General features: G+C 54.9%; 55 protein-coding genes (2 of these 55 cut by a window edge). 4 read left to right on the forward strand and 51 right to left on the reverse strand.

Annotation, left to right across the window (positions count from 1 at the left end; translation table 11 throughout):
• Together LHAB_RS00845 and LHAB_RS00850 are read right to left on the reverse strand one after the other, a co-directional pair.
• A protein-coding gene (locus LHAB_RS00845) for an ABC transporter permease (RefSeq protein WP_090043489.1) crosses the window boundary here: on the reverse strand, positions 1 to 1,036 show its 5' portion. The gene continues 197 nt to the left of window position 1, outside the view; 1,036 of the gene's 1,233 nt are visible here — the first part of the coding sequence; its start codon is at positions 1,034 to 1,036; its stop codon lies off the left edge, out of view.
• Positions 1,037 to 1,048: 12 nt separating this feature from the next.
• Positions 1,049 to 2,263, reverse strand: coding sequence for an efflux RND transporter periplasmic adaptor subunit (locus LHAB_RS00850; RefSeq protein ID WP_194943038.1), 1,215 nt, complete (start codon positions 2,261 to 2,263; stop codon positions 1,049 to 1,051).
• A gap of 129 nt (positions 2,264 to 2,392) precedes the next feature.
• Here LHAB_RS00850 and purT point away from each other — a divergent pair, with 129 nt between their 5' ends.
• On the forward strand, positions 2,393 to 3,529 hold the full coding sequence (gene purT, locus LHAB_RS00855; protein ID WP_090043491.1) for a formate-dependent phosphoribosylglycinamide formyltransferase: 1,137 nt from the start codon (positions 2,393 to 2,395) through the stop codon (positions 3,527 to 3,529).
• 162 nt (positions 3,530 to 3,691) lie between these two features.
• Here the strand turns inward: purT and LHAB_RS00860 are convergent, their stop codons facing one another.
• From LHAB_RS00860 to LHAB_RS01000, 31 genes are all read right to left on the reverse strand, one after another.
• Entirely contained in the window at positions 3,692 to 4,903 is a 1,212-nt protein-coding gene (locus tag LHAB_RS00860) for an O-antigen ligase family protein (RefSeq protein WP_090043492.1), read from the reverse strand.
• Positions 4,904 to 5,188: 285 nt separating this feature from the next.
• Positions 5,189 to 5,959, reverse strand: coding sequence for a YdcF family protein (locus LHAB_RS00865; protein WP_194943039.1), 771 nt, complete (start codon positions 5,957 to 5,959; stop codon positions 5,189 to 5,191).
• Between the two features lie 54 nt (positions 5,960 to 6,013).
• Positions 6,014 to 6,349, reverse strand: coding sequence for a HigA family addiction module antitoxin (locus LHAB_RS00870; RefSeq protein WP_090043494.1), 336 nt, complete (start codon positions 6,347 to 6,349; stop codon positions 6,014 to 6,016).
• Between the two features lie 13 nt (positions 6,350 to 6,362).
• Positions 6,363 to 6,641 carry a type II toxin-antitoxin system RelE/ParE family toxin gene (locus tag LHAB_RS00875; protein ID WP_090043495.1) on the reverse strand — a complete coding sequence of 93 codons (279 nt, stop codon included), beginning with the start codon at positions 6,639 to 6,641 and terminating at the stop codon, positions 6,363 to 6,365.
• Between the two features lie 182 nt (positions 6,642 to 6,823).
• Positions 6,824 to 7,102 (reverse strand): hypothetical protein, encoded by a 279-nt coding sequence (locus LHAB_RS00880; protein WP_090043496.1) that lies wholly within the window; start codon positions 7,100 to 7,102, stop codon positions 6,824 to 6,826.
• A 49-nt stretch (positions 7,103 to 7,151) separates the two neighbouring features.
• Positions 7,152 to 8,177: a UDP-glucose 4-epimerase GalE gene (gene galE / locus LHAB_RS00885; RefSeq protein WP_194943040.1), complete on the reverse strand. Its 1,026-nt coding sequence runs from the start codon at positions 8,175 to 8,177 to the stop codon at positions 7,152 to 7,154.
• Between the two features lie 47 nt (positions 8,178 to 8,224).
• Positions 8,225 to 8,986, reverse strand: coding sequence for a glycosyltransferase family 2 protein (locus LHAB_RS00890; RefSeq protein WP_090043497.1), 762 nt, complete (start codon positions 8,984 to 8,986; stop codon positions 8,225 to 8,227).
• A 17-nt stretch (positions 8,987 to 9,003) separates the two neighbouring features.
• Positions 9,004 to 10,062 carry a glycosyltransferase family 4 protein gene (locus tag LHAB_RS00895; RefSeq protein ID WP_090043498.1) on the reverse strand — a complete coding sequence of 353 codons (1,059 nt, stop codon included), beginning with the start codon at positions 10,060 to 10,062 and terminating at the stop codon, positions 9,004 to 9,006.
• A 624-nt stretch (positions 10,063 to 10,686) separates the two neighbouring features.
• Complete coding sequence (locus LHAB_RS14575) at positions 10,687 to 11,856, reverse strand: hypothetical protein (protein ID WP_194943041.1); 1,170 nt, start codon at positions 11,854 to 11,856, stop codon at positions 10,687 to 10,689.
• Between the two features lies 1 nt (position 11,857).
• Entirely contained in the window at positions 11,858 to 12,604 is a 747-nt protein-coding gene (locus LHAB_RS00905; protein WP_090043500.1) for a glycosyltransferase family 2 protein, read from the reverse strand.
• A 65-nt stretch (positions 12,605 to 12,669) separates the two neighbouring features.
• Positions 12,670 to 13,638, reverse strand: a complete 969-nt coding sequence (locus LHAB_RS00910; RefSeq protein WP_090043501.1) for a GDP-L-fucose synthase — start codon at positions 13,636 to 13,638, stop codon at positions 12,670 to 12,672.
• A gap of 3 nt (positions 13,639 to 13,641) precedes the next feature.
• A complete protein-coding gene (gmd, locus tag LHAB_RS00915) occupies positions 13,642 to 14,766 on the reverse strand; it encodes a GDP-mannose 4,6-dehydratase (protein ID WP_090043502.1) in 1,125 nt (374 codons plus the stop codon).
• A gap of 21 nt (positions 14,767 to 14,787) precedes the next feature.
• Entirely contained in the window at positions 14,788 to 15,741 is a 954-nt protein-coding gene (locus LHAB_RS00920; RefSeq protein ID WP_090043503.1) for a GDP-mannose 4,6-dehydratase, read from the reverse strand.
• On the reverse strand, positions 15,738 to 16,859 hold the full coding sequence (locus LHAB_RS00925) for a glycosyltransferase family 4 protein (protein ID WP_090043504.1): 1,122 nt from the start codon (positions 16,857 to 16,859) through the stop codon (positions 15,738 to 15,740). The genes LHAB_RS00920 and LHAB_RS00925 overlap by 4 nt, the downstream gene beginning before the upstream one ends.
• Positions 16,856 to 17,521 (reverse strand): class I SAM-dependent methyltransferase, encoded by a 666-nt coding sequence (locus LHAB_RS00930; RefSeq protein ID WP_228763297.1) that lies wholly within the window; start codon positions 17,519 to 17,521, stop codon positions 16,856 to 16,858. Before LHAB_RS00930 ends, LHAB_RS00925 begins: the two co-directional genes overlap by 4 nt.
• A gap of 203 nt (positions 17,522 to 17,724) precedes the next feature.
• The gene (locus LHAB_RS14580) at positions 17,725 to 18,888 is read right to left on the reverse strand and encodes a glycosyltransferase (RefSeq protein WP_194943042.1); all 1,164 of its coding nucleotides are present in this window, start codon (positions 18,886 to 18,888) and stop codon (positions 17,725 to 17,727) included.
• A complete protein-coding gene (locus tag LHAB_RS14585) occupies positions 18,870 to 19,799 on the reverse strand; it encodes a nucleotide-diphospho-sugar transferase (protein WP_194943043.1) in 930 nt (309 codons plus the stop codon). Before LHAB_RS14585 ends, LHAB_RS14580 begins: the two co-directional genes overlap by 19 nt.
• Positions 19,800 to 19,802: 3 nt before the next feature.
• Positions 19,803 to 20,759, reverse strand: coding sequence for a UDP-glucuronic acid decarboxylase family protein (locus LHAB_RS00935; RefSeq protein ID WP_090043506.1), 957 nt, complete (start codon positions 20,757 to 20,759; stop codon positions 19,803 to 19,805).
• Between the two features lie 6 nt (positions 20,760 to 20,765).
• Complete coding sequence (locus LHAB_RS00940) at positions 20,766 to 21,554, reverse strand: FkbM family methyltransferase (protein WP_090043507.1); 789 nt, start codon at positions 21,552 to 21,554, stop codon at positions 20,766 to 20,768.
• A 7-nt stretch (positions 21,555 to 21,561) separates the two neighbouring features.
• Positions 21,562 to 22,890, reverse strand: a complete 1,329-nt coding sequence (locus tag LHAB_RS00945; RefSeq protein WP_090043508.1) for a flippase — start codon at positions 22,888 to 22,890, stop codon at positions 21,562 to 21,564.
• 14 nt (positions 22,891 to 22,904) lie between these two features.
• Positions 22,905 to 24,101 (reverse strand): nucleotide sugar dehydrogenase, encoded by a 1,197-nt coding sequence (locus tag LHAB_RS00950; RefSeq protein WP_090043509.1) that lies wholly within the window; start codon positions 24,099 to 24,101, stop codon positions 22,905 to 22,907.
• Positions 24,098 to 25,558, reverse strand: coding sequence for a mannose-1-phosphate guanylyltransferase/mannose-6-phosphate isomerase (locus LHAB_RS00955; protein WP_090043510.1), 1,461 nt, complete (start codon positions 25,556 to 25,558; stop codon positions 24,098 to 24,100). The genes LHAB_RS00950 and LHAB_RS00955 overlap by 4 nt, the downstream gene beginning before the upstream one ends.
• Before the next feature lie 26 nt (positions 25,559 to 25,584).
• Positions 25,585 to 26,730 (reverse strand): MraY family glycosyltransferase, encoded by a 1,146-nt coding sequence (locus LHAB_RS00960; protein WP_090043511.1) that lies wholly within the window; start codon positions 26,728 to 26,730, stop codon positions 25,585 to 25,587.
• A 60-nt stretch (positions 26,731 to 26,790) separates the two neighbouring features.
• Positions 26,791 to 27,645, reverse strand: coding sequence for a Wzz/FepE/Etk N-terminal domain-containing protein (locus tag LHAB_RS14590; protein WP_194943044.1), 855 nt, complete (start codon positions 27,643 to 27,645; stop codon positions 26,791 to 26,793).
• A gap of 99 nt (positions 27,646 to 27,744) precedes the next feature.
• Positions 27,745 to 28,293: a dTDP-4-dehydrorhamnose 3,5-epimerase gene (gene rfbC / locus LHAB_RS00970; protein ID WP_090043512.1), complete on the reverse strand. Its 549-nt coding sequence runs from the start codon at positions 28,291 to 28,293 to the stop codon at positions 27,745 to 27,747.
• A gap of 6 nt (positions 28,294 to 28,299) precedes the next feature.
• Positions 28,300 to 29,172 (reverse strand): glucose-1-phosphate thymidylyltransferase RfbA, encoded by an 873-nt coding sequence (gene rfbA / locus LHAB_RS00975; protein ID WP_090043513.1) that lies wholly within the window; start codon positions 29,170 to 29,172, stop codon positions 28,300 to 28,302.
• 257 nt (positions 29,173 to 29,429) lie between these two features.
• A complete protein-coding gene (uppS, locus tag LHAB_RS00980) occupies positions 29,430 to 30,152 on the reverse strand; it encodes a polyprenyl diphosphate synthase (RefSeq protein WP_255349686.1) in 723 nt (240 codons plus the stop codon).
• A gap of 141 nt (positions 30,153 to 30,293) precedes the next feature.
• On the reverse strand, positions 30,294 to 30,845 hold the full coding sequence (locus LHAB_RS00985; RefSeq protein ID WP_090043515.1) for a transcription termination/antitermination protein NusG: 552 nt from the start codon (positions 30,843 to 30,845) through the stop codon (positions 30,294 to 30,296).
• Positions 30,846 to 30,968: 123 nt separating this feature from the next.
• Entirely contained in the window at positions 30,969 to 31,268 is a 300-nt protein-coding gene (locus tag LHAB_RS00990; protein ID WP_090043516.1) for an H-NS histone family protein, read from the reverse strand.
• Positions 31,269 to 31,517: 249 nt separating this feature from the next.
• On the reverse strand, positions 31,518 to 31,802 hold the full coding sequence (locus LHAB_RS00995; RefSeq protein ID WP_090043517.1) for a GIY-YIG nuclease family protein: 285 nt from the start codon (positions 31,800 to 31,802) through the stop codon (positions 31,518 to 31,520).
• A 164-nt stretch (positions 31,803 to 31,966) separates the two neighbouring features.
• Positions 31,967 to 33,271 (reverse strand): hemolysin family protein, encoded by a 1,305-nt coding sequence (locus tag LHAB_RS01000; protein ID WP_090043518.1) that lies wholly within the window; start codon positions 33,269 to 33,271, stop codon positions 31,967 to 31,969.
• Between the two features lie 192 nt (positions 33,272 to 33,463).
• Here LHAB_RS01000 and LHAB_RS01005 point away from each other — a divergent pair, with 192 nt between their 5' ends.
• Both LHAB_RS01005 and LHAB_RS01010 read left to right on the forward strand, forming a co-directional pair.
• Positions 33,464 to 34,291 carry a symmetrical bis(5'-nucleosyl)-tetraphosphatase gene (locus tag LHAB_RS01005; protein ID WP_090043519.1) on the forward strand — a complete coding sequence of 276 codons (828 nt, stop codon included), beginning with the start codon at positions 33,464 to 33,466 and terminating at the stop codon, positions 34,289 to 34,291.
• 112 nt (positions 34,292 to 34,403) lie between these two features.
• Positions 34,404 to 35,042: a Smr/MutS family protein gene (locus LHAB_RS01010; RefSeq protein WP_090043520.1), complete on the forward strand. Its 639-nt coding sequence runs from the start codon at positions 34,404 to 34,406 to the stop codon at positions 35,040 to 35,042.
• A 51-nt stretch (positions 35,043 to 35,093) separates the two neighbouring features.
• Here the strand turns inward: LHAB_RS01010 and LHAB_RS01015 are convergent, their stop codons facing one another.
• Positions 35,094 to 35,498, reverse strand: a complete 405-nt coding sequence (locus LHAB_RS01015; RefSeq protein WP_090043521.1) for a group II truncated hemoglobin — start codon at positions 35,496 to 35,498, stop codon at positions 35,094 to 35,096.
• Positions 35,499 to 35,524: 26 nt separating this feature from the next.
• Positions 35,525 to 38,065 carry an ABC transporter permease gene (locus LHAB_RS01020; RefSeq protein WP_090043522.1) on the reverse strand — a complete coding sequence of 847 codons (2,541 nt, stop codon included), beginning with the start codon at positions 38,063 to 38,065 and terminating at the stop codon, positions 35,525 to 35,527.
• A gap of 299 nt (positions 38,066 to 38,364) precedes the next feature.
• Between LHAB_RS01020 and LHAB_RS01025 the strand changes: the two genes are divergently transcribed.
• Positions 38,365 to 38,808, forward strand: coding sequence for an REP-associated tyrosine transposase (locus tag LHAB_RS01025; protein WP_090043523.1), 444 nt, complete (start codon positions 38,365 to 38,367; stop codon positions 38,806 to 38,808).
• A gap of 134 nt (positions 38,809 to 38,942) precedes the next feature.
• On the opposite strand, the gene LHAB_RS01030 is transcribed toward LHAB_RS01025, so the two are convergent.
• The 16 genes from LHAB_RS01030 to fdhF form a co-directional block, all read right to left on the reverse strand.
• Entirely contained in the window at positions 38,943 to 39,824 is an 882-nt protein-coding gene (locus tag LHAB_RS01030; RefSeq protein WP_090043524.1) for a formate dehydrogenase accessory sulfurtransferase FdhD, read from the reverse strand.
• Positions 39,825 to 39,894: 70 nt separating this feature from the next.
• Entirely contained in the window at positions 39,895 to 40,230 is a 336-nt protein-coding gene (locus LHAB_RS01035; RefSeq protein WP_090043525.1) for a hypothetical protein, read from the reverse strand.
• A gap of 14 nt (positions 40,231 to 40,244) precedes the next feature.
• Complete coding sequence (locus LHAB_RS01040; RefSeq protein ID WP_090043829.1) at positions 40,245 to 41,420, reverse strand: formate dehydrogenase subunit gamma; 1,176 nt, start codon at positions 41,418 to 41,420, stop codon at positions 40,245 to 40,247.
• A 17-nt stretch (positions 41,421 to 41,437) separates the two neighbouring features.
• Complete coding sequence (locus LHAB_RS01045) at positions 41,438 to 41,662, reverse strand: hypothetical protein (protein ID WP_090043526.1); 225 nt, start codon at positions 41,660 to 41,662, stop codon at positions 41,438 to 41,440.
• A gap of 2 nt (positions 41,663 to 41,664) precedes the next feature.
• The gene (fdh3B, locus tag LHAB_RS01050) at positions 41,665 to 42,276 is read right to left on the reverse strand and encodes a formate dehydrogenase FDH3 subunit beta (protein ID WP_090043527.1); all 612 of its coding nucleotides are present in this window, start codon (positions 42,274 to 42,276) and stop codon (positions 41,665 to 41,667) included.
• Positions 42,277 to 42,294: 18 nt separating this feature from the next.
• On the reverse strand, positions 42,295 to 45,255 hold the full coding sequence (locus LHAB_RS01055) for a formate dehydrogenase subunit alpha (RefSeq protein ID WP_090043528.1): 2,961 nt from the start codon (positions 45,253 to 45,255) through the stop codon (positions 42,295 to 42,297).
• A 46-nt stretch (positions 45,256 to 45,301) separates the two neighbouring features.
• Positions 45,302 to 45,508, reverse strand: coding sequence for a formate dehydrogenase (locus tag LHAB_RS01060; RefSeq protein WP_090043529.1), 207 nt, complete (start codon positions 45,506 to 45,508; stop codon positions 45,302 to 45,304).
• 227 nt (positions 45,509 to 45,735) lie between these two features.
• Positions 45,736 to 47,691 carry a TRAP transporter large permease gene (locus tag LHAB_RS01065; protein ID WP_090043530.1) on the reverse strand — a complete coding sequence of 652 codons (1,956 nt, stop codon included), beginning with the start codon at positions 47,689 to 47,691 and terminating at the stop codon, positions 45,736 to 45,738.
• A complete protein-coding gene (locus LHAB_RS01070; RefSeq protein ID WP_090043531.1) occupies positions 47,688 to 48,311 on the reverse strand; it encodes a TRAP transporter small permease subunit in 624 nt (207 codons plus the stop codon). Before LHAB_RS01070 ends, LHAB_RS01065 begins: the two co-directional genes overlap by 4 nt.
• Positions 48,312 to 48,379: 68 nt before the next feature.
• Positions 48,380 to 49,513: a TRAP transporter substrate-binding protein gene (locus LHAB_RS01075; protein ID WP_228763298.1), complete on the reverse strand. Its 1,134-nt coding sequence runs from the start codon at positions 49,511 to 49,513 to the stop codon at positions 48,380 to 48,382.
• A gap of 144 nt (positions 49,514 to 49,657) precedes the next feature.
• Entirely contained in the window at positions 49,658 to 50,284 is a 627-nt protein-coding gene (locus LHAB_RS01080) for a TorD/DmsD family molecular chaperone (RefSeq protein ID WP_090043533.1), read from the reverse strand.
• 9 nt (positions 50,285 to 50,293) lie between these two features.
• On the reverse strand, positions 50,294 to 52,411 hold the full coding sequence (locus LHAB_RS01085) for a 4Fe-4S dicluster domain-containing protein (RefSeq protein ID WP_090043534.1): 2,118 nt from the start codon (positions 52,409 to 52,411) through the stop codon (positions 50,294 to 50,296).
• Positions 52,371 to 53,060, reverse strand: coding sequence for a DUF3306 domain-containing protein (locus LHAB_RS01090; protein WP_090043535.1), 690 nt, complete (start codon positions 53,058 to 53,060; stop codon positions 52,371 to 52,373). The genes LHAB_RS01085 and LHAB_RS01090 overlap by 41 nt, the downstream gene beginning before the upstream one ends.
• Positions 53,057 to 53,614 (reverse strand): DUF3305 domain-containing protein, encoded by a 558-nt coding sequence (locus LHAB_RS01095; protein ID WP_090043536.1) that lies wholly within the window; start codon positions 53,612 to 53,614, stop codon positions 53,057 to 53,059. The genes LHAB_RS01090 and LHAB_RS01095 overlap by 4 nt, the downstream gene beginning before the upstream one ends.
• A 29-nt stretch (positions 53,615 to 53,643) precedes the next feature.
• Positions 53,644 to 55,128: a sensor histidine kinase gene (locus tag LHAB_RS01100; protein WP_090043537.1), complete on the reverse strand. Its 1,485-nt coding sequence runs from the start codon at positions 55,126 to 55,128 to the stop codon at positions 53,644 to 53,646.
• Between the two features lie 79 nt (positions 55,129 to 55,207).
• A protein-coding gene (gene fdhF / locus LHAB_RS01105; protein ID WP_090043538.1) for a formate dehydrogenase subunit alpha crosses the window boundary here: on the reverse strand, positions 55,208 to 57,671 show its 3' portion. 323 nt of this gene lie beyond the right edge of the window; the window shows 2,464 of its 2,787 coding nt (coding positions 324-2,787); its start codon lies off the right edge, out of view; it ends in the stop codon at positions 55,208 to 55,210.

Genomic DNA, 57,671 nt, shown 5'->3' on the forward strand with positions numbered 1-57,671 from the left:
CGCAGCCCAGCACCGCCCCACCCCAGCCCAGCAAACCGCCTTGCAGCAAAAACACGCGCAGCACCTGACCACGTGAAATGCCCATGGCCCGCAGGATGCCGATCTCGCGCGACTTTTGCACCACCGACACCACCAGCACACTGGCAATGCCAAAGGCCACAGACAGGCCCACAAAAAAACGGATCGCTGTGTTGGCCGTGCTCTGCGCACTGACGGCAGCAAAAAACTGCGCTCCGGTTTTGATCCAGCTGTCGGCCTGCACCCCGGTGGCCGCCTGAATGCGCTGGGCGACGACTTCGGCCGCATACACATCGCGCACCGTGACATCGATGCTGGTTACCCCGCCCAACAAACCCAGCAGACTTTGCGCGGTGCGCAGCGCCACAAAGGTGCTGCGCTGGTTGGCCCCCTTGTTGCCCAGGTCAAACACGCCGCTGATGGTCAAGCTGGTGGCCTCGCCTGCGGCATTGGCCACGCGCAGCTTGTCACCCACATCCACGCCCAAGTCGCTGGCCAAATCGGTGCCGATCAGCATGTCCTGCCCCGTCAAGCGCGCCGTGCCCCGCACAATTTTGTCGGGCAGCTTGACGATTTGGAAATACCCCTCGGGCTCCACCCCCGTGAGGCTGATGGCGCGGCTGGCACTGCCGCGCACTGCCAGCGCCGAACCGCCGACCACGGGCGAGACCACGCTCACATCGGCCATGTCGCGCACCGTGGTGAGCAAGGATTGCCATTGGTCAATCGACTTGAGCCTTTGCAAAGGTGGCTGCTCAATGACGGCATCCACCTCGCCAGGCATGACCTGGTGCAAAGTGCGCGTGACCTCTTTGGGGGGCAAAAGCTGAATGTGCGCCTGCCCCGACAAGACCCGCGCAATGAAGTTGCCCTGCAAGCCGGCCAGCAGCGCCGACATGAACACGATCACGCCCACCCCAATGGCCACGCCGACCAAAATGAACACCGTCTGCATCCGGCCTTCGCGCAAAAATCGGATCGCCACAATCCATTCAAACGGCACCCAGGTCTTGAACATGCTTCGCCCCGCTCAAAACCGCGTTCGCACACGCTGGCCTTCGCGCAAAGCCGCGGGCAAGGCGATCACGGCATCGCCCTCGCGCAGACCCTCCAGCACCTCCACCCACACACCCCCCCGCAAACCCAGTCGCACCGGGCGGCGCACCGCATGGCCAGCCTGCAGAAGCCACACCCAAGGCGATGCCCCGCTGATTTCGTTGACATGGCCCACCTGCAGCGCCAGCACCTGTGGCTTGCGTGCCACCACCAAGTCCACCGACACGGTCATGTCCTGCTTGAGGTTGTGCTGGGGCTCCAGCAGATCCAGCTTGATTTCTACCGCGCCGGTCTGGGCGTTGATGCCGGGGTTGATGTAGCCCACTTGGGCCTTGAATGGCTGCTGCGGATAGGCATCGGCCGAGGCCAGCGCCTGCTGCCCAAGCGCCATCAGGCGCAGGTTTTTTTCATCGATCTGCACCACCAACTGCATGGCCCCTTCAGGCGACAAAGTCATCAAGACCTTGCCCGCCTGGACCACATCCCCAACCTCCACGTGACGGCCTATGAGCTGCCCATTCGCAGGTGCTTGGATGACCGCGTAGCGGACCTTGGCGTTGACGATTTCTGCATTGGCCTGTGCCTCAGTCACAGCCCCTAGGGCCAGGCTGTGCTCAGCGCCACCGGCCCGGGTCGATGTCACTTGTTTCTGAGCGGCCAACACTTGGGCATCGGCCAGCGCCAAAGCCTTGCGCGACTCGTCCAGCGCAGCCTGACCGATGAAGCCTTGCTCAAACAAAGCGCCATTGCGCTGCCAACTGGCCTGCGCCGTGTCCAGACTGGCCTGTGCCTGGCGCAGCGTCTGCAGCACCACTGGCCCCTGCAGCTCAACCAGCTGCCGCAGCCGGTTCTGCGCCTGCACCACGGCCTGCTGGGCCTGCCGCCGGGCAGACTGCAGCTCGGTGCCGACCAATTCAATCAACACATCGCCCGCCTTCACGGTTTGCCCTTCGGTCACAGGGACACGCGCCACGGTGCCGGTGATCTGCGCGCCAATGTTCACCCGGTGCGGTGTCTCGACGCGGCCACTGGCCACCACCGTTTGCAGCAAATCACGGCGCTGCACGGTCTCGGTCTGCACCAGAGGTCCCATCCACCAGCGCAGCAAGGCAGCGCCCAGAAACAGGACCAGCAAACCCCACAACAATTGACCGCCATGTTGGCGAAGCAAGGTCCAAACAGCATTCATGCGGACCATTGTGAGGATCGGTGCGGTTCACACCCATGATCCAAGTCAAGATCGGCCCATGTGCAGGCTGCATGTCAGGCAACTGAGCAACAATGCGGCTTGTGTGCTCTTTCTACCCTTTTGATCCCCATGAAAAAAATACTGCTTTTGGGTTCTGGTGAACTTGGCAAAGAATTCGTCATCAGCGCCAAGCGCCTGGGCTGCCATGTGATGGCCTGCGACAGCTATGCGGGAGCGCCTGCCATGCAAGTGGCCGACGAGTTTTGCGTGTTCAGCATGCTCGACGAAGCGCCGCTGCGCGCGGCCATTGCCCAATACCAACCTGATTTGATCGTGCCCGAGATCGAAGCCATCCGCACCGAGGTGCTGCTCGATGTTGAAAAAGCAGGCTTTGAAGTCATCCCCAGCGCCCGTGCCGCCAACCTGACCATGAACCGCGACCGCATCCGCGATGTGGCCGTGAGCCTGGGCGTGCGCACCGCGAAATTCAGCTACGCCGACTCGGCCGCCGAACTGCTGACCCGTGCCACCGAGATCGGTTTTCCGGTCGTCATCAAGCCCGTGATGAGCTCATCGGGCAAAGGCCAAAGCGTGGCCCAAACCGCCGCCGATGTGCAAGCCAGCTGGGATTACGCTTGCGCAGGCATGCGTGGCGACCGCCAAAAAGTCATCGTCGAAGAATTCATCCACTTCGAGTTTGAAATCACCCTGCTCACCGTGCGCCAGCGCAAGGACCCCACGCTGTTTTGCCCACCCATCGGGCACGTGCAAGAGCGCGGCGACTACCAATACAGCTGGCAGCCTCAGGGCATGAAGCCCGAGCAAATCAAAGCCGCACAAGACATGGCCGAAAAAGTCACCACCGATCTGGGGGGTGCTGGCCTGTTTGGGGTGGAGTTTTTCGTGACGAAAGACGAGGTGATCTTCAGCGAGCTGAGCCCCCGGCCGCACGACACCGGCATGGTCACCCTCACCAGCCAGAACCTGAGCGAGTTCGATCTGCACGCCCGCGCCATTTTGGGCCTGCCGATCCCGGCCATTGCGTGTGTGGAAGGCGCCAGCGCTGTGGTGTTGGCCGACAAGGACGGGACTGACCCGACCTACACGGGCGTGGCCCAAGCCCTGAGCGAGCCAGGCGTGGACGTGCGCATCTTCGGCAAACCCACCACCCGCCCCTACCGCCGCATGGCGGTGGCGCTGGCCCAAGGGCCCAATGCGCTGCAACGCGCACGGGATGCGGCGGGCAAGATCAAGGTGGTGGTTTAAGCGCGCCTGCCTTCGACCACCATGGATACCCGCATGCGCGGGTATGACAAATCTCCTGTTACCCCCGACTTGATCGGGGGTCCATGCCTGCCGCCTTCGACTGCCATGGATACCCACATGCGCGGGTATGACTTATGGGGACACAGGTATGACCATCACTTGTCACTCTGGATCAGGTCGGCGATTCATAGCGACCAGCAGCGCCATCATGAACAAGAAGAAATGACTTTCTCTTGAACTGAACAAAGGCGAATTGATCATGCTGTCCACCAGCAAAATGCTGGTCAGGGACACCAGTAACACCTTGGCCTGGGCATGGTCAGAGCGCATAGCCACCCTGTAAAGCGACAGCAGCAGCGCCGCGTACAACAGCACCCCGATCAGGCCATGATCCGCACCAAAGAACAAAAACTGGTTGTGTGGATGCCAACGGAAAGTGTCGCACCACTCCGGCTTCTCCAAAAATCGGCACACCTCCGTGTGGTACGCGCCTGTGCCGTACCCCACGATCGGGCGTTCTGCCATCATCTTCGGCACGGTTCGGTAGTTGTAAGCCCGGTGCCCAATGGACGACATCACATCCACATCGCGCTTGGCAAATTCTGTCCAACCCAAAGCAATCCGCTCACGCATCACACTCGACGACGCCAGCACCCCAGCCACCAATAGCACCAGCACCGGCAAACCGATCCACAGCTTTTTGCCGCCCCAGCGCACCAACATCCAGGACACCAGGCCAGCCAACAGCAACACCACCCCTGTTCGACCCGAAGACAAATGGGTGATGCTGACCACCCCCAACGCCGCCACAAGCAACCAAACAAGACTCATTCGGCCAAGCCACGGGCGCTGCACTTTGGTCAAAGCAAACACTACCAAAAAAGACACCATCACGTTTTGCGTGATGTAGTCACCAAACACATGGTGCGACAAACCCCAACCAGGCGTCTTGGTCGTTGACCAAGGCAACACAAACCAAACATTCAGCCAAGTGGACACCACGATAAACAGCATGGCCCCCACAAACGCCCACAACGCTCTTTTTTGCCACAGCGGAAACCGCGCCAACAACAGCATCAGCAAAACTGCATAAGCAAACTTGGCGTATTTGCCTAAATTAACAGACACCCAATGCCAAGGTGCAGGGGTGTAAAGCGTGCCAACCAGCACCATGCCAAACAATGCCATCAGCCAAATCGCCGGCCAGCTCCAGGCATCACGCTTCAAATAAACGCTGCTAAATGTGACTGCAAACCCGATCAACACCAACAGCAACACCACATTCGACAGCGCCATGGCCACCGGGAACAACAAAAACAGCGCAGGCACCAGCCACCCCAAAGCCACCTTTGTCTTTTGCCTGATCGCGATCATTAGATATCCTTTTTATCAACACTCTATTATCAACTTGTGGCCAAGCGCGTCTGTCTTCGACTGGTATGAATACCCGCATGCGCGGCTATGTAAGATCTCATGTCACCCCCGACTCGATCGGGGGGGTCCATACCTGCCCACTTCGACTGGCATGCGCATGTGTGACAAGATGGTGTTCCACCCTAACTGTGGGCATTAGCCCCTGCGGCCGAATGCCTGCACTGGCTCCACCCAACAGTCGGGAGCAGGGGCTCGCTCCCACTACATTCGTCACCCCCGACCTGGTCACCGCGTCACCCGATAAACCCCCAACCCCAGCCACTCGTGCAAAACCGTCTGCCACAGCAGCAAGCTGCGCGCCAATGAATACTCGGTCCAAGGCGTGGCGTCGCCTGTTCTGAAATCCACCGGATACGGCGTTACCTCGCACCCGACTGCTTCAAACTCGGGCACAGACCGGGGCATGTGCCAAGCCGAAGTCACCAGCAGCCACGGCTCTTGGCAACGCTTGCCCAGCAACGCGGCCACCTGCAAAGCATTTTCTCGGGTGGTGCGCGAGCCGCTTTCCAAAATGACTCGGCGCATGTCCACACCCTGCTGCTCATAAAACGCCTTGGCCAATTCGGCCTCACTCACGCCCGTGACCAGCAAGCGCCCCTCACCACCAGAAAAAACCAGTTGCAACTGCGCATGCTGCCGCATCAGCCCCACCGGCACAGACATGCGCTCAGCCGCTTGACCCAAAGGCACCTGACCATGTGCCAAATAAATGCCGGGGTGCTCAGTGGCACCGCCCAACACAATCACACCCACATGCCGACCGACAACCTCTGGGGGCGGCACGGGGTATCGGTTTTCCAGCGGACGCAAGAGCGCGTGTGGCAAAGCCTCAAAACCCAAGAGCCCCAGCACCGCCAAACCGCCCCACAGCATGCGAACAGCCCCCCGCCGCCAACGCGCAGAACCACTCAACAACCCCAGAGCCACACTCCACCACACAGCCAACCAAAACATGGGCTGCGTGATGGCTGACATCAATTTGGACAAAATAAACATGTCGACCTTTTCAAAGCTCTTAAACAACAAAAGAGCCTCTCGGCTCTTTTGTGATCAAACAATTGGGATCTGAACCCAATTAATGGGCAAGGCCACTGCACTCATCGGCATCACCGTTTTCATGATCGTTTTGAGGGCAGACTGCTCGGCTACTTTCAGGTCATAACTTTGCTGCAAATTGAGCCACGACTGCGCATCTCCGCCAAAGTAGCGTGCCAAGCGCAAAGCCGTATCTGGGGTTACGCCGCGCCGACACAAGTCAATGTCGTTGACGCCAGACGGCGTCAAATGCAATGCCTTGGCCAATGCATTGACACTCAAGCCCAAGGGTACGAGGTACTCCTCCTTGAGGAGTTCCCCTGGGTGAATGGCGCACATTTGATTTTTCATAAAAACTCCAAATTTAATGGTAGTCCACGATTGCGACATTCATCGGGCCACGTTCAGTCCAAACAAAACAAATTCGGAACTGATCGTTCACCCTGATTCTGTGCTGACCCGCACGATCACGGCGTAAAGCCTCTAACCTATTACCAGGTGGTGACCGCAAAAAATCAAGCGTAGCGGCACTGTCAAGCATTTGTAGCTTGCGCTCAACAACCGTTTTCATCGCATTGAACCGCTTAACCCTTGCACCATCAAAAAGCGCCCGGGTGTCAGCGCAGGCAAATGAGATGATCATGTTTGAATTTCATACCGATGCTCGGTAAGCAGCTACCGACCAAAAGCCTCAGGCAATGTCTTTTTACAGCCCCACAAACATCAAAGGAGCCCAAGGCTCCTTTTCTGCAAAAAATTTGTATCTGACCCCAATAAATTCTTGGATGCCCATACCCTGCGGCCGAATGCCTGCAAGCCCCCTCATCAAGCCGTTCCTGCGCTCTCCATCCACACCCAATCCACAACCTCGCCAACGGGCTGATAGTCTGGCACCAGATCCTTGAGCAGGGTACGGATCAGGAGCACGTTGTTGGCGTCCAGAGCCAAACCCAAGTCATACAGCTTGGCCTGCAATTCATCCCACGGCACAAAGTCCTCGTGGGCTTTCTTCACAACCAAAAGCAACAAACTAGCCCCAAAGCTGCTGATGTTTAGCACTTGGTGAGCACGGTCATAAAGATCATTTCCGAATGCCAGCTGCACTAGCCTCTTCGACCGCGTCCTCAATCTGGTGGCGGTTCACGATTCACCGCTAGCGATGTGCATAACCGTTCGGATTCATCTTCTGCCACCGCCAGGCATCGCGCATCATTTCGTCCAAACCGCGTTTGGCCTTCCATCCGAGCTCTTGCTCAGCTTTTGTGGGGTCGGCGTAGCAGGTCGCAATGTCCCCGGGACGGCGTGGAGCTATCCGATACGACACTTTGCGGTCACTCGCGGCTTCGAATGCCCGCACCATTTCTAGCACGCTGTAGCCTTGTCCGGTTCCTAAATTCCACACATGGGCACCCGTACGGGTTTGTAGAGCGTCCAAGGCCCGCAAGTGCCCCTCGGCCAAATCCACAACATGTATGTAGTCACGCACGCCGGTGCCATCGGGCGTGGGGTAGTCATTACCAAACACCGCCAACTCGGGAAGCTTGCCCACGGCCACCTGCGCCACATAAGGCAACAGATTATTGGGTACCCCGTTGGGGTCTTCGCCAATCAGGCCGCTTTCGTGGGCACCCACAGGGTTAAAATAGCGCAAAATGGCAATACGCCAGCGCGGGTCTGAAGCGGCCAAATCACGCAGCATGTCTTCCACCATCAACTTGCTGCGGCCATATGGGTTGGTTTGGTGACCCACAGGGCAAGCCTCTGAAATGGGCATTTGAGCTGGCTCGCCATACACCGTAGCCGATGAGCTGAACACCACGTTAAACACACCCGCATCGGCACAAGCCTCTAAGAGTGTTCGGCTGCCGTGCATGTTGTTATCGTAATAACGCAGGGGCTGAGCCACACTTTCGCTCACGGCCTTTAGACCTGCAAAGTGAAGTACCGCATCAATTGCGTGTTCAGCAAATAGTTTATATAACAAAGCCGGATCGCGAATATCACCCAGTACAAAATAGGCTGTGCTACCAGAGATTGACCAGACGCGAGTCAACGACTCTGTTGTGCTATTACACAAGTTATCCAAGACAACAACATCATGTCCAGCTTGCAGCAAAGCCAACACTGAGTGTGAGCCAATAAAACCAGAACCACCAGTAACCAATATTTTTTTCAGCATTTAAACCTAAAATGTATGCTTTCAGAAGGATTAAAATTTAATTTCATTCAGAAAAATTGCCCTACCTTACCAAGGTTCTTCCAAGTAATTGCACGAGCAGCATCAATGAAAGAAAAACCACAGATGCGCAAAGCACGCCAATCTTCTTTGGTTTTATGTACGAGTGCGTTCATTGATTTGTTGCTGGCACCACCCATGCGCATTTTTACAAACACCTCAGGAACATAAACAGCCTTAAAGCCGGGATGAGAAAAAAGCTGCAAAATACTTAAATAGTCAGCAGATATTTTGTAACTCATATCAAACCCGCCGATCCGCGCATACCACTCTCGGCGCACATACAAAGTGGGATGAGCAGGCATCCAGCCCCAAACCAAATCGCGCTGATTAAATGGCTTACTTTTCCACCGGCGAATCACCTTACTGACATCGTCTTGGCTCACATACTCCAAATCGCCATATACAGCACAAACTGTGGGATCCTCAAATGCTTTAGCCACTTTTAAAAGCACATCATTTGAAGCATACAAGTCATCGGCATGCAAAAAGCCTACTACATCGCCAGTAGCCAGCAGAACACCTTTATTGAGTGCGTCGTAAATACCTTTATCAGGCTCGCTTTTAAATATGGCTTTTGAATCTAAATTTTGCTTGGCAAGATCGATCGTTCCATCCGTGCTAGCCCCATCCACAATCACATGCTGTTTGCTTTGAAAGGCTTGTTGGCTTATGGATTCCAAACAATCGGGAAGTGTCTTCGCGCAATTCCAAGTGGCGGTTACAACAGAAATAGAAATATTACTACTCATTCATTGTACTAAGTTTGTTATCGATCCAAGTACACAGCCTTGGTTTTTTGAACGGTTTGAAACCAGTCAAATTGCGCAACCCGCTCTATTCCGCGACGAACAGCATCCTCACGCACTGCTCCAGAAATAAAAGTACTTAACGCAGTAGCGTAGGACTCGCCAGTTTGGCTATCAGCGTAAAGCGCCGCGGTACCCCCAACCTCTGGCAATGAAGACAGAGCAGCTGAAACGACAGGACATCCACAGGCCATCGCCTCAAGAATTGGCAGGCCAAAACCCTCATAATCTGAAGGAAAGATAAATGCAAACGCAGACGAATACAGCCGCCGCAAATCTGTGGTGGAAACCGGGCCGAATTCTTGCCAGCGGTTCCCCAATCGCATTACTAAGAGGGTGCGCTCATCATCCGTGAGTGTAGGTCCGACAATGCCGAGGGAAAGGCGAGGCGATTGCCGAACTGCTTCAACAGCTAGATCGAAACGCTTGTATCCCCCGCGTTGGCCCACAAACAGCACTGTTTGTTCGTTGGTGTTAGGTGAGCTTGTAGACTCCTGATAAAATGTTTCCACATCTACACCAAGATGAATAACATGCAACTTCGATGTGTCCACTCCGGGGCAAAACTCAATAACGTCCTGTCGGGTCGATTCCGAGATGCATAGCACTGCATCGGCCCGCCTAATGCTAGCCAACTTTTGCTTCGTATGAACGAAACGCGCCAATCCAGTTCGGTAGCGCTCGTACGTGAAGTCGTAGACCGATACAACATACTTTCCAACACGGTGACGTGGTAGTCGGTAGTAGGAGGTGTGGAGTACACCGCCATCGCCAGCCGTCCTCGCAGGAAGATAACGCCCGATTCTCGCATCAAGCTTCTCGCCCAGCACCGGCATCCGTTGTAACCAGGCTGTATCAAAATCGCGATAGGTCAGATGCTTCGGAAGGACGAGGCTACCAGCCAGTGCAGGATCGACACTAACGTGTTCCACGAGTTTTGCCCAATAGTTTGAGATCCCTCCAAAGCGTTGAAGACCGAAAATGATGCAGTCCAGTGTGATCAGATATCCGCTAGTCATGTGAGGGAATCAATAAAGTTCTAGTGATGATGTACGTCGAGAAGGAAAAGAAACAAAAATATCAATAGCCTCAGCATTCACATAAAAAAACAAATACTCGCAACAAGTGCTACCCAATTATAAATTTACAGAACATAAATCGATTTACATATTTATCGAGGAAGTACTAACAAATAAAGATATGCGTTGTCACTACAATAGTAAATTATTATTAGATGATTGGGAACAGCAACTTAGATTAAATTTAAATGCGAAATAATTAATTGTATTTACAAAATTTTTAATATTGGCCCGAATTGAGTGATATATGCAATTTTTTTTTAAAGCAGAAGATCAATGTTTTTATTTTAAATTAAGATTTTTCAAACAACAAAAGTATTTGAATTCAAACATCTCAGGACCGAGAATGGCAATGTAAATTTAAAAAAACATATGAATCCTTATAATGAAATTCAGAAAAAATGATCTTATCGAGATTAAATTCCACCCCAAGCAACCTCAAAGCAATAGAGATTTAAATTTTGATAGCTTAATCGATTTAGGCTTTTGAAAATTAGTGGCCATAGATACTTGATAATAATTTTAAAAACAAATCCCAATCATAAAACTCCAACACAATCATAATCAGATTTTATTTAATGAAGAGGTCTTTTTTAGAATATTTATGGTCTTTGGGATTACCAATAAAGTAATTAGAAAAGTTATTGAGAAGTATGAGATACTACGAATAAAAAGCTCCAACAAAAAAATGTATGTGTAGCAAAGTGAAATAATATTGGATGGAAGAAGTATTTCTCTGTCTAAGTGTTTTCGCAAAAGAAGGCCTGCACGGATAGAAAGAATGCTGGTATAACCGACTAAAGCGATACCTACAATGCCAAATTCTCCAATAAATTTTGACGCTAGAAAACCCCCATCGGTACGATTAATTTGAAATCCAAATATATCATCAATCAAATGACTCGCTTGACCAGGTGGCTCAATACCGAAGTTTTGAAAACCTACGCCGAATCCGCTTGAAAACTGGAGAGCAGAAATCGCTTGCTCCCAACCTTGAATATACACAAGATATGATAAATTATAATCATCCGATGGAATTACCCTATTAATAAAGTAATCCATATAACTAGGCATAAACAATACAATTAAAGCAATTAGACCGATAATTATTACGGTTACCATAACGAATTGGCGAGCTTTAAGTACAATTAAAGATATAAGCAAAACCCCAACCATCAAAGTTAAATTAGGTAAAAATAAAGCAAGTACCGAGCATGCAAGACAGGTTAATATACGAAGTTTATTTGAAGATAAAAATGCAAAGAAACAAGCAATGGGGATAAAATTTATCGCAAAATGACTAGGTTCCGAGAATGGTGGAAGCGGTCGATTTAATGTCTGATAACTACCCGGCTTTAATATTTCAAAAACTCCAATAAAACCAATCACCAAAAGCACAAGGAAAAGCAGCCCAACTGTTCTTTTGATATGCTCTTGCTTATAATTAAAAATACTTGTTAACGCGAATCCACACAAAACAATAGCCAAAAGCGACAATACCTGCTTAGCGTGCACCAAATTTTCAATGGAAATAGGATTAACAAAGATCCATAAAAAAGCAATAAAGGAAAAAAGAAAATATATTTTTGTAATTTTTATCATCTGCCCTTTAATTAATTTAATTATAATTATAATAGCGCTCGATATTACCAGACCAATTGCGAGTGAAGGCAGTGATAATGTTACCATTAAGATTGATGGCAGGAGAAGTAGAACTAGAAGCGACGTTGTCATGTCATTTTCTCACCAAAGACCGTGCCATGAGCTTTAACCGAGCCATGTAGTAATCAAATATTGTTTCGAGTTTTGAGGTTGCATCTGTATTTTTTTTTGCCCTTGCGGCCTCGGCTAAAGTTTGCAAAGCAAACTTATTACTAACACCTCCATCACCCATAATCGCGGTGACTTTATCTATATAGCCTGCCTTCAGGGCCTCACCAATACGTAAGAGAAATTCGTAGTCACCTGCAATACGATAATTCGTATTATAAACACCAAAACGGTCGTAAAGGTCCCGTCGCTGTAGCGAACCGACATGTGCTACAGTCATGTATCGTCTAAAGTTTTCCCAACGCCATGCTTTACCTATTACACGGCCATTTATTTCTCCCAAAACGACCTTCGAGCTCCAGTATTCAATTTCTGGCTGACGTCTAATATAACTCAAATAAGTATATATCGACCCTGGTAATAGAATGTCATCTGCGCCGACGAATCCAATATAACGACCCGATGCGCGAGTCAAGCCCTTGTTCCATGCATCGTAAATGCCCGAATCGCGCTCACTGACCCAGTAAGCCAAATGGCCGACGTATTCAGATATAATTTCCTTTGTACCATCAGTCGAGCCACCATCAATAACTATGTACTCTACTTCACTGTTTAATTGTGGGATTATACTATCAAACGTGGCGCGTAAAGAATTTGCGCTGTTCAAAACGGAAGTAACTATGGATATTACTGGTGCTTTCGTAATTATCATGTGCTTGAATTTATATTTTATAAATTGGATAAGTTTATGAATTAATTATGTTCATCTTTTCTTCATCATCTTGAATTACTATTATTAGAAATATACCATTTATAGGTTTCTTCTAATCCTACGCTCAACTTAATGGATGCTTGCCAACCCATTGACCTAAGCTTTTCAATATTTAGGAGCTTTCTTGGCGTACCGTCCGGCATGCTCGCATCAAACACCAGTCGATTTGTATAGTCCGTTACCCTCGCAATTATTTCGGCCAGTTCACGGATGGTGCAGTCAACACCTGTTCCAACGTTGATGTGGCTAAGGGCGGGTTGCGTATTAGCTAGCCATTCGGCTGTCTCTAGGTTCATAACATGCACGCTGGCAGCGGCCATGTCATCCACATGCAAAAACTCTCTCATGGCTTTACCACTGCCCCAAATCACCACCTGTGGGTCGCCCCGCAGCTTGGCTTCATGGAAACGGCGCATGAGCGCAGGAATGACGTGGCTATTTTCTGGGTGAAAATTATCCCCAGGGCCATACAGATTGGTTGGCATGACGCTTCGGTAGTCGCGCCCATACTGTCGGTTGTAGCTCTCGCACAGTTTGATACCAGCAATTTTGGCAATGGCGTAAGACTCGTTGGTGGGCTCTAGGATTCCCGTCAGCAAGGCTGACTCGGTCATTGGCTGCTCTGCCAACTTGGGGTAAATGCAGCTGGACCCCAAAAACAACAGCTTTTGTACACCCGCTTTGTGTGCAGCATGGATCACATTTGTCTGGATGACAAGGTTTTCATAAATGAAATCCCCCGGGTAAGTGTTGTTGGCATGTATGCCGCCCACCTTGGCGGCTGCCAAATACACCTGGTCAAACTGGTCATTCGCAAAAAAGGCATTCACTGCGGCTTGGTTCAACAAGTCTAGGTCGTTACGGGTGGACGTGATAATCTCGTTGTCAGGGTTTGTGCTCAGCAAACGCACCAAGGCGCTGCCCACCATTCCGTTGTACCCAGCGACAAAGATGCGCGTTTTTTTGCTGCTCATGTTTCAACGTCCCTCTTCAAGCGACACACTCACGTCGTGCCCATTGGCCTTTAGGAAGGCAGTACGCTGAGCAAATTTCAAGTCTTCAATCACCATCTCCGCGCACATTTGCTGCGCGGTGATTTCGGGAATCCAGCCCAGCTTGGTTTTGGCTTTGGTGGGGTCCCCCAACAAGGTTTCCACCTCGGCAGGGCGGAAATAGAGCGGGTCAATTTGCACCACGACTTCGCCGACCTTTAGCGCGGGAGCTTTGTCGCCGCTGATGGACTTCACCACCGCTTTTTCTTCAATGCCCTGGCCAGTGAACTCCAGCGTGATGCCCAGCTCTGCCGCCGTCCATTGAATGAACTCGCGCACGCTGTATTGCACACCGGTGGCAATCACAAAGTCTTCGGGCTGGTCTTGCTGCAGCATCATCCACTGCATGCGCACATAGTCTTTGGCGTGACCCCAGTCGCGCAGGGCATCGATGTTACCCATGAACAAACATTTTTCAAGACCCTGGGCGATGTTGGCCAGGCCACGGGTGATTTTGCGAGTGACGAAGGTCTCGCCACGGCGCGGGCTTTCGTGGTTGAACAAAATGCCGTTACAGGCATGCATGCCATAGGCTTCGCGGTAGTTCACCGTGATCCAGTAGGCGTACAGCTTGGCCACTGCGTAGGGGCTGCGGGGGTAGAAAGGCGTGGTTTCTTTTTGGGGGGTTTCTTGCACCAAGCCATACAGCTCAGACGTCGAAGCTTGGTAGAAGCGGCAGGTCTTTACCATGCCCAAAATGCGAATGGCTTCCAAAAGACGCAAAGTGCCCATGGCATCAACATCGGCCGTGTACTCGGGCGACTCAAACGACACGGCCACATGGCTTTGGGCACCCAGGTTGTAGACCTCGTCCGGCTGCACCTGCTGCAGGATGCGTATCAGGTTAGACGTGTCGGTCAAATCGCCGTAGTGCAACACAAAATTACGGTTGTCGATGTGCGGATCTTGGTAAATGTGGTCCACACGCTGGGTGTTGAACGACGATGCACGGCGCTTGATGCCGTGAACTTCGTAACCTTTTTCCAGCAGCAATTCCGCGAGGTAGGAACCGTCTTGGCCGGTGATGCCGGTGATGAGTGCTTTTTTCATATCAGATTTATTCAAATTCAATCAATACAGTTTTTCTTCGATCATGTTTTTCACCACGCCATGCATGTTGAACTTGGGTAGCCAACCTAGCTCTTGTCGCGCCTTGGACGAATTTGCCGCGCTGACAGCAATATCGGTCGGCCTAAAAAGCTGGTTTGACTGTCTAACGTGATCAGCCCAATTCAAACCCAGATGCTCAAAAGTCGCCGAGACAAAGTCTTGTAAAGCAAACGATTCACCCGTTGCGATAATAAAGTCTTGCGGCGTTTCTTGTTGCAACATCAGCCACATCGCCTCAACATAGTCCGGTGCCCAACCCCAATCTCTCACGATATCCAATCTGCCCAACTCTAGGATTTCCTTTGAGCCAGTGGCAATCCGCTTAGCCGATTGAATAATTTTCTGGGTCACAAATCGATGTGGACGCAGCGGCGATTCGTGGTTAAACAAAATACCGGTACAAGCGAACAAACCATAGGCCTCGCGGTAGTTGTTCACCAGCCAATAGGCCGATGCTTTGGCAACCGCATAGGGGCTACGCGGGCTAAAGGGTGTGGCCTCTGTCGCCGGTAACCCTGCCGTGTCACCAAAACACTCGCTGGAACCGGCGTGATACTGCTTTATCGATCTTTCCATCATGCGGCTGGCCTCCAGAACATTCAGGGTACCCAGGGTAAAGCTTTGAATCGTTTCAGCAGGTTGTTCAAACGACAGTCCAACAGAAGACTGACCAGCCAAAAAATACACCTCGTCAGGCTGCGAGGTCTTCATGACCATAAAAACACTTCTAAAGTCCTCGGGCGCCATAGACAGTAGACGAACCCGTTCACGAATACCCAAGCGCGATAAGTTGCTAAAGCTGCCGCCTTGGGCGTCTCTGGAAGTACCGTAAACGCAGTAGCCCTTGTCTAGCAACAGCCGAGACAAGAAAGCACCATCTTGACCACCGACACCGCATATCAGAGCAGTTTTCAATGAGACTCCTTATCAGCTAAGACATTTTTATAAACCGCCTGAGTCTCTTGCGCACAACGCTCCCATGAAAACATAGGCAAACACTCTCTTCCAGCCTTAATCAAGGCACTGCGGCGCTGTTCGTCAAAGACGACACGACAAATGGCCTCAGCCTGGGCTTCCACATCCAAAGGATCAAAGTATTCACCAGCTTGGCCCACCACCTCTGGCATCGAGCTGCTGTTACTGGTCACCACAGGACAGTCATGCGCAATCGCCTCCAATGGAGGTAGACCAAAACCTTCATAAACAGAGGGGTATACAAAAGCACGGGCTTTTGAATAAAGCTGACCCAACAACCCGTCATCACCACCAATTTGCTGAACGGCCATGGCATCAAAGCCCAGCCTGCTAATGAGAGATTTCTCAGCTTCGTTGAAGGCACCACCGCCAAAAGCGACCAGATCAAACTCATTCATGAGCTCAGATTTTGAGGCGACGGCCTTGAGCATTCGTTCAAAATTTTTATATCCACCTCGAGACCCGACATACAACAGATAAGGTCGCGGCCTGTGGACGACACCTGAAACCAGACTGTGCTTTGATTCGAACTTTTCAAATCCAAGATGCACAACAGACACCTTATGATCAGGAAAACCGAACAGCTCGCAGAGGTCTTTTTTTGTACTGTGGGATATGCTGATCACATGATCTGCACGTGCTAACGCTAAACGTTTGTATTGGGTAGTGGCATCAGTGGGAGAAAAATTATCAGGGTACTTTTCGTGAATCATGTCGTACACCGTGATAACACGTCCTTTGGCAACCCTTGAAACCACCTTAGGGCTGTAATAGGTTTCATGCAAGATGTCGGCGCTATTGGAGCGCAAACTCAGCTGGCTAAGGCAATGATTAGCAAACATGGCCAATCGACCCGTTTTTGGCGGAAAGCCCTCCAAGCCTAAGCCGTGAACAACGTTTTCGGGCAGATCTTTTAAATAACGGTTGCGGTGGATTGGGGCTACAACATCAACTTGTTCACCCAGAGTTATCAAACCTAGAGCGAGCCGCACGAAGTAACGAGAAATACCTCCGTAGGACTGATGTGTGAAAATTTGATGGTCAAAAACAATTCTCACGTCTTGCCACTCATTTTTTGAAAATCAGACCATGTTTTAGATCGAAGATTTTGTCCATAGAGCGCAGGGAACCTTCTCACCAATCGAGTATTCATTTTCCATTGAAATTCACTGACAGGCTTTTCACTAAAAAGATGACAACTAACTCCATCAGTGACAAGATGTTTGTTGAACCTTTTTGCAATAAATTGCAAAGTCTGTACACGAAAAAAACCGATATGCTGACCATGATCAAGTCCGTAATACCACCATTGATTTGGCCGAGGGGCAGGGGAAGCAATAAGACTGGTTGAGATAAGTAAGTTAGGCGCTATGGCGAAAAGCTTATCCACCTCAATTAAGGGATCAACAAAATGCTCAAACGCCTCAAAAGCAGTAACCAAATCAGCTTTTTCGTTGGTATATTCAAAGCCTATTGCAAGAAGATTTGTACAGTAAGGATCTGTCCATAATGCTTCAATACCTCGATCACGAAGCAACCGCACCAAGATACCATAACCACCGGCATAATCCACAACCGCACCATTTAGAGACTTGAGGGAATTCAGCGTAGCCAAGATCAAACCCACATTTAATTGGTTGCGGGCCATAATTCCAGTATCGCAATTATTAATGGCAGAAGAGTACGCTTTTTCTAGCCAATAAGGTTGTTCGGTTTGCACATAACCACAATTTAAACAATCAAAATAATGTATTTTATTATAAAATATGAACCCATCAAATATTGATTTACCCAGTTTATGGCAACATAATCTACACAATTGATTTAACATAAATTTTTATGCTTCACGATAAATTTAATAAAAATTTTGATTCCTAATGAAACTTGGCACTCATCACATCTTCGGACTCATAATACATCTGACTATTCGGCTAGAATTTCTTTAATTGCAGATTTCAAATTATAATAATAAGTATCTTTATTATTATTCTCCATGACATATTCTAAATTTAGGGTTTGAAAACGAATAATTTCTTCACTAGAAAGCTTTTCCGAAGCATCGATAGCTTCTTTTAAGTCCATTACTGAAAATCCTTTTATTGGAATTTCGTATCCAGTCGAAACACTTGTCTCTTTAGTGATTATAGGTATTAGCGCTCCATTTCCGACGGCTGTAATCAATGATGGCGAACCACCCTCCGAACAAGATGGAAAAATAACAAATGAACAGTTTTCAAGAATTTCATTGAATTTTTCAGAATTAATATTTACAAATCCATGCATATGTATATTTGATAATTGATATAGTTCATTTCTGTAGGCAATATTAAAGTCTTGCTCAGCGGCAACATGACCGCATATATGCAATGTCAAATCAGGTCTGGACTTAAAAAAATCCAAACATAAATCCAATCCCTTGTGAATTAATCCTGAACTCCCGAACCACAAATAAGATTTATTTGCCCCCGCCTTTCTATTAAGCAATACACTTCTAGGATTTATCGAATTAAAGTAAGGTGCATTTATTCCAACTATTTTGCCATCATAATGCAGCCGGTATGTTTCTTCGCAACAATGATTACCTAGCGCAATTATTCCATCAACCAATGTGGTTTGATGAGACCAAGTTTTTTCAACAAATCTTGCAGATTTGCTGAGCCAAAATCCTTTTTTCAAATAAACATCCTTGACTCTTTTTAGAGTTGCTGTGTTTTGATGACATACGTGCATTCCCGCACCATAGTATATAGTTTTTATAGCGTGAAATCCCCCCTCAAAGTATTTCTGGAAAACATCGCCAAAACCATAAATTACATTGTAATTGTCCAATTCAGAGATTGGATTGTCATAATTTATTACATCTACAATATATCCTAGCTCATCGAAAATCTTTGCAGCGCAAACAACTTCATAGTTATTGGTGTGCGCATTCGATTGGATTCTAAAAGGCGAAGTGATATATGAGATTAAAACCTTTTTTTCTCCGTTATACCTCTTATATAAATTCTTAATCTTTCTATTTTTAATTTTATTTATTATTTTAATCAACAGCGGGGGTAATATTTTTTTTAGTACGGTTTTAACCATTTTATTATTCTCTTGATTAATCTCGATAAAATTAATGGCCTTGCCCTATTTCTTTTTCCAACCTCTGCATCGTGATACATGTTGGGCATTATTCTTTTAGGGAAATCAATTCTTATCAAATCAATTTCCTTGGTTGGCATAAAGTTGTTTTCCGTGGCGCCGTCTGCATGAGCTCCAATTGTCCCAATATTGGATACCAAGTTAACCGTTGGTGTTGCACATAGGCCGTAATTAAAACAACAGTTTAAAGACCATTGGTAGTCCCATGTATCTATATTTTTAGATTTACTTGCTTTAATTAAATTTTGATGGAATTTCTCATCATGTTTGTTTAGAGAGATATATTTATGATCATCTGACTCATAATCTAATATGTCGACCTCATAACTTTCCCAAGCTCTTTTCCAAGTTGCCCACCCCCAAATAGAGTAATGTCTAGAAAAAATGAACTCTGCTCCTGTTTGTTTTTGTATGTCCAGCAAGTAGTTGGTTCCAGTTGCCATCATTATTCTTGTATCGTTGGCGTATTTATTAAGAATTTTTTCGCAGAACCAAAAAAAGCTTTGCACAGGTAAACAATCATCCTCCAAGATAATGCCTTGATTTTCGTTTTCAAAAAACCAATTTATTCCACTGCTGACAGATTTCTTGCAGCCTAGATTTTCATCTCTAAAGAGTGTTTTAACTTCGCACGGCCAGTCCACTGCCGTAGCAATTTCACGCACTTGGGTGACTCTCTCCGCTTCACCTTCACGATTGGCCCTTGGGCCATCAGCCGCCACATAAAGTCTGGGCGGTTTTGCCTGGCGAATCGCCTTGAAAACTTGTTTGGTAGTGTCCGGTCTATTGAAAACCAAAAAAAGAACCGCTGTTTGCAGTGGTGCTACAGGTATAAAAATTTCGCTTGTCACAAGTTAGTCTTTCAGCAATTTGGCAAAGTAATCCACCGTTCGTTTTAAGCCTTCATCCAAGGAAACTATAGGCTCCCAGCCAAGCTTGTCTTTGGCCAACTCAATATTTGGCTGTCGCTGTTTCGGGTCATCAGCGGGCAAAGGCAGATGGGTCAGTTTAGATTTACCACCCACCAGTTTCAGCACCTTCTCTGCCAACTCCAGCATGGTGAATTCACTAGGGTTACCCAAGTTCACTGGCCCTGTGATGCCAGGCTCGGTACTCATTAGGCGCACAAAGCCTTCTATCAAGTCATCCACATAACAAAAAGACCGGGTCTGATGTCCATCGCCGTAAATGGTGATATTTTCACCCTTGATGGCTTGAACGATGAAGTTACTCACCACGCGCCCATCGTTGGGGTGCATACGCGGACCATAGGTGTTGAATATACGAGCCACCTTGATGTCGAGGTTGTGCTGACGGTGGTAGTCAAAAAATAATGTCTCAGCGCAGCGCTTGCCTTCGTCGTAGCAAGACCGAATGCCAATGGGGTTGACCTTGCCCCAATAGCTCTCAGGCTGCGGATGCACTTCTGGGTCGCCATAGACCTCGCTTGTGGATGCCTGAAAAATGCGTGCGCCAGTGCGCTTTGCAAGTCCCAGCATATTGATGGCGCCGTGCACACTGGTCTTGGTGGTCTGCACCGGATCGTGCTGGTAATGGACTGGGGATGCGGGGCAAGCCAAGTTGTAGATTTGATCTACTTCAACATAGAGTGGAAATGTAACGTCATGACGCATCAACTCAAAATGCGGCTTTTGCATTAGATGTGACACGTTGTTTTTGCTGCCTGTAAAGAAGTTATCAAGGCAGATGACGTCGTGGCCCTCAGAAACAAGTCGCTCACATAGGTGTGAGCCGAGAAAACCAGCACCGCCGGTGATAAGTGTGCGGGGTCTAGAGTAGTAATTTTTCATTTAATATCAATTTTTATATATTGCTACAATATTTTGATATGCATATACCTCACAAAATAAAGGGTGATATTTATTAATTTTCATCATTCCATTAGGCAGCAGTCGATAAAAATCATAATCCGACAAAATAGTCCAAAAGTCCTTGAAAAATACTCTTGAAGCAACATTCATTTCATTGAACTCAAAATGAATTGCTTTAATTTTTCCCGATGCGATAGATTTAGCACACCCGCGAATAACCTCCAACTCGTTACCCTCAGTATCAATTTTTAATAATAAAATTTCCAAGATATTATTCATCTCAATAAATCCATCAAGATCAATTAATTCAACCTCATGAGATGTAACAGACTTTGATCCATGAATTTCACTAATCACATCACGGAACAATGAAGCATGCTGTGATCCATCATTGGAGCCATAATCGTAAAGATTAAGAAGTCCGCGCTTACTAGATGCCCCTTGATTATAAACAAAAACATTCTCATAATTCACTGTATTTTTACGCAACTTTAAAAAAGTTAAAGGATGTGGTTCAAACGCATGAATTGTTAATCCTTTGTTTATATTAATCAATTCAGCAATATAATCACCAACATTTGCTCCAATATCGATTACAACACCATGCTTACACCTCATGAATTTATCTATGAAATTCTTCTCGCCGCTGACAGCTGAGGTTTTATAATTCAAAATCCCCAGCCCAGACAAAGATAGCCTATAAAGTAGCTTATTGAACTTTACAAAAAAAACTCTAGCAAATAAGAAAACATAAATATTTATTATCTTTTGCATTTTTATCTCATTTCTTTTGGATAAATCGAATTAAATTAAGCGATTTTGTTTTCATGAAAAATAATGGCCGCGTCGGCGCTTGGATTAGATCAAATAACCATGCGGCTGTAATTTGTCCTAAAAGAGTTGCAACAGCAGCACCATTTCCTCCAAATTTTGGTATCATAAATAGGTTGAATAAGACATTAATAATTAAACCTAATAGTGTTCGTTGAAAACTCAGGATTTGACGATTCTCTGTAACAAACCATTGGCTACTTGCAACACCCAAGAAAACGAAGACTGATGCCCATATGTGAATAGCGAGAACAGGTCCCGATTCGGCATAAGCCGATCCGAAAAGAGCAATCACAATAGGTGTTGATAAAAATGTCATGGGCAACGCAATAGCCACGGACAGCCATACCATCAGGTCGTACAAACGCTGTAGGCGTTGGAGGTACTGTGTTTCATCACGCTTTTTGGCTTCCAGGATGGCAGGAAAAACAGAGGCCATAATCATCATCGGGATGAAGTACCACACTTCGCTGATGCGCACTGCTGCGCTGTAGATCCCAACAGCGTCATCGTCCAGCATTTGTCCCAGCATGATCTGGTCGATTTTCATGTAGACCATGATGGCCATTCCCGACAAAAGCAATGGCCAACTATCGAGTAACAATGTCTTTGCGCGCAACAAAGAAAAACGAAGCTTTTGCAACTTAGGGCCATGCAAACCGAGCATGAATAATATGAGCACGGAAACAATCAAGGCTTCCGCAGCTGTAGTCCAGGCAAAGGCAAGCAGGGGGGCATTGCTCACAATCAAACCAACCTTGATAGCTGCAAAAACCAAAAAACACCCGTTTTGCACCCAAACGATGTATTTGGACAAAACTTGTGATTCAAACCAATAGAGGGCAACATCGCTGAACTTGAATAGCACGATAGAGCCGAGGATGGCCACCAACAGCTTGGCCAGACCTTCGTCAGGCCGCAGCCAAAAAATGGTTCCCATGACACAACCGTAGGCTAGCAAGCCACCTACCAGCTGCAAAACTGCAGCCGTACCTAGGGTTTCTTCTTTGCACGAGGGATCTTGTACCATGTCGCGAACCACAATGCTTTGCAAGCCTAAACCCGCCACAGCACCAAACATGCCAACAAAGGCGGAAGCAAAACTTAACAAACCAAATTGCTCGGGCCCCAAGTAACGGGCAACCCACACCCCAACCAGCAACCCCACCCCCATGCGCAGCACTTTGTCAAAAAAGAGCCACCCCATGTTGTCAACGATCTTGACCAAGTTGGGCCTATGCTCAATGCGGCGGCGAACGAATGCTGGAACGATATTCACAAACTTTGCCTGCTTCAGCTGTCAATGCCGAACAAGTCTCTGCTGTAGACCTTATCCATCACATCGCTTAAGTCTGCAGTGCTGCGGTTGGCCACGATCACGTCAGCTTGGGCTTTGAACTGAGCCAAATCGTTGACCACACGGCTGTTGAAAAAACGATCATCTTTGAGGGCAGGCTCATAAACAATGACTTCAATGCCTTTGGCCTTGATGCGCTTCATGATGCCCTGAATGCTGGAAGCGCGGAAGTTGTCTGAGCCTGCTTTCATGACCAGTCTGTAGATGCCCACGACGGGGGTGGATTGCTTCGCTTCGCTCGCAACGACAGACCTGGCGACGATTTCTGATGCAATAAAGTCTTTACGGGTGCTGTTGGCGGTGACGATGGCTTGAATCAGCGTTTGCGGCACATCTTGGTAGTTGGCCAAGAGCTGTTTGGTGTCTTTGGGTAGGCAATAGCCACCGTACCCAAAGCTGGGGTTGTTGTAGTGTGCACCAATGCGGGGGTCTAAGCTGACGCCATTGATGATTTGCCGACATTCTAAACCATGGGTGGCCGCATAGGTGTCCAGCTCGTTGAAGTAGGCCACACGCATAGCGAGGTAAGTGTTGGCAAAGAGCTTGATGGCCTCGGCCTCGGTGCTGTCCGTCAACAGCACGTTGATGTCTTGCTTGATGGCCGCTTGCATTAAAAGCCCCGCAAAGGCTTCGGCCCGGGCCGACCGCTCGCCAACCACGATTCGGCTAGGGTGCAGGTTGTCGTGAAGGGCGCGACCCTCCCGCAAAAACTCGGGCGAAAACATCAAATTAGGCGTTCCCATCGCTTCGCGGGTTTTGGCGGTATAACCCACCGGCACGGTGGACTTGATGACCATGACCGCCGATGGGTTAATGGCCATGACGTCTTTGATCACCGCTCCAATGGACTTTGTATTGAAGTAATTGGTGGTTGGGTCGTAGTCGGTTGGGGTGGCAATGATGACGAAGTCAGCACCGGCATAGGCGTCATGTTTGTCCAGCGTAGCGCGGAAGTTGAGTGTCTTGTTTTTGAGGAAGTCTTCCAGATCAGCATCTTCGATGGGGGACTGTTTGCGGTTGAGCATGTCCACCTTACTGGGGACGATGTCCAATGCCACAATTTCATGGTGTTGGGACAACAGCACGCCGTTGGATAAACCCACATAGCCTGTGCCTGCGATGGCGATTTTCATTGCGTTGTTCTGCCGTAAGTGTCTTCAAATCGCACGATGTCGTCTTCACCCAAATAACTGCCCGATTGCACCTCAATGATTTCAAGTGGAATGGTGCCGGGGTTAGCCAACCGGTGGACTTCACCCAACGGAATATAGGTGGATTGGTTCTCAGTGAGCGTCAGCACCTTGTCACCGTTGGTAATTTCAGCGGTGCCGGTCACCACAATCCAGTGCTCGGCACGGTGATGGTGTTTTTGCAAGCTCAGGCTGGCCTTGGGCTTGACTTGGATGCGCTTGACCTTGAAACGGCCACCTTCGTCGATGCTGTCGTACCAGCCCCAGGGGCGGTGCACTTTGCGGTGCAGGGTATGCTCTTCGCGGTTTTGCTGGCTCAGCGCGTTCACGATGTGCTTCACGTCCTGGCTGCGCGATTTTTTGGCCACCAGCACGGCGTCTGCGGTTTCGATGACAACCAGATCGCTCACACCCACCAAGCTGACCAAGCGGCTGCTGGCGTGCACCAGCGTGTTGTGGCTGTCTGTTTCCAGCACGTCGCCCGTAAAAGCATTTCCTTGGTCGTCTTTGGGCAGCACGTTCCAGACGGCGTCCCATGCGCCCAGGTCTGACCAGCCAGCATCAAGCGGCACCATTTGGATGGGGAATGCGCTGCCTGGACAGTGCTCCATGACGGCATAGTCCACCGACTCGGAAGGGATGGCGGCAAACTCATCTTTGCCGGGGCGAATGAATTGGGCGTCTTGCTTTTTGGCAGCCCATGCAGCTTGGCAGGCTTGGGCGATGTCCGGGCGGAAAGTTTGCAGGGCCTTGAGCCAGACGGATGCACGCAGGACGAACATGCCGGCGTTCCAGAAGTAGCCGCCTTGTTGGAGGTAGCTTTGGGCGGTTTCGAGGTTGGGTTTTTCTACGAAGGCGGCAACGGTGATGGGGGCATGGATTCCCGCATTCGCGGGAATGACAGAGGATGTCTTGATGTAGCCGTAGCCGGTTTCGGGTTTGTCGGGGATGACGCCCAAGATGACGATGTTGCCTTCGGCTGCCTGGGTAATGGCTTGCTGGACTGCGGCGTTAAACGCAGCGCCATCTGCGATGGTTTGGTCGGCGGGGGTGACAACCAGCACTGGGTCTTGGCCGTTTTCTGTGGCGGCCAAGGCGGCCAAGGTCAAGGCAGGGGCTGTGTTCCGGCCTAATGGCTCCAGCAAGGCCACCCCCAAAGAGATACCCACTTCTCGCAATTGCTCAGAGGCCAAGAAACGATGGTCTTCACCGCTCACTATCAAGGGCGCTGCGACTTGAATACCCTCTTGACCCAAAGCAACCAGGCGCTGAGCAGCTTGCTGGAACAGACTCTCGTTGCCCGTAAGACACAAAAACTGTTTGGGGAAACCGCTGCGTGACAAGGGCCACAAACGTGTGCCGGAACCACCGCAAAGGATGACAGGAGTGACTTGTATCATGATTGTCAGATGACTTCGTCTATTGCTCAGGCAGGCAAGTGGATTTGCGGGGTGGGTTTGACCAACAAGAAGGCAATGGGCGAGCACCAGTGATGCCGAACCATGCGGGCATAGATAGCGACATAACCCAAGGCAAGCGCCAAAAACACTAATACGGACAAGACAATGGATGAATAGGTGAAACTGGCCAGCACAATGGCAGAAAGTGTCATGAAGCCGATCAAAGCACCCGTGATGGAGTTTCTGACGGCGTTGGAGTAATGACCAAACCAACGTGCCACATAGCGCCGCTTAACAAGGCTGTGGAAATGCAAACGGTCAGGCATACCGGGGTGCTCTTTGCGAATTTTGCGGCGGTAGATGCTGAAAATCACCTCAGTCACTGGGTGTACGCAAATGACCACCGCGGCAAAGGCTGACACGCTCGGGTTTCGCTCGATCAGCAGCACGGCCACCCAAGCTAATGCGAAGCCAATGAAGTAAGAACCACCGTCGCCCAAGAACAGCTTGCCAAATGGCCAGTTGACCCAGAAGAAGCCCCACACACACGCGGCCAAGATGAGCGATGTGCTGGCCAATGTCTTATCGCCCACCTGCCAAGCAATCATGCCAAAGCCAATGAAAGCCAAGGTGGACATGGTGCTGGCCAAACCGTTGAACCCGTCGATGATGTTGATGCTGTTGGCAACACCGCCCACGGCGAAGGCTGTGAAGATGACGGACACGAAAGTGAACTTCATGAACCAATCGACACCCCAGATGTCGAGACGACTCAGTGAATAGTCGGTGATCCACCAAGCCAGCAGGCCAGAGACCATGGTGGCCAAGAGCCTTTGCATGATGCCCACACGCTTGGTGATGTCTTCGGCCACGCCAAACAAGAATGCCGGCATGCCTGCGAACAGGATGGGCGTGAGCATTTCTTTAACGTCAGCGGGTGTTTTGGTCCAAGCCACGAGGAGGCCCAACACAATGGGCAGACCGCCTACACGGGGGGTGGGCGTGGTATGGAACTTTTGCACACCATCGATGAAGTCCATGGTCAGGGCACCGTGCCAGCGTTTGGTGACGACCAGCAGCAGGCACAACAGTAACGTGCTGACAAAGCCCCAAGCTGCGGCATGCAGTGTGGCAGATTGGAACACGCCTTGGAGGGCGTTCAGGGGGTTCATGGGATTGCGGTCATGAGTGCCAGCGTTCGCGTGTATGGCAGTTAATTACGGGCATGGGAGTTACTGGGATTTACCCAAAGCTTTGCGCCATGAGGCTTGCAGAGCGTTGATTTTTTGGGCTGACTCTTGGTTTTGGCTCGCGCTGCGCAAGGCTTGGCGGATGAAGACGAACATGAGCAGGGCAAAACCTGCAGCCAACGCGGCGATGATGGCGATGAGGCTGCGTTTGGGGGCCACTTTTTGGGTCGGGAGCGTGGGGCTCTGAATCAGATCGCTGCTGTCAAAGCCTTTGAGTTCTTTTTCAATCTTAATTTGGTTTTCTTGGGTTTTTGCAATAAGTTCAACCAATTGGGCATAGCCCTGTGCGACTTCAGAGACGCCATGACCGAAAACTTGCTCCAGCCGGCGTTCAAGCAACTTGGCTGATTGAGTCACTTCTTTTTCTCGGGTTTGGAGTTGGGTCAGTTGTTTTTCTAGGCTTTGCTTGGCCGAGTCGCGTGGCTGAGCTTGCACATAGAGTTGCGCCAAAACATCTTTGGCCATTGCCTGAGCGGCCTGTGGGCTGGTCGACTGCGCGGTCAGAGAGATCAGTTTGTCCTTGGCGTTGTAGCTGGCTTTGATTTCTTTTTTCAGCTTGTCTCGGGCATCTTCGGCTTCCATCTTGGGGGTGTAGCCCAATTTAGCCGCGATGGAGTCGAGTACAGATGCTGTGAGCATTTGGCCCGCTAGGTTTTGCTCGGACTTGAGGATGGCGGTGCTTTCGTAGGTATTGGGGATGATGAAAGCGACGCCATAAGCCAGCAGGCCAACCACGATGGGGCCGATGATGAGCAGGCGCAGGTTGTCGACGATGGTTTGCAATAGGTCCAGGAGACTGATTTCGTCGTCTTCTGGGTAGTGGGGGGTGTCGGTCATTTTTGGACTAGAGATTCTAGGGATCGGGGGCATGGATACCCGCGTTCGCGGGTATGACAGTTAGGGGGCGGGTATGACAGAGGGGAAAGGGTATGACGATTAGAAGAGATCCGCCTCGGCCAAGGGTTTGGCGACTTGGTCTTTGACGGAGAGCTTCGGTTCTAGGCCTGAGGGCCAAGTGATACCGATGTCAGGGTCGTTCCAGGCGATGCAGCGTTCGTGCTGGGGGGCGTAGTAGTCGGTGGTTTTATACAAGAAGTCGGCGGTTGCTGACAAGACCACAAAGCCATGGGCAAAGCCGGGTGGCACCCAGAGTTGTTTGTGGTTGTCTTCGGTCAGCTCGACCCCGGCCCATTGGCCAAAAGTGGGGGAGTTTTGGCGGATGTCGACCGCCACATCCAACACCGCGCCGCGCACCACGCGCACCAGTTTGCCTTGGGGTTGCTGCACCTGGTAGTGCAGGCCACGCAACACACCTTGGGCACTGCGGCTGTGGTTGTCTTGTACAAACTGCACGTTCAGGCCCGTGGCTTGGTTGAAGTCTTGCTGGTTGAAGCTTTCAAAGAAGAACCCCCGCACATCGCCAAAGACTTTGGGCTCGAGGATGAGCAGGTCGGGAATGTGGGTGGGGGTGACGGTGTAGGGCATCGGCGCTTATTTGAGCAAATTGAGCAAATATTGCCCATAGCCGTTTTTGGCCAGCGGTTGGGCCAGCTTTTGCAGGCTTTCAGCGGTGATCCACTTTTGGTGGAAGGCGATTTCTTCGGGGCAGGCGACCATGAGGCCTTGGCGTTTTTGGAGGGTGGCAATGAAGCCAGCGGCCTCCAGCAGGCTGTCGTGGGTTCCGGTGTCCAACCAGGCGAAGCCTCGGCCCATGATCTCAACGTTGAGTTGGTTTTGGGCCAGGTAGCGTTTGTTGACGTCGGTGATTTCGAGCTCGCCGCGAGCAGAGGGCTGGATGTCGGCGGCGATGTCACAGACTTGTTGGTCGTAGAAGTACAGGCCTGTGACGGCATAGTTGCTTTTGGGGACCTTGGGCTTTTCTTCGATGCTCACAGCCCGTTGCTGGACGTCGAAGTCGACCACGCCATAACGCTCCGGGTCTTGCACATGGTAAGCAAACACGCTGGCGCCTGTGCTGCGCTGGTTGGCGTTGTTCAGCAAGCGCACGAGGTCGTGGCCATAAAAGAGGTTGTCGCCCAGCACAAGGGCGCTGGGTTTGTTGCCCACAAAGTCTTTGCCAATGATGAAGGCCTGCGCCAAGCCATCGGGGCTGGGCTGCACGGCGTATTGGATGTTCATGCCCCATTGGCTGCCGTCGCCCAACAGGTCGACAAAACGCGGGGTGTCCTGTGGGGTGCTGATGAGCAACACGTCTTGGATACCCGCCAGCATGAGCGTGGTCAGCGGGTAATAGACCATGGGCTTGTCGTACACAGGCATGAGTTGCTTGCTGACCGCCTGCGTCACGGGGTACAGGCGCGTGCCTGAGCCGCCAGCGAGGATGATGCCTTTGCGGTGGGTCATAGGGGTTGAAGTGTTCGTCAAAACCAAGAAATGTTTCAGGCAGGCTACCGCAGTCCGGCAAATTTGATGCAGACCTTGTCCAGATCGAGAGACATCTGCTTGGCCGATGCACTCTTTTGGACAGCTGATGATTGTATTCTTAAGAACAGAGACAGACGGTCAAAAATACAATAGAAAGTATTGAAAATTTGATCATCCAATGGTCCTCATTGAAACCAGGTACGGATTAACCCTAGGATGGCGGCGACCTGCAGACTTCAAAGCGGTGCAGAGGAGCCAAAGCGGCGGTCGCGGCTGACAAACCAGGTGATGGCTTCTTGCAAACGGGCAGGCGAAAACTCGGGCCAGAGGTCGTCGGTGAAGAACATCTCGGCGTAGGCGGCTTGCCAAAGCATGAAGTTGCTGACACGTGATTCGCCGCCGGTGCGGATGAGCAAGTCAACTTCAGGCGCATAGGCCGTGCTGAGGTAAGGGGCCAGGCTGTCCTCGGTCATGGCTTGCAGGGTTTGACCAGGGTGGGCTTGCTGCCAGGCTTGGGCGGCTTGCACCATGTCCCAGCGGCCACCGTAGTTGGCGCACACCGTGAGGGTGATGCGGGTGTTGTTGGCGGTTTGCTGCTCGGCGCGGGCAATGAGATCTTGCAGCACCGGCGCAAATCGGGTTTTGTCGCCCACCACTTTGAGGCGCACGCCGTTGGTGTTCATGCTGTCGACCTCTTTTTGCAAATAGGTCATGAACAGGTTCATGAGGCTAGAAACTTCCTCTTCAGGACGCTTCCAGTTTTCGGTGCTGAAAGCAAACAAGCTCAGGTGCGCCACGCCCATTTCTGCGCAGGTTTGCACAATGTCCCGCACCCGTTTGGCACCCGCTGCATGCCCCAACGCAGCAGGCATGAAGCGGTTCTTGGCCCAGCGACGGTTGCCATCCATGATGATGGCGATGTGCTGCGGCACAGGGTTGTGGGAAGCGGGATGGTTCAAAGCTGGGTGCGAATATGGACGATCACAGATTTTAGAGGCATGGGCGTGGGGACTTGCGAAAAGCGGTGCGGTGGGAAGAGATCAGTGGGTTCGTCCATTACCCGTTTTGTCATGCCCGCGCAGTCGGGTACCCATCATCCGTCAAGTGTTGACTTCGACCTGGTGGTGCTCAAGTTGAACCACCGTGGGGCGTCCCAGAATTTCGAGGAGGACGGCCACACGTTTGCTGGAAACACTTTGGATGAGGCCCTCCATGCCGCCCAGGGCCGTGTGTTTGAGGCGCACGGTTTGGCCGGCCTTGAGGTTGCTGAGTTCTTGCAAAGTGGCGTGGTTGCGGTCTTGTTCGAGTTGGCGTATGCGTTGCACGAGCTCGTCGTGGAGCATGGCGGGCTCAAAGCCAAAGCGCACGATGGTGGCAATGCCTTTGGTGCTGCGCACCGACGAGATGCTTTGCTCGGGTTTGCTGGGCCTAAACAGGATGTAGCGCGGAAACATGGGCTCGAACAGCGCCACAGGGCCTTGCTCGCTTTTTTTGAATTTTTTATACAACGGCAAATAAGCTTCGAAGTCTTGCTGCTGCAGGTTCGCTTGGGCGATTTTTTCTTCGCGGGGTTTGGTGTAAGCCAGGTACCAGCGCACGGGTCGCTGACCTTCCAGGAAAAGCGGATCTGTCGTTGGAAGGTTGTGGGTCATTCTGTCTTTTGCAGGCTGTGTCAGTATTGATTTTAGGGGCCGCACTTAAGCCCATTTTCGTGCAAGGGCACCACCAAAACAAAACCCCGCTTGCGCGGGGTTCGGCGTGGGCTGAAACCAAATTCAGGCGATCACGAATGGGGTGCGGTCTTTGCCTTCGATCCACTTGGGGGCTTTGCCGCGGCCTGTCCATGTTTGGCCGGTGGCGGGATCGCGGTATTTGGCGGCCACTTTGCTGGCGGCTTTGGGCGCACCGGATTTGCTGGCACGGCCAGGGAAAATGTCTTGCGCGGTCAAGCCATATTCGGCCACCAGTTCGCGCACTTTGCTCACAGCGCTGGCAATTTCATTTTGACGGGCTTGGGCAATGGCTTGCTCCAAAGCGTCGCGTTGGGCCAATAAATCTTTGTAGCTGGAGGTCATGGTAGATCCTGTTTAAATGATAAGAGCGCTGAATATACACCAGAGTTTGTCTGAATACAGGAGTATTTGGATATACAACCGATTTTGAGATGTATTTATAAATTTTACGGGTTAGGTTTTAGGGTTATTTGATTATCTTTTGCCATGCTCGGATTGATAGAGCGTCCATTGCGCCTGAACGGGGGCCATGCTCCTGAGTTCGTCACCCCCGACTTGATCGGGGGTCCATGCATTTAAATGGCTTGAAACTCACAAAATAGACTCATCCAAATCAACCCAACCCGGATTTTCTTTTTCGATCAGGGTAATTTTCCATTCACGCTTCCAGTGCTTCAAGCTTTTCTCATACGCAATGGCCTCTTGAATGCTTTCAGTTGGGTCAAACCAGACCCATTGGGTCACGTTAAAACGGGCAGTAAATCCATCGACCGCATGCTGTTTGTATTCATGGACACGGCGAATCAAATGGTTGGTGACGCCGACATACAAAGTGCCGTTTTTTTGATTGGCGAGCATATAGACAAAGTAAGCCATAAGTGAGCGTATGGCAGGCTTTGGTGGTTGGCAAGGGGATGGATACCCGCATGCGCGGGTATGACAAAAACCTCGTCCCCCCGACTTGATCGGGGGTCCATGCCTTCGGCTGAGATGGATAACCGCATTCGCGGGTATGACAGAAGTGTGCGCGGGTATGACAGTTACGTCGCAGGCGAAGCCATGGGCTGCACGGCCAAGACTTTGTCGATGCGGCGGCCTTCGAGGTCGACCACCTGGAAGCGCCAGCCGGCCAAATCGATGGCCTGGCCTTGGGCGGGCAGTTGGCCCAAGGCGTACATGAGCAGGCCTGCCAGCGTGTTGTAGCGGTTCTTGTCTTCGGCAGGCAGTTCCTTGATGTCCAAGCGGGCCTTGAGTTCGTTGACGGGCATGATGCCGTCGAGCAGCCAGCTGCCGTCTTCGTTTTGGGTGGCCCAGGCGTCGGCGTTGGTGTCCGGCTTGAGCTCCCCCGTGATGGCTTCGAGCAGATCCAGCGGGGTCAGCAGGCCTTGCACTTCGCCGTATTCGTCGACCACAAAAAGCATGCGGCTCGATTGGTCGCGCATTTGCTCGAGCAGCTCCATGCCGGTCAGGGTTTCGGGCACAAAGTGGGCGGTTTCGGCATGGTCTTCGAGCGTCCGCTCGTCGCTGTGGGGCAGCGCCAGCAGGTGCGACAGGCTGATCACGCCCATGATGTGGCCCAGGCCGTCGCGGCACACGGGATACCAGGAGTGGTTGCCTTCGCCGCGCATCTGGTTGATGCGGTCCATGGCTTGTTTCGGCGTGAGGCTGGCTTCGAGCCACTGAATGTCGCTGCGCGGCGTCATCATCGAGGTGAGGGCTCGGTCATCGAGGTGGAACACATTGCGCACCATTTGGTGCTCGTGCTCTTCGATCAATCCAGCGTCCACGCCTTCGACCAGGCTGGCCGTGATTTCTTCTTCGGTCACGGCGCGGCTGCCAGTGCTGTCGATGCGCATGAGCTTGAGCATGCCTTGCGTGGACAGCGAGAGCAGTTTGACAAACGGCCCTGCCACTTTGGCCAGCCAGGCCATGGGGCGCGCCACCAGACGGGCCACGGCTTCGGGGTAGAGCTGGCCGATGCGCTTGGGTACCAGCTCGCCAAAAATGATGGTGGTGAAGGTGATGAGGGTGACCACGATGGCGGTGGCGGTGATGGCGGCGACCGGCTCGGTCAGGCCCCACTGCATCAGCTGCAAAGCCAGCCCACCGCTGAAAGCCGCCTCACCCACGATGCCATTGAGCACCCCAATGGAGGTGATGCCCACTTGCACGGTGGACAAAAACTGGGTGGGCTCTTCCAGCAGTTTGAGCGCGGCCTGCGCGCCTTTGTCACCCGCCTCCTCCATGGCCGCCAAACGGGCCTTGCGGCTGGAAGCCAGCGCCAGCTCCGACATGGCAAACACCCCGTTGAGCAGGGTGAGGAAAACAATCAGTAAAAAATCCATAACCGCCATTGTGCCAAGAGAAGCGGCCCGCCATGGTCAAGCCCGATTTGGCCTGGGGCCTATGGCTTCGATGGGCATGGCTACCCGCCTGCACGGGGATGACGCGTATGTCGTCACACCCGAATCGATCGGAAGGCCGTGGTTTTGACTTACACAACGCATGATTTGGGACAATTCAGCAAAGAGGTGCTTATGTCCGTTTATTGGGTCGGTGATGTGCAAGGCTGTGATGCGCCTTTGGGACGACTGCTGGATGAGATTGATTTCTCTCCAAGCCGGGACAGCTTGTTTGTGTTGGGCGACCTGGTGAACCGAGGGCCCGATTCAGAAAAGGTGCTGCGGCGCTTGATGGCCATGGGCCATGCGGTGCAGTGCGTGCTGGGCAACCACGATTTGCATCTGTTGGCCGTGGCCGCTGGGGCTGGGCGACTCAAGCCCATGGACACGCTGGACGGCATCTTGCACGCGGCCGACCGCCCTGCCCTGCTGGACTGGCTGCGCCATCAGCGCATGGCCATTTGGGACCAGGGTGTGCTGATGGTGCATGCGGGGGTGATGCCGTCATGGACGGTGGCTCAGACCTTGGCTTTGGCGGGCGAGGTGGAGTCGGTTTTGCGAGGGCCCGATTTGAGCGATTTTTTGCACCAGATGTATGGCAACGAGCCTGCAGCATGGCGCGATGGTTTGACGGGTGTGGACCGTCTGCGCGTGGTGGTGAATGCGCTAACACGGCTGCGCTTTTGTTCTGCCCAAGGCGTGATGGAGTTTGCAAGCAAAGAAGCGGCCGATGCAGCGCCTGCGGGCTTCTTGCCCTGGTTTGACGTGCCGGGCAGGCAAACCGCCGATGTGACGGTGGCTTTTGGGCATTGGTCGACTTTGGGTTTGCTCAAGCGCCATGACGTGTGGGCGCTGGACACGGGTTGCGTGTGGGGTGGCTGCCTGAGCGCGATGCGGCTGGGCGCCGACGGACAGCACGAGTTGGTTCAGGTGAAGTGCGAGCAGGCGCAGCGTCCAGGGTGAATGAACAGGACCTGGCCCCGATTGAATCCCAGCAGGAGGCTGCCCCTGCGGCCCAAGGTGTCACCAGGCGCGCCGCTGGTCCGACCGGGTCTTTTTGTGGCACGATCAGCGGGTGAAAATCCATGCCCTGCAAGACCTCAAAAAGGTCCAGAAACAACTCGCCGAGGCCCATGAAAAAGCCAAGGCCGAAGAGGCCGCTCGCCTGTCCGCTGCACGCCAGCGCGAAGCCGAGGCCCATTTGTTTGTGCGTGCGGTGGGCATTGTGCAGCGGCTGCCCTTGCATGACCTGGCCACCATCAGCCCCCCCGCGCCTGCACCGGTGGCCTTGCAGCGAAAAAAAGACGAAGAAGCGGTTTTGCGTGACGCCTTGAGCGATGGTTTTGATGTGAGCACCTTGCTCGACACCGATGACACCCTGAGCTTTCGGCGTCCCGGCATTGGCATCGACGTCACCCAGAAGCTGCGCAAAGGGGGTTGGTCCATCCAACGCGAGATCGACCTGCACGGTCTGCGCAGCGACGAAGCCCGCGTGGCACTGGCCGAATTCATCCGCATCGCCCACCGTCAAGGCTTGCGTTGTTTGCGCGTGGTGCATGGCAAAGGGCTGGGCTCGCCAGGCAAAACCTCGGTGCTCAAACCCAAGGTCCACAGTTGGTTGATCCAAAAAAACCAGGTCATGGCCTTTGTGCAGGCCAAACCCGCAGAAGGCGGCGCCGGCGCCTTGCTGGTGCTGCTCAAACCAGCAGGTTGAGCGGTTTCACCCATACGGCCACAGGGGCAGCCTCCCACGCAGGCATGGCTGTCAAGCGCCGCGGTTGCGCATCCAGTCGGCTGTTTTGAAGAAGCTGTCATTCAGCCGTTCGCGCAGCACCGGGTCAACCTGGGTTTCCTGCATGGCCTGGTCCATGCAGGCCAGCCATTGGTCACGCTCGAGCACGCCAATCGAAAACGGCATGTGGCGCATGCGCAGGCGCGGGTGGCCAAAGCGCTCGGTGTAGTGCGCCGGACCGCCGAGCCAACCACACAAGAACCAAAACAATTTGTCGCGTGCATCTTGCAAGGTGCTGCCGTGGGCGGCACGCAGTTCTTGGTAGCCGGGCTCGATGTCCATGAGGTCATAAAAGCGTTCGGCCAAGGCTTTGACGCGGGCCTCGCCGCCGATCCACTCGAACGGGGTGTCAAACGGGGGTTTGTCTTCGATTTGCATGGTGATGACTTTGCAGGCTCAGCGTTTTACTCGGTGGATTGCCGCAGGGTTTGCATGACGGGTTGGCGCAGCACACCCGACAAGCTGAGGCTGCCTGCGGTCCAGGCCAGCAAAGCGCCCAAGGCGCCGCCTGCCAAGGGGGCCCAGAGCGGCGGCTGCCACGCAAACTCGAACGCGAAACGGGCCAGCGCCCAGCCGACCACCAAGGCCATGCTGCTGGCCATGAAGCCGGCCAGCCAACCCAAACCCAGCAACTCGGTGCGCTGCACTTGGGCCAACAAGCCGCGCCCTGCCCCGAGCGCCCGCATGATGGCGTATTCGCGCTCACGCGCTTGGCGGCTGGCGCCCACGGCGGCCAGCAGCACCATCAGGCCTGCGGCCAAAGTGAAGGCAAACAGGTATTCCACAGCCCGGATGACCTGGTCCATGACGCGTTGCACCTGCGCCAAAGTGCTGCGCATGTCCACGTTGGTGATGTTGGGGAACTGGTTGACCAGCGCGTTGTCAAAACCCTCGGGGCCAGCGGGTGAGCGGAAGGCCGCCATGTAGGTCATGGGCAGGTCGGGCATTTGCGAGACGGGGAACATCATGAAGAAGTTGGCCCGCATGGAGGTCCAGTCGACCTTGCGCAAGCTGGTCACACGCGCTTCGCGAGCTTGGCCCGCGATGTCAAAGCGCAGTTGGTCGCCCAGTTTCAGGCCCAAAGTGTCGGCGATGCCTTGCTCCACACTCACGCCGTCGGCTTCTTCAGGCACCCAACGGCCTGCGGTCAGAGGGTTATGGGCAGGCAAAGTGGCCGAGTGCGAGAGGTTGATTTCGCGGTCAATCAGGCGTTTGGCGCGGTCAACTTCAAAGTCGGAGGGGCTGACCTCGCGGCCGTTGATGGCGACCAAACGGCCACGGATCATGGGGAACCAGTCGGGCGACTGCACCCCCGCCTTGTTCAAACTCGCCAAAAATTCGGTGGCTTGTTCAGGCTGCACATTGATGACAAATCGATCGGGGGCGTTGGCGGGCGTGGCTTGCCGCCAGCTGGCAATCAAATCGGTGCGCAGCAGCACCAGCAAGGCCAGTGCCAACAAGCCCACCGACAAAGCGCTGACCTGCACCACCGCAAACACCGGGCGTGCCGCCACTTGGCGCGTGGCCAAGCGCAACCAACTCGGCGAGTTCTCACCGGGTACGGCTCGGCGCAACACCCACAAGGCGGCAGCGGCCAGTCCGGCAAACACCAACAAGGCCACGGCAAAACCGCCCACAGTGATCAGGCCCAGCGTCAGGCTGCGGCTGACCATGAGCAAGGTCAGCGCAAAGCCCACCAGCCCCATGACCAACACCAACCACGAGCGCACTTGCACGCTGCCCAAATCGCGCCGAATCACGCGCAAGGGCGGGACCTGAGCCAGCTGCAAAACAGGCGGCAAGCCAAAGGCCACCAACAAGGTCAGGCCCATGGCCATGCCCATCAGTGCCGGCTGCATGGTGGCGGAGGGCAGCTGCGCATCGACCAGGCCCGCCAGCAACACCACAAAACCCAGGTGAACCGCATAGCCGGCCAGCACACCCACGGCACTGGCCAAAAGGCCAGCGCCCAAGAACTCCAGGCCATAACTCAAAGTGAGTGTGCGCTGGCTTTGACCCAACACCCTGAGCAAGGCACAGGCATCAAGTTGCCTCTCTGCGAAGCTGCGGGCCGCCAAAGCCACGGCCACGGCGCAAAGCAAGGCGGCCAACAAGGCGACCAGGTTCAAGAACTGCGAGGCACGGTCCAGCGTCTGGCGCATTTCGGGGCGTCCACTGTCCAGCGACTCGATTTGCACGCCGCGCACATGGGCCAACTCCACCTCAGGCCGTGCCCACTGCACAAAGCGCTCGGCCGCTGCAGCATCGCCCGCCACCGCCATGCGCCAAGTGATGCGGCTTGCGGGTTGCACCAAACCCGTGGATGCCAAATCGGCCGCGTTCATCATCACGCGGGGTGCAAAGGTCATGAAACCAGCGCCCCGGTCAGGTTCACGCTCGATGACGGCAGAGATGCGGAAACTGCGCTCGCCCAGGCCCAGCATCTGCCCGGTTTTCAGGCCCAAGTTGTCGAGCAGCGCAGGGTCCACCCACACCTCGCCCACAGGAGGCAGCTGGGGTGGAACGCCCGCAGCAACCGGCGGGCCCACTTCGGGCAAGACGAGCAATTTGCCGCGCAAGGGATAGCCAGGCTCCACCGCCTTGAGGGCAACCAGGCGGCTGGCACCACCTTGCTCGGCCAAGGCGCGGGCCATGGTGGGAAAGCTCACATTGGTGTTGGTCTGCAAGCCCAGTCTTTGGGCCTGCTGCACAAAGGCGGCCGGGGTGCTTTGGTCGCTGACCACCACCGCGTCGCCACCGAGCAGTTGACGCGCATCGCGCCACAAACCCGACTGCATCCGGTCGGCCAAAAACCCCACCGCCGTGAGCGCGGCCACCGCCAGTGCCACCGACACCATGAGCAGCCGCAACTCGCCCGCACGCAAATCGCGCCACAAATTGCGCCCCCCCAATCGCAGGCCGTGCATCCATCCTTGTTGATTCATGCCGCCACCTTACCGCACAAGCCATTCACAGCGGGCAGCAAGGCATTTTTTTATGTCAATTCACCCATTCGGCCGCAGGGGCGGCCTCCCACAAAGACAAGGCATCCTGCATTTCGTGGGAGCGAGCCCCTGCTCGCGAATGAGAGCCAGAGCCACTGCACACATTCGGCTGCGGGGGCAGCCTCCTACAAGGGCAGGGCTTTGGGAGTTTGTGGGAGCGAGCCCCTGATCGCGAATGATGGAAAAACTGTCTTGCTAGCACTGAGGGTAGTCAGTAGCATCACCTCAGGGAGCACAACATGGCACAAAAAGCCGAGTCAAACCGCTTGCGCACTGGCCGTCATTCACAAGCAGGCCAGGTGTATCTGCTGACGATGGTCACCCACAACCGCCAAGCTGTTTTTGCGGAATTTCAAGCAGCTCGTTGCCTGATCCGCACTTTGCAAGCAGAAGAGCGCTTGAGCCGAGCCAGCACATGGGCCTATGTGCTGATGCCTGACCATCTGCACTGGTTGATGCAGCTGGGTGAAGAAGTGGATTTGGCGCGGTGCGTGCAAGGGGTGAAGTCGCTGGTTACGCGTCAGTTGGACCAAACGGTTTGGCAAGCGGGGTTTCACGACCGGGCCATGCGCAAAGAAGAGGACTTGCAGGCCTTGGCCAGGTACATCGTGGCCAATCCTTTGAGGGCGGGTTTGGTCAAACGTGTGGGCGATTACCCGCATTGGGACGCGATGTGGCTTTGAAAAACATTCGGCCGCAGGGGCGGCCTCCCACAGGGATTTAGTGCCTGTTCACGCATTCGGCCGCAGGGGCGGCCACCCACAGAGATAGGCCTCGTCTGGCTTTTTGTGGGAGCGAGCCTCTGCTCGCGAATGGTTTATCGGGCCAGTTCGGGTTGCCAGACCAAGCGCTCGGGAGCGCTGAAGCACAGGAAGCGCTTGTTGGTGGCGCGTCCGATGGCGCACAGGCCCAGACGCTTGGCGACATCCAGGCCCATTTGCGTGATGCCGCTGCGCGACACCACCACGGGCACACCCATCTGAGCCGACTTGATGACCATCTCGCTGGTCAAACGGCCCGTGGTGTAGAACACTTTGTCTTGCCCGCTCACGTCGTTCATCCACATCCAGCCGGCGATGGTGTCCACCGCGTTGTGACGGCCCACGTCTTCGACGAACATCAGCATCTCGTCGCCCTGAAACAGGGCGCAACCGTGCACCGAGCCGGACGATTTGTAGGTGGTTTCTTGCAGGCGGATGGCGTTCACCAAGCCATAGAGCTGGCCTTGCGTGATCTGGGCAGGCGGCAACTCGATCTCATCGATGTGGGCCATCAGGTCGCCGAACACACTGCCCTGACCGCATCCGGTGGTGACCACGCGATCGGCGCTGCGCTCGATGACCACCTGGGCGTTGGCTCGGGTTTTGACAGCGGCCACACCGGGCTCGCCCACTTCGCCTTCGCCTATCGTCCAGTCCACCGTGATGGATTCAATCTGGTCCACCGAGTCGATCAGGCGCTGGTTGCGCAAGAAACCCAACACCAACCACTCGGGTTCGGCCCCCAGCGACATCAGGGTCACCAGCTCTTTTTTGTCGAGGTAAATGGTGAGCGCCCGCTCGGCGGGGATTTGGGTCTCGGATACGTCACCGAATTCGTTGTGCACGGGCACGGTGCGCGTGAGAGGCGCACGCGCTCGGGTGATGTGGGGCTTGGGCAGGGCCGAAGTGGCCACGGGGGCGTTCAAAACAACAGACATGGCTTGAGCCTAACGTAAAAATCCCCCGCCGTTACCGACGGGGGATTTTGCGGTGACGCTGAAAAAAGGATCAGCCTTTTTTGGCAGGTGCTGCCGCTGGTTTGGCACCCGCTGGTGCGGCTGCGGGTGCAGCGGCGGTGGTGTCAGCAGGCTTGTAGGCACCTGGGTCCACACAAGCGGGCGTGGCTGTGGGTGCAGCTTTGCCTTTGCCGTTGGTTTTGTAATAGTGCGCTGCCGTCTTTTCACGTGACTTGCACAGTTGGAAGTCGGCCACTTTGTTGGCGTGCGCTGTTTTGGCAGCAGCTTCGGCAGCTTTGGCTTTGGCCTCGTCGCTCAGGGCGGGCAATTTGGCCATGGCACCAAAGCTGATGGCCAGCGCAGACATGACAAGCAGGTATTTTTTCATGGTGTTCTCCTGGCTCAAACCGAAGCCGTTTTAGCGGGTGTCGCAGCGGCGTCCGATGCAGGCACAGAGCGCTGCGCAGGGATCTTGCCGGACTTGACGTCGTTGTACCAAAGTTCATGGTGCTCTTTGGCCCAAGTTTCATCCACATAGCCTTCGCGCATGGCTTTGTAGGCGCCGCGCATGCCGATCGTGCCCATGTAAATGTGACCAATGAACATGGCCATCATGAACAAGGCGGCCACGCCGTGGATCATGGCTGCGATTTGCATGGTGCCGCGTTCGTAGATCAGACCGGGGATGAGCATGTCCAGCACCAAGCCAGAACCCACCACGATCAAACCGAGGAACAACACACCGCCCCAGAACACCACCTTTTCACCGGCATTGAAGCGGTGCGAAGGCACTTCGGTGCCGGAGAACAAGCCGCCGCCTTTGGCGATCCACGCCCAATCTTCTTTGGAAGGCAAGTTATCCTTGACGAAAGTGACGAACACGATCACCAAGGACACTGCGAACAGCGGACCTGCAAAGTTGTGGATGTTCTTCAAAGCAAATGACAACCAGCCAAACAAGGTGCTGCCAATGATGGGCAACAAAAAGAACTTGCCGTAGGCCATGACGATGCCAGAAATGGCCAACGACACAAAAGCGATGGCATTGGCCCAGTGGGCCGATCGCTCAAACGGTGTGAAGCGTTCGATCTTCCGGCCGGTTTCCTGGCCGTGCAACTCCATCGTGCCTTTGCTGAAATAAAACAGCGCCATCGCACCCACGGCAATCAGCAACAAAGCAGCGCCATAAGGGATGATGATGTTGTTGCGCACTTGACGCCAGGATTCACCGGCTGAAGCCAGACGGGAGCCGGGGTATTGGACGAAGGGCTGGATCAGGTTGCCGGCTTCGGGGGCCTGGCTTTTGGGCAGGCTGGTGTAGCCGCTCACGCCCTGACCCACCGCGCGCCACACGGGCGCGTTGTTGCCAGGCTGGACCTGGCTACGCTCGGCGTTGGTCTGGTCTTTGTACTTCGGATCGGCGTCCGCACTGGGCGCGATCTGGAAGATGTTGGCGCTTTTCACACCCAGGCTGGTTTCAGCCTGGGCAGCGGGCGCAGGCGCAGCCGGGCTTGGTGTTTGGGCAGATGCACCCAACACCGCCATGGCGAGCCCAAAAGTCAATAACATGCGGCGCATGAACTTCTCCTTGGCGCTCACTTGGGTGCGCGGACGTGGTCGTTTTGGCCGTAAGTGGCACGGGCCTTGAGGTGGTTGGCCCAGCCGTCTTTGTCGCCGGCTTTCCAGCCAGGTTCTGTGAAAGTTGCCACGCCCGTGCCGCTGTAGGGCGGCTTGTCGGTGCGCACACCTTTGGCATCTTGCGGTTTTTCGCCACAAGCCACCAACAAAATGGCGCTGCAAAAAATGAAAGCTGCTTTCATGTTCAGGCTCCTTTTTTGGCTGGCTGGGCTTGGTTACCGTAGGCAGTGCCCCAACCCCAGACTTCGGCACCTTTGCCACGACTGATCACCCGGCCGCGAAGGATATCGGTGATGACATCGCCGTCGCCGGCGAGCAGCGCCTTGGTGGAGCACATTTCAGCGCAGGCCGGCAACTTGCCTTCGGCCAATCGGTTGCGACCGTATTTCTCGAACTCGGACTGGCTTCCGTGCTCTTCTGGACCGCCGGCGCAGAAGGTGCACTTGTCCATCTTGCCACGCAGGCCAAAGGTGCCGTTGGACGGGAACTGGGGTGCACCAAACGGGCAGGCGTACGAGCAGTAACCGCAGCCAATGCAAATGTCCTTGTCGTGCAGCACCACGCCTTCTTCGGTTTTGTAGAAGCAGTTGACGGGGCAAACTGCCATGCAAGGTGCATCGGAGCAGTGCATGCAAGCCACCGAGATCGACTTTTCACCGGGAACGCCATCGTTCAAGGTGACCACGCGGCGGCGGTTCACGCCCCACGGGACTTCGTGCTCGTTTTTGCAAGCGGTGACGCAACCGTTGCATTCGATGCAGCGCTCTGCATCGCAGATGAATTTCATTCGTGCCATCGTGTTCTCCTGGGGCGCTTAGGCTTTTTCGATGTTGCAGATGGTGGTCTTGGTCTCTTGCATCATGGTGACGCTGTCATAACCATAGGTGGTGGCGGTGTTGACCGCCTCGCCGCGCACGATGGGCGCAGCGCCTTTGGGGTAGTGCGCCAGCATGTCGGCACCTTGCCAACGACCCGAGAAGTGGAAGGGCATCCACACCGTGCCGGTGTCCACACGCTCGGTCACCAAGGCCTGAACGTCCAGTCGAGCGCCGGTAGCACCGGTCAACCAAACGCGGTCGCCGTCGCGGATGCCGCGGTCGGCTGCGGTCTTGGGGTTGATCTCGACATAGGCCTCTTGCTGCAACTCGGCCAACCAGGGGTTGGAACGGGTTTCTTCGCCGCCGCCTTCGTACTCGACCAAACGGCCGGAGGTGAGGATGAGCGGATACTTTTCGTGCATCTTGTCGGCGATGTTCTTGTCCTGCACGGTCTTGAACAAGGTGGGCAAACGCCAGAAGGCCTTGCGGTCGTCGTGGGTGGGGTACTTGGCCATCATGTCTGGACGGGTGCCGTACAAAGGCTCGCGGTGCTGCGGGATCGGATCGGGGAAGTTCCAGACCACGGCACGCGCCTTGGCATTGCCAAACGGGTGGCAGCCGTGGTTCTTCATGAACACACGGATCATGCCGCCCGACGAATCGGTCTTCCAGTTCTTGCCTTCGGCCTTGCCTTTTTCAGCCTCGGTCAGCTCGTCCCACCAGCCGAGTTTCTTCAGCAGGATGTGGTCGAGTTCGGGATAACCGGTGGTGATGTCGGCACCGAGCGAGTGCGAGCCGTCTTCGGCCAGCAGGCTCTTGCCTTCGCGCTCCACGCCAAAGTTGGCACGGAAGTTACCGCCGCCGTCCATGACGTGCTTGGAGGTGTCGTACAAGTTGGGCGAGCCCGGGTGCTTCATCTCGGGCGTGCCATAGCAAGGCCATGGCAGTCCGAAATAGTCTCCCGTGAAGTCGTAGCCGGTTTCCTTGTCCTTGCCGCCTTTGGCCTTCAAGGTCTTCACGTCGAACACGTTCATGTTCTTCATGTGGGCCTTCAGGCGTTCTGGGCTTTGGCCGGTGTAGCCAATGGTCCAGACACACTTGTTGATTTCGCGCAGGATGTCCTCGGGCACGGGCTCGTCCATGCCCTTGACCTTTTGCATCTTGTAGTTCTTGGACAGCTCTTTGGCAAACCCGAGTTTTTCGGCCAGTTGGTGCATGATCATGTGATCGCTGCGGCTCTCCCACAGCGGATCGATGACCTTCTCGCGCCATTGCAAGGAGCGGTTGGAGGCGGTGCAAGAACCACTGGTCTCGAACTGGGTCGCGGCTGGCAACAGGTAAACGGCGCGGTTGGGGTTGAGGTCAGATGCTTTGCCGGGCATCGCAGCCATCGCGGCCGTGGCCGATGGATAGGGGTCCACCACCACCAGCAGGTCCAGCTTGTCCATGGCGCGCTTCATGTCCAGACCCCGGGTCTGGGAGTTGGGGGCATGGCCCCAATAGAACACGCCGCGCAAGTTGCTGTCCTGGTCGATCAGCTCGTTGTTTTCGAGCACGCCGTCGATCCAGCGTGACACCGTGATGCCGTTCTTGCCCATCATGGCGGGGCTGGCGAACTGCTTTTTGATCCACTCGAAATCCACACCCCAGGTGTTGGCAAAGTGCTTCCACGAGCCTTCAGCCAAGCCGTAGTAGCCGGGCAATGAATCGGGGTTGGGGCCCACGTCGGTCGCGCCTTGCACGTTGTCGTGGCCACGGAAAATGTTGGTGCCGCCACCGGTCTTGCCCACATTGCCCAGCGCCAGTTGCAAGATGCAGGACGCACGCACCATGGCATTGCCAATCGTGTGCTGGGTCTGGCCCATGCACCAGACAATGGTGCCAGGGTTGTTGTCGTGCAGCATCTTGGCGATCTTGAACATCTGTTCTTCTTTGACGCCACAGGCCTCTTCCACCTTGTCAGGTGTCCACTTGGCCATCACATCGGCCTTGACGGCCTCCATGCCATACACACGGTCGTTGATGTATTTCTTGTCTTCCCAGCCGTTCTTGAAGATGTGATACACCAGACCGAACAGGAAAGGAATGTCCGTGCCCGAACGGATGCGCACGTACTCGTCGGCCTTGGCCGCGGTGCGGGTGAAACGAGGATCGACCACGATCATCTTGCAGCCGTTTTCCTTGGCATGCAGCATGTGCAGCATGGACACGGGGTGGGCTTCGGCCGCGTTGGAGCCGATGTACAAAGCGACCTTGCTGTTTTGCATGTCGTTGTACGAATTGGTCATGGCGCCATAACCCCAGGTGTTGGCCACACCGGCCACCGTGGTGGAGTGGCAAATGCGGGCCTGGTGGTCGCAGTTGTTGGTGCCCCAGAAGCTGACGAACTTGCGCAGCAAATAGGCTTGTTCGTTGTTGTGCTTGGACGAGCCGATGTAGTAAACACTGTCCGGACCGCTGGCTTTTTTCAGCTCCAGCATCTTGGCGCTGATCTCATTGAGGGCCACGTCCCAGCTGATGCGCTCGTATTTCCCGTTGACCAGCTTCATGGGGTAGCGCAGGCGGTACTCGCCGTGACCGTGCTCGCGCAGCGCCGCACCTTTGGCGCAATGTGCACCCAAGTTGATGGGCGAATCGAACACGGCTTCTTGGCGCACCCAGACGCCGTTTTCAACCACCGCATCGACCGCGCAACCCACCGAGCAATGGGTGCAGATGGTGCGTTTGACTTCGACCTTGCCAGCGCCCACGATGGATGCGCTTGTTGCGGCTTGGGCTTTTTGCACCAAGCTCAGTTGTGAGGCGGCAAGGCCCACACCAACGCCCAGACCCGAGCGACGCAGGAAACTGCGGCGGTCCAGTGTGGGCAAGGCCTGCGACAAACCACGGCGCAGGCTGTGGATGAAGGGGGAGGAGACAGCACCGGCGGTACCGGTTTGTTTTTTGGTCAGCAACATGGAGGGCTCCAGTTGGGGATGAACAGGAAGGACAGGAAAAAGTGAATCAGACGCGGGTCGTCTTGTAGTACTGCTGAACGTGTTCGCTCAGGGTGTAACCACCGCCGCGGGTAGGCTTGGGCAAGGCGACAGCCGCAGGTGCTGCTTGCTTGACCACACCGGGCAGAACAGCTGTGACGGCAGCCACAGCGCCCACCGTGGCAGCACCTGAAAACAGGCTGCGACGTGAAACAGAGGAAGTTTTGGAAGACATCAAAGACTCCTGAAATAGGGACAAGGTGATCGCTCACCAGAACATCTGCCTTAAGCAACGTTTTGCATAGGTGATCTTAGCGATTCGCCAGCGCGATGGCCATGTAAAAACCCTTACTTCAAAGGCTTGGGCGTCAAGAAGGTGACAGCACGAGCAGTCAATGGGCAAAAAAAACGCCCGCACACACAAAACACAAGGTTTCGTGTGCGCGAGCGCACGGTGTTTGCTTACTTGTAAAGGACTTCAGGCAACCACATGCCGATGGCAGGGAACATGTAGAGCAACACGATCGCAAAGACCTGGATCGCCATGAAGGGCAACATGCCTGCAAAGATCTGGTTGAGCGTGACGTGCGGTGGGCTCACACCCTTCAGATAGAACGCTGCCATGGCCACGGGGGGGCTCAGGAATGCGGTCTGCAGGTTCAAAGCCACCAACAAGCCGAAGAACAAAGGATCAATGCCGAAGTGAGGCAACAAAGGAATGAAGATCGGCATGAAAATCACGATGATCTCGGTCCACTCCAGCGGCCAGCCCAGCAAGAAGATGACGACCTGCGCCAGGATCATGAACTGCACCGGCGTCAGATCCATGCCCAGCACCCAAGTGTTGATGATCTCCTGCCCACCCAGCAGCGCAAACGCGGCCGAGAAAATGCTGGAGCCCACAAACAGCCAGCACACCATGGCGCTGGTTTTGGCCGTCAGGTACACCGACTCGCGCAGCACCACGTAGTTCAGGCGTCGGTAAGCGGCTGCGAGCAGCAAGCCGCCCAAGGAGCCCATGGCCGCCGCTTCGGTGGGGGTGGCCAAGCCAAACACGATGGTGCCCAGCACCGCCAAGATCATGAGGGCCAGTGGGAAGAACGAACCCAGCAGCATCTTGAAGATCTCAAGGCGCACAAAGCTGAAGTAGGCATAAAAGATGGCCAAGGCCACTGCGCAACTGGCCAAACCGATCCAGAAATACAGGGGTGCATCTTGACGTTCAGCAGAAGCAGGCGTCTCAGCGGCGGCCGCCACAGCAGCGGGTGCAGGTGTGGCTTCTTTGGCTGTTTCTACATTCGGCGCAGTTGCTGCCTGCACAGATTCTGTGCCGGGTGGCTGCTTCAAGCCGTCGGCTTCAGGCTCAGACAAGCCACTGACGCTTTCACCCTCTTCTTCGGCTCCGTCAGCGGAGTCAGACAATTCGCCACCCATGGCCACCACGCCCTCCACCGCCTCGACTGGCAAAGGTGCTGTGACCTTGAAATAAATGGTGCCCATGATCGCTGCCACAGCCAAAAGCGGCAACAAAGCAATGACCAAATGGTTGAGCAACTCACGCATAGGCACGGCTGCATTGCGTTTGCCCTTGATCGCACCGATCAAGCCAGGCAAGACAGTGCTGCTGATGTCTTTGGACACCACTTGGGCAAACGCCGGCAAAGGCACGATGCGGTCTTCGGCCGACATGGGCGGGGCCATGCTGGGCTTGATTTTGGCAATGATGACCACGTACAGAACGTACAAAGTGGCCAGCATGACACCAGGAAAGAATGCGCCCGCATACAGCTTGACGACCGACACACCAGCGGTCGCGCCATAGACGATCAACATGACCGACGGCGGAATCAGGATGCCCAGACAACCACCTGCGGTGATGGCTCCCGCAGACAGTTGCACGCTGTAACCTGCCCTCAGCATGGCGGGCAGCGCCAACAAACCCATGAGTGTGACCACGGCACCCACAATGCCCGTGGCCGTGGCGAAAATCGCGCAGGTCACGATGGTGGCCACGGCCAAAGAGCCGGGCAAACGGGCCATGGCCAAGTGCATGCTCTTGAAGAGCTTTTCGATCAGGTTGGCTCGTTCAATGAGGTAGCCCATGAAAACAAACAAGGGAATCGAGATCAGCACGTCGTTGGACATGACCGAATAGGCACGCTGGACCATCAGGTCCAAGGTTTGCTGAACCGCCAAATCGGGGTTTTGGCTTTTGTAGGCGATCCACGCGAAGATCATGCCCATGCCCATCAAGGTGAAGGCGGTTGGAAAACCCAACATGATCGCCACCACCACCAAGGCCAGCATCAACAAGCCCAGATGACCGTTGGTCATTTCAGCAGGAGATGGCAACAATACAAAGGCCGCGAGCACGACCATGGCCATGATCGTCAGGCCAAACCAGACTTCTTTTTTCATTTTTGATTTCCCTTGGCAGTTGCCAGCTCGCCCAACTTGGCGATGTCTTCGTCTTTGACGTTGACCATTTCCTTGAGTTTTTCGACGTCGACTTCGTCCACGTCATCGCCGCGCTTGGGCCATTCGCCTTGCTTGATGCAGACAATGCAGCGAACGATTTCAACCAGGCCTTGGGCCAACAGGAAAGCACCTGCAATGGGCAAAATGGTCTTGAAGGGGTAAACAGGTGGGCCGTCGGCCGTGATGTTGGAGTGTTCGTTGATGGCCCAAGACTCGGCTGCAAAGCCGTAGCCGGCGTAGGCCAAAGCCACCACACCAGGAATGAAGAACAAGATGTAAAGAATCAGATCAAGCCAGGCCTGCAGTCGAGGCGGGAAAAAGCCATAGAGCACATCGCCGCGCACGTGGCCGTTTTTGGACAAGGTATAAGCACCGGCCATCATGAAGAGCGATCCGTACATCATGCTCATGACGTCAAAGGCCCAGGCGTGGGGGTTGTCCAACACATAACGGGAGAAAACCTCCCAGGAAATCATGAAAGTCAAAGCCACGATCAACCAGGAAAAAAACTGGCCAATCCAAGTGCTGACTTTGTCAATAAAGAGCAACAGGGTTTGCATAAGGGAACCACATAAATGAATCAGCCATCCAGGAGACCTGGATGGCTGACAAAACTGTCAAATAAAAATCAACCTTTTTTCGCGGGTGCCGCTTTGGCTCCGAAGAAATGGTTCACAGCCATGCGACGGCTGATGTTGGTGTCTTGGTCCCACTTCACAGCGCGAACTGCGAAAGCCTTTTGAGAAGCGACCACCTCTTTGAAGATGGGGTTTTCTGCAGACTTCTTCTCCAAGATTTCGGTCCAAACTTTCAGCTGCTCTTGCAAGATCGCATCAGGCGTCTTGAAGAACTTGACCTTGTCTTTGGTTTGCAGTTCGACGTAATCCTTGGAATAACGGTCGATGGCTTTCCAAGACATGTCGGCCGAAGCGGCCTCTGTCGCGATCGCGATCACAGACTTCAACTTGGCTGGCAGCGCGTCGTATTTGGTCTTGTTGAACATGATCTCAAACGTCTCGGCGCTCTGGTGGTAGCTTTGCAGCATGCAGACTTTGGAGACGTCGGGGAAACCCAAAATACGGTCAGAGGTGGCGTTGTTGAATTCAGCACCGTCGAGCAAACCGCGGTCCATGGCTGGCACGATTTCGCCGCCTGGCAAGGCATTCACGGCAGCGCCCATGGCGGTGAACAGGTCAATGGCCAAGCCGTTGGTACGGAACTTCAGGCCTTTCAGATCAGAAGCTTTGGTGATCGGCTTCTTGAACCAGCCGAAAGGCTGTGTGGACATGGGGCCGTAGAGGAAGGACTGAACGTTACCGCCGATAGAGGCGTACAACTTGGCCAGCAGCTCAGCGCCGCCGCCGTACTTGTGCCAAGCCAGGATCATGTTGGCGTCCATGCCGAAGGCGGGGCCGGAGCTCCACAGGGCCAAAGCGTTTTGCTTGCCGTAGTGGTAACCCAACACGCCGTGGCCGCCGTCCAACGTGCCTTTGGACACGGCTTCGAGCAAACCAAACGCAGGCACCACAGCGCCAGCGGGCAACACTTCGATCTTCAGATCGCCACCGGTCATGTCGTTGACCTTCTTGGCGTAGTCCAAGGCGTACTCATGGAAGATGTCCTTGGCGGGCCAAGTGCTCTGCCAGCGCATGCTGATCGGGCCGGTCTGGGCCTTGGCGATCATGGGGGCAGAAATGGCACCTGCGGCGACAGCTGCGCCTTTGAGGAGGTTGCGACGGCGTGGGGTTTGGGCTTCGGTCAAGGAGGTCTCCAGTGGTTGTTGAACTTTTAAGCGTAAAAAGTTACCGCTTGGTTACCATTATCGGAGGAGCTGGCCGCAGAAATCTAAGTAAAAACCCGCACCCTCCCCGACATTTATTTCAATTCGGCTCAGAAAAATTTTCAATCACGCCACCAGATCGAAGCCTTGCGCTTCGACGCTGATGAAGGCTTCGGTGAAAGCCGACAGCCGCGCATAGAAAACAGCACGGGGATGGCCTTGCAAGGTCTGGCACAGGGCGGGCAACCACGATTGGACATGCTGGGTGAAAAAGGCTTGTTGACGCGTCAGGTTCGACACCGCCACATCATCGCCGGCAATCAAAAAGCGCATGACCTCAAAAACATAGGCCACATGGTCTTCGGTTTCAGGCATCGCCTCGCTGCGGGCCAGGCCCAGCTCGGTCAGGTCGTCGCGCAGCCGCACCAGCGGTTTTTCGTTCAGAAAGCCACTGAGGTAGTGCGATCCGAACAAATAGACCTCGGGTTTGCCCACACCGCCAAACAGGCCGGTGTATTCGGCCGCGATTTGCGCCTGGCTCAGGCTGCGGGCGCAAGCCACCAGTTCACGCCAAGGCTCCTCCAAAAAACCACCGGCGTCGGGCGCCTCGGTGACCGCGACTTGCAGCTGGCCCAGCAACTCTTCGCCGGGGGCCTGGTAATACAGCTGTGACAACAGGCCATAGACTTCGGCACGTGCGGTTTCTTCGTCCAGCGCGTGGCTGCTGGCGGACAGGTTCAGATCTTGGCTCATGGCAACAAATTATTGGGGTTTGGAAGGTGTGTTGGCACCCGGGACGCGCACCTGATTTTCATCGGTGAACATGTCCACCACGCGGCAGTCGCCGCACATTTTCAGGCGCTCCAGGGCCGCGCCTTGGAACATGCTGTGCCCGGCCAGGCGGCCGAGCATGGCTTCGATGCCTTTGAGCGTGCCAAACGGTTTGCTGCAGCGGATGCAGGCGTAAGGGGGGCTGCCGTGCAAAACACGCACCTGGGTGCGCTCGGGCTGCAGCGACAAGCGAGGCTGCAGTGTGATCGCGTTTTCGGGGCAGGTCTTGGCACACAGGCCGCACTGCACACAGTTTTTCTCAACAAAACGAAGCTCGGGTTGCAGCGGGTTGTCTTGCAGCGCCGAAGAGGGGCATGCGCCCACGCAGCTGATGCACAGCGTGCACTTATTGGCATCGACCACGATGGTGCCCAGTGGGGAGCCGGCCGCTGGCAAGTCCAGGGCTTTGGGGCGACGGGTCTCGTCCATGGCCATCACGGGAGACTGGGCCATCAAGTGGTCGATGACCAGCTCCAGGTTGCTGCGCTTTTCGGCCTGCACCGCGTGGCGGGCTGAGATGGCCGGGCCAGTGGGCAGGCTGGCGGACTTGAGGCTGCGGGCGCACAGGCGCTGCAAATCACCATCCAAAGATGTGGCGGTTTTGGCTTCGATGAGCTGAAAATGCACGCCGGTGTAACCCAGGCCGTGGAGCAGGCTTTGCGCCACGGCCATTTGTTCCATGAGGGCTGCGCGGTATGGCGGCGCTTCTTCGTCGGTGAGCAAGACCAGGACTTGCCGTGCGCCATAGGCCACGGCCGAGAGCCACAGCTCCATGCCCACACTGGCGGTGTGCCACAAAGCCACGGGCATCACGCGGGCCGGCACGCCTTGCATGACACCCAGCTGCGCACCGCGACCGAGTTCATCGATCAGAGCCTGGCCTTTTTCTTGGCTGTGCAACAGCAAGGCGGCATCGCGCCCGCCAGCAGCCTGGTAAGCCGAGAGCAATGCGCGGATCTTCGCGCCCTGCTCTGCCGGGCGCGGATAGGCGTAAGTCAGCGCGCCAGTAGGGCACGCCGTGGTGCACGCGCCGCAGCCCACGCACAAATTGGGGTTGACCACGATTTGCTGGCGGCTTTTGTCGGAGCGCACGGCTTCGGCCGAGCAGATGTCGATGCAAGCGCTGCAGCCGACTTGTTCGTTGCGGCTGTGCGCGCAGAGCTTTTGTTTGTAGGCAAAAAAGCGGGGCTTTTCAAACTCCCCGACCAGTTCGCGCACCTTCAGCAAGGTTGGCAGGTCTTGCCCGTCCCAGCGGAAGTAACCCTGAGGCAAAGCGTGCGAGGTGAAGGTGGGCGAGGCTGTTTCGCCACGCAAGTCCAGCACGACATCGAAGCGCTCGGTTTGCGGGCGGGCATCGCGCGAGAAATCGATCGCGCCGGCGGCTTCACACACCTTCACGCAGTCGCGGTGCGATGAGCAGCGCGACAGGTCCACTTGGTAATCGAGACCAATGGCCTGCTCGGGGCAGGCGGCCACGCAGGCGTTGCAGCGGGTGCACAGGTCCAGGTCAATCGGATTGCTCGCGTCCCACGACACCTCGAAAGCGCCCAGCCAACCTTGGAGCCCTTGCAGGCGCCCGGCCACCACCGGAAAACGGCGCTCTTGGCTGCCCCCGGCCTGGCCCGGGCCCTGGGCAAAAATCGTGACCTGCATCGCGTCGGCCAAGAGGGTGGCAGCGCGCTCGGCGTCATCGATGGGCCCGATGATGAGCACACGGCCTTCGCTTTTGTAGGTGACCGTCGGCACAGGTTCTGGCTCGGGCAAGCGGGCAGCGGCCAGCAAGGCAGCCATTTTGGGTGTGGCGTGCGCAGCCTCGTGGCCCCAGCCGCCGGTTTCGCGAATGTTGACAAAGCGAATGGGCGAAATCGCGCCTTCGGTTTGCTCGGCCAGCTCAGAAAACAGACGTTTTTCTTGGGTGCAGGCCACCACCACGGTCTCACCGGTTTTCACGGCTTTCTGGAATTGTCCGGCCTCACGTCGGCACAAGGTGGTGTGCAGTGTCAGGTCTTCACCCAGTGCTTGCCCCAGGGCTTGGGCTTGCAGGGGCATGGTTTGGTTGCAATTGCAAATCAGGGTGGTCATGTGCTGTCGTTTCGGAAGCTTGCAGCGCCGGTATGGGCTGCAGTGCCTGTGTCGTTGAGGATGGCGACTGTGCCACAAGTGGCGAGACTTGCGTCTCGTCGGGACTTTTTGCGTGGTTTTCCTGCGCCTCGCTGGCCTCGGTCTGCGGCGTGTCGGCTGGGTCTTTTTTGGGGAAGAGGTTCAACAGCTCGGCCCCGACCATTTTTTCGAGCATACCTGCAGGCAAAGGGTCTGGGGTGTTGTAGTCGCCAATGTAAATGTCCAAACCGTCCATCACATTGAAGTGCGGATCGGTGAAGAGCTTCTTCATGGCGGCATTGCGCACCTCCCCAGGCACGCCTTGGCGCATGAAGGTCTGAAAATCAGAGGCCGGCGTGAGCCCTTGCACGTCGGCCATGGTGGGCAGCGCAGGCTGCGGCGCATCGGCCGGCAAGGGGGCCTCGGCGGTGACCGTGCGGCCTGGCACTGGGTGCGGCGGCGGTGCATCGGGCCCAAGCCCGGAGGGCGAAGCTTCCTTTGCAGGCGCAACCCGCGGCACAGACTCTGGCGGCGGAGCTTCTCCCGGCTCCAGGCCCTGCTTGCGGCGAGACCAACGGCTGAAAAAGTTGTCGCTCATGCGTCCGGCCTTGCGCCTTTGCGTTTGCTGTCGGTGCTGACCGAGACGGGTTGACCAAAACGGTCTGTCAGGCGCTGGAAACTTTGGGGGCGCTGGCGCTTTTTTTCTTCGGGCACAAAGTGCTGCTCGGCAAAGCTGTGCATCCAGGCCACGACATCGGCGGGGGCAGGAATGGTCTCCACGGTTTCCTGTGCGTCCAGCCAACGGCCAGCGTCGTGGTAACTCAGGCTCACGGCTTGCGGCACAGCCATCGGCTCGCTGCCGTCTTGCCCATCGATGAGACGCCACATGACAAAGTAGCAAGGTGTGGGCGATGTGGCGTTGAGCCAGTAACCTTCCGCGTCGTCGGTGAACAGCGTCACTGGCCAGCCCGGATAAAGCCAGAGCGACTCGGCCCCAGATTGGCGCAGGCTGCGCGGGTCTGTGCCAAAGCCCGCCTCGTTGGGCACCACATCGGCCAATATCCAACGCCAAGCTTGCCAACGCGCCATCGGGCCTTGTACCGCCTCGCGGCGCATCAGAACTGCCACATCAATTTGTGGACGTGAAGACATGGACAAACCACCTTTGGCGAATTGAAGGCTCAGGAACCCAACACATACTTGAATGAGGGCAAAGCAAGCAAGAATACCGTACCTTGGCCCGCCTCGCTCTCAAAGCTCAAACGCCCCCCATGTGATTCCACAATGGATTGACTCAGCCACAAGCCCACACCCATGCCTTGGGATTTGGAGGTCTTGAACAGCGCAAAGACATCCTGCTTCTGGGTCCCATCGATGCCACAACCATTGTCGGCAATCCGCAGCTCAACCCAGTTGGAGCGCACTTCCCCGGAAATGACAATGCGGGAGGGCTGGCCTGGTTTTTCGACCAACGCATCGATCGCGTTGTTCAACAAATTGAGCACCACTTGCTGCAACTGGGTGGCATCGCCCGTCAACATCAAGGGCTCGGTCAGCTTGATGTCGAACGCGATGTCCGAACGCTTGGCGTGGGCATTCACGATGTTGACCACATCGCGCACCGCTTGGGCCAGGTCGAGCCGGGCATATTCCCCCCTGCCGGTCGCAAACATGCTGCGCAAGGCACGGATGATGGCAGCAGCATGGCGGGTATCCTCCCGAATCAGATCGGCCAGCTTGTGGGCCTCGGCCAGAGCTGCTTGGGGATCGCGATTGCGCTGCAGATGCGACTCGATCAGCTCGGTTTTGAGCACAATGGTGGTGAGCGGCTGATTCAGTTCGTGGGCGATGCTGGCCACCAGCGCCCCCATGCCCGCCGACTTGTTGGACAGCGTCAACTGGCGGATGATTTCTTCGCGCTCACTGAGCAGCGTGGACAAATCTTGGGAGTGTTGACGAAGGAGGCTCGAACGCTCCTGCTCGCGCGCCAGACCTTGCTCGGCACGAATTTGCGCTTTGTGCATGTGGTCCACAAAAATTTGCATGAAGCCCACACTGAGCATGGTGACCGCGACAAACTGCCCCGCAAACACCACCGCCTGATCCCAAGACATGTCATACAAATCCGCCGCACCCCAACCGCCCAGTATGGCAACCGTCTTGATGCCCAATGTGAGCACCAGCAGCCACCCGGCCGACTGCACAGCACGGGAGCCAAAAGGGTCGTGTGTGGTGGCAATGCGCCGACCCGACACCACGTACTCCAGGCAATTGAGGGTGTAGAACCCGTAAAAAAGCAGGATCACGCCAGCTTCAGAACCGCCCGAAAAATAATAGCCATAGGTGACCAACAGGTAAGCGCCATTGAACGCCGCCATGCCCCACAACCAGAGGCGATCAGCTGGACCATCCAGGGAGCGCAAGGCAACTTGGCGCCCAAAATTGCCCAGCGCCATGAGCAGTACACCCCAAAAGACCACCGCAGCGGTGGGCAAAATGCCACGACTGCCCAGCACCAACACCCCCACCGCGCTGGAGAGGCCCGAGACACTCCACAAGGTGACCAGGCCACTGCGGTAGCGCGCCATGCCGTACCAGATGGCCGAATGCAGCATCAGGTAGAGAAAAGCATCCATCCAAAAGATGGCTTGCACGTCGATGTTCAAGTGAAATTCCCCGACCTGAATCTGTGGAGGGCTTGGGTGCCCCACAAACTGTGCAGAACCCAAGACGGTCAGCGCAGGATTATGAAGGCTGTAGTGCAGAGACTTGTACAGCGCAGTACTTGAACTCCGGGATCTTGCCAAACGGGTCCAACGCCGAATTGGTCAGCAAGTTAGCCGCCGCCTCTTGGTAGGCAAACGGGATGAACACCGTGCCCTCAGGCGTGCCATCGTCACATCGCAGTTGCAGCGCCACCTGACCCCGGCGCGATGCAATGCGCACGCGCTGCCCGGCCTGCAGGCCCAGTCGACCGAGATCAACGCTGCACATGGACGCCGTGGCTGCAGGCTCCAGCGCATCGAGCACGGTGGCGCGCCGCGTCATGCTGCCGGTGTGCCAATGCTCCAGTTGACGCCCGGTGATCAACACCATCGGGTACTCGGCATCGGGCTGTTCGTTGGCCGGGATCAGGCTGGCCGTCATGATCCGCACACGGCCATCTGCCGTCGGGAAATGGTCATGGAATACGATGGGCTGGCCCGGATCGTCGGCGCTCACACAGGGGTAAGTGACCGAGCCCGCGTTCAGGCGCGCCCAGTCGATGCCGCCAATCGCCGGGGCCATGGCCTGGCGCATTTCTTCATAGACCTCGGCCACACCCTCGTGTGCGCCTGCGTATTGCCAGTTGAGACCCATGCGTTGGGCGATTTGCTGGATGATCCACAAATCAGGCTTGGCATCGCCCGGCGGCTGCACGGCCTGGCGGCCCATTTGCACCGTGCGGTCGGTGTTGCTCACGGTGCCGGTCTTTTCGGGCCAGGCGCTGGCTGGCAGCACCACATCGGCCAGCCAAGCGGTTTCGGTCAAAAAGATGTCCTGCACCACCAAGTGCTGCAAGCTGGCCAGCGCGTGTCGGGCGTGGTTCAGGTCCGGGTCGCTCATGGCCGGGTTCTCGCCCATGATGTACATGCCCCTGACCTTGTGCGGGTCACTGTCGGGGGCGAGCGCCTTGTGCATGATTTCGACCACGGTGTAGCCGGGCTGGTCGTCGAGCCTCGTCCCCCAAAATTTTTCGAACCAGTCGTGCGCCGACGGGTCGGTGACGCGCTGGTAGTTGGGGTACATCATCGGGATCAGGCCCGCGTCGCTCGCGCCTTGCACATTGTTTTGGCCGCGCAGCGGGTGCAGACCCGTGCCGGGGCGGCCAATCTGGCCCGTGATGCTGGCCAGCGCGATCAGGCAGCGCACGTTGTCGGTGCCGTGCACATGCTGACTCACGCCCATGCCCCACAAAATCATGGCAGCTTTGGCTGTGGCATAGGCCCGCGCCACCTCGCGGAGGGTGTCGGCCGGGATGCCGCAAACCGCGCTCATGGCCTCGGGCGTGAAGTCCTGCACATGGGCCTTGAGTTCGGCCACGTTGTCGGCACGGTCACGCAAGAAAGTTTCGTCGCACAGGTTCTCGGTCACGATGACGTGCAGCATCGCATTGAGCAGCGCCACGTCGGTGTCGGCTTTGAACTGCAAAGTGCGCCAAGTGTGGCGGCCGATGTCGGTGATGCGCGGGTCGGCCAGCACGATGCGCGTGCCGCGCTGGGCGGCGTTCTTCATCCAGGTGGCCGCCACCGGGTGGTTGCTGGTGGGGTTGGAGCCAATGACGATGATCAGGTCTGAATGCTCGACATCGCGCACCGGGTTGCTCACTGCGCCAGAGCCCACACCTTCGAGCAAGGCCGCCACGCTGGACGCGTGGCACAGGCGGGTGCAATGGTCCACGTTGTTGCTGCCAAAGCCGGTGCGCACCAACTTCTGGAACAGGTAAGCCTCTTCGTTGCTGCCTTTGGCTGAGCCAAAACCGGCGAGTGACTTGGGGCCGTGTTGCTGGCGCAAGGTGTTGAGCGGCTGGGTGGCCAGGTCGAGCGCTTCTTCCCAAGTGGCTTCACGAAAGACTTCGCGCCAGTCGGTGTGGCCATCGATCAGGCCCAGGTCTTTGGCCACGCCTGGCTTTCGGATCAGCGGCTGGGTGATGCGGTCCGGGCTGTGGATGTAGTCCATGCCAAATCGGCCCTTGACACACAAACGCCCTTCGTTGGCCGGGCCTTCGCGCCCCTTCACACTGATGATTTTTTCGTCCTTGACCTGGTAAGTGACCAGACAACCCACGCCACAAAACGGACACACCGAGTCGACTTCGCGGTCCACTTTTTGCGGACCCATGTGGCTCTTGGGCATGAGCGCCCCCGTCGGGCAGGCCTGCACGCATTCGCCGCAACCCACACAACTGCTGCCCCCCATCGGGTCGGCCAAGTCAAACACCACCTGCGTGTGCGCGCCCCGAAATGCCAGGCCAATCACATCGTTGACCTGCAGGTCGCGGCAAGCACGTTCACAGCGGTTGCACTGGATGCAAGCGTCCAGATTCACGGCCATGGCTGGGTGCGACAGGTCGGCGGACACCGCCTCGCGGCGCAATTGAGCCAATGCCGGGCGCACCTGCACCCCGTGGTGTTCGGCCCATTGGCTCAGTTCGCCATGCGGGGCTTCG

The sequence above is a fragment of the Limnohabitans sp. 2KL-27 genome (assembly GCF_001269345.1).
Classification (GTDB): domain Bacteria; phylum Pseudomonadota; class Gammaproteobacteria; order Burkholderiales; family Burkholderiaceae_C; genus Limnohabitans_A.

Excerpts from the sequence above, each read along its gene's own strand:
- fdh3B (WP_090043527.1), bottom strand. The coding sequence starts at position 42,276 with ATGGCACGAATGAAATTCATCTGCGATGCAGAGCGCTGCATCGAATGC.
- LHAB_RS14590 (WP_194943044.1), bottom strand. The coding sequence starts at position 27,645 with ATGACCGACACCCCCCACTACCCAGAAGACGACGAAATCAGTCTCCTG.
- LHAB_RS00905 (WP_090043500.1), bottom strand. The coding sequence starts at position 12,604 with ATGATAATTACGAAAGCACCAGTAATATCCATAGTTACTTCCGTTTTG.
- LHAB_RS00860 (WP_090043492.1), bottom strand. The coding sequence starts at position 4,903 with ATGATCGCGATCAGGCAAAAGACAAAGGTGGCTTTGGGGTGGCTGGTG.
- LHAB_RS00940 (WP_090043507.1), bottom strand. The coding sequence starts at position 21,554 with ATGCAAAAGATAATAAATATTTATGTTTTCTTATTTGCTAGAGTTTTT.
- LHAB_RS00935 (WP_090043506.1), bottom strand. The coding sequence starts at position 20,759 with ATGAAAAATTACTACTCTAGACCCCGCACACTTATCACCGGCGGTGCT.
- LHAB_RS00875 (WP_090043495.1), bottom strand. The coding sequence starts at position 6,641 with ATGATCATCTCATTTGCCTGCGCTGACACCCGGGCGCTTTTTGATGGT.
- rfbA (WP_090043513.1), bottom strand. The coding sequence starts at position 29,172 with ATGACCCACCGCAAAGGCATCATCCTCGCTGGCGGCTCAGGCACGCGC.
- LHAB_RS01060 (WP_090043529.1), bottom strand. The coding sequence starts at position 45,508 with ATGTCTTCCAAAACTTCCTCTGTTTCACGTCGCAGCCTGTTTTCAGGT.
- galE (WP_194943040.1), bottom strand. The coding sequence starts at position 8,177 with ATGCTGAAAAAAATATTGGTTACTGGTGGTTCTGGTTTTATTGGCTCA.
- LHAB_RS00985 (WP_090043515.1), bottom strand. The coding sequence starts at position 30,845 with ATGACCCACAACCTTCCAACGACAGATCCGCTTTTCCTGGAAGGTCAG.
- LHAB_RS00950 (WP_090043509.1), bottom strand. The coding sequence starts at position 24,101 with ATGAAAATCGCCATCGCAGGCACAGGCTATGTGGGTTTATCCAACGGC.
- LHAB_RS00960 (WP_090043511.1), bottom strand. The coding sequence starts at position 26,730 with ATGAACCCCCTGAACGCCCTCCAAGGCGTGTTCCAATCTGCCACACTG.
- LHAB_RS01005 (WP_090043519.1), top strand. The coding sequence starts at position 33,464 with ATGTCCGTTTATTGGGTCGGTGATGTGCAAGGCTGTGATGCGCCTTTG.
- LHAB_RS01015 (WP_090043521.1), bottom strand. The coding sequence starts at position 35,498 with ATGCAAATCGAAGACAAACCCCCGTTTGACACCCCGTTCGAGTGGATC.
- LHAB_RS00995 (WP_090043517.1), bottom strand. The coding sequence starts at position 31,802 with ATGGCTTACTTTGTCTATATGCTCGCCAATCAAAAAAACGGCACTTTG.
- LHAB_RS01065 (WP_090043530.1), bottom strand. The coding sequence starts at position 47,691 with ATGAAAAAAGAAGTCTGGTTTGGCCTGACGATCATGGCCATGGTCGTG.
- LHAB_RS00850 (WP_194943038.1), bottom strand. The coding sequence starts at position 2,263 with ATGAATGCTGTTTGGACCTTGCTTCGCCAACATGGCGGTCAATTGTTG.
- LHAB_RS01000 (WP_090043518.1), bottom strand. The coding sequence starts at position 33,271 with ATGGATTTTTTACTGATTGTTTTCCTCACCCTGCTCAACGGGGTGTTT.
- LHAB_RS01070 (WP_090043531.1), bottom strand. The coding sequence starts at position 48,311 with ATGCAAACCCTGTTGCTCTTTATTGACAAAGTCAGCACTTGGATTGGC.
- LHAB_RS01020 (WP_090043522.1), bottom strand. The coding sequence starts at position 38,065 with ATGAATCAACAAGGATGGATGCACGGCCTGCGATTGGGGGGGCGCAAT.
- LHAB_RS01095 (WP_090043536.1), bottom strand. The coding sequence starts at position 53,614 with ATGTCTTCACGTCCACAAATTGATGTGGCAGTTCTGATGCGCCGCGAG.
- LHAB_RS01085 (WP_090043534.1), bottom strand. The coding sequence starts at position 52,411 with ATGCCCCTGCAAGCCCAAGCCCTGGGGCAAGCACTGGGTGAAGACCTG.
- gmd (WP_090043502.1), bottom strand. The coding sequence starts at position 14,766 with ATGAAAAAAGCACTCATCACCGGCATCACCGGCCAAGACGGTTCCTAC.
- LHAB_RS14580 (WP_194943042.1), bottom strand. The coding sequence starts at position 18,888 with ATGGTTAAAACCGTACTAAAAAAAATATTACCCCCGCTGTTGATTAAA.
- LHAB_RS01025 (WP_090043523.1), top strand. The coding sequence starts at position 38,365 with ATGGCACAAAAAGCCGAGTCAAACCGCTTGCGCACTGGCCGTCATTCA.
- LHAB_RS01035 (WP_090043525.1), bottom strand. The coding sequence starts at position 40,230 with ATGAAAAAATACCTGCTTGTCATGTCTGCGCTGGCCATCAGCTTTGGT.
- LHAB_RS01030 (WP_090043524.1), bottom strand. The coding sequence starts at position 39,824 with ATGTCTGTTGTTTTGAACGCCCCCGTGGCCACTTCGGCCCTGCCCAAG.
- purT (WP_090043491.1), top strand. The coding sequence starts at position 2,393 with ATGAAAAAAATACTGCTTTTGGGTTCTGGTGAACTTGGCAAAGAATTC.
- LHAB_RS00870 (WP_090043494.1), bottom strand. The coding sequence starts at position 6,349 with ATGAAAAATCAAATGTGCGCCATTCACCCAGGGGAACTCCTCAAGGAG.
- LHAB_RS00865 (WP_194943039.1), bottom strand. The coding sequence starts at position 5,959 with ATGTTTATTTTGTCCAAATTGATGTCAGCCATCACGCAGCCCATGTTT.
- LHAB_RS01045 (WP_090043526.1), bottom strand. The coding sequence starts at position 41,662 with ATGAAAGCAGCTTTCATTTTTTGCAGCGCCATTTTGTTGGTGGCTTGT.
- LHAB_RS00895 (WP_090043498.1), bottom strand. The coding sequence starts at position 10,062 with ATGACTAGCGGATATCTGATCACACTGGACTGCATCATTTTCGGTCTT.
- LHAB_RS01040 (WP_090043829.1), bottom strand. The coding sequence starts at position 41,420 with ATGCGCCGCATGTTATTGACTTTTGGGCTCGCCATGGCGGTGTTGGGT.
- rfbC (WP_090043512.1), bottom strand. The coding sequence starts at position 28,293 with ATGCCCTACACCGTCACCCCCACCCACATTCCCGACCTGCTCATCCTC.
- LHAB_RS00990 (WP_090043516.1), bottom strand. The coding sequence starts at position 31,268 with ATGACCTCCAGCTACAAAGATTTATTGGCCCAACGCGACGCTTTGGAG.
- LHAB_RS00890 (WP_090043497.1), bottom strand. The coding sequence starts at position 8,986 with ATGAGTAGTAATATTTCTATTTCTGTTGTAACCGCCACTTGGAATTGC.
- LHAB_RS01055 (WP_090043528.1), bottom strand. The coding sequence starts at position 45,255 with ATGTTGCTGACCAAAAAACAAACCGGTACCGCCGGTGCTGTCTCCTCC.
- LHAB_RS00910 (WP_090043501.1), bottom strand. The coding sequence starts at position 13,638 with ATGAGCAGCAAAAAAACGCGCATCTTTGTCGCTGGGTACAACGGAATG.
- LHAB_RS00955 (WP_090043510.1), bottom strand. The coding sequence starts at position 25,558 with ATGATACAAGTCACTCCTGTCATCCTTTGCGGTGGTTCCGGCACACGT.
- LHAB_RS01090 (WP_090043535.1), bottom strand. The coding sequence starts at position 53,060 with ATGAGCGACAACTTTTTCAGCCGTTGGTCTCGCCGCAAGCAGGGCCTG.
- LHAB_RS14575 (WP_194943041.1), bottom strand. The coding sequence starts at position 11,856 with ATGACAACGTCGCTTCTAGTTCTACTTCTCCTGCCATCAATCTTAATG.
- LHAB_RS01080 (WP_090043533.1), bottom strand. The coding sequence starts at position 50,284 with ATGAGCCAAGATCTGAACCTGTCCGCCAGCAGCCACGCGCTGGACGAA.